At 35.0% G+C, this 57671-nt stretch carries 50 protein-coding genes and 1 pseudogene (2 of these 51 only partly in view); 26 read left to right on the forward strand and 25 right to left on the reverse strand.

What is annotated here, in order from left to right; genetic code table 11:
* A protein-coding gene (locus OPR28_RS00800; RefSeq protein WP_265023286.1) for a hypothetical protein crosses the window boundary here: on the forward strand, window positions 1-1941 show its 3' portion. It extends 807 nt beyond the left edge of the window; the window shows 1941 of its 2748 coding nt (coding positions 808-2748); its start codon lies off the left edge, out of view; its stop codon occupies window positions 1939-1941.
* Here the strand turns inward: OPR28_RS00800 and pheT are convergent.
* Together pheT and OPR28_RS00810 are read right to left on the reverse strand one after the other, a co-directional pair.
* The gene (gene pheT / locus OPR28_RS00805) at window positions 1932-4271 is read right to left on the reverse strand and encodes a phenylalanine--tRNA ligase subunit beta (RefSeq protein ID WP_265023287.1); all 2340 of its coding nucleotides are present in this window, start codon (window positions 4269-4271) and stop codon (window positions 1932-1934) included. The two genes, OPR28_RS00800 and pheT, sit on opposite strands and share 10 nt — an antisense overlap.
* Window positions 4272-4383: 112 nt before the next feature.
* Window positions 4384-4647, reverse strand: coding sequence for a hypothetical protein (locus OPR28_RS00810; protein ID WP_010962582.1), 264 nt, complete (start codon window positions 4645-4647; stop codon window positions 4384-4386).
* Between the two features lie 229 nt (window positions 4648-4876).
* On the opposite strand from OPR28_RS00810, the gene OPR28_RS00815 reads away from it, so the two are divergent.
* The 6 genes from OPR28_RS00815 to OPR28_RS00840 are packed head-to-tail and all read left to right on the forward strand — an operon-like array spanning window position 4877 to window position 9471.
* Window positions 4877-5602: a F0F1 ATP synthase subunit A gene (locus OPR28_RS00815; RefSeq protein WP_265023288.1), complete on the forward strand. Its 726-nt coding sequence runs from the start codon at window positions 4877-4879 to the stop codon at window positions 5600-5602.
* A gap of 59 nt (window positions 5603-5661) precedes the next feature.
* Complete coding sequence (locus tag OPR28_RS00820; RefSeq protein WP_006014985.1) at window positions 5662-5889, forward strand: F0F1 ATP synthase subunit C; 228 nt, start codon at window positions 5662-5664, stop codon at window positions 5887-5889.
* A 3-nt stretch (window positions 5890-5892) separates the two neighbouring features.
* Window positions 5893-6372 (forward strand): F0F1 ATP synthase subunit B family protein, encoded by a 480-nt coding sequence (locus tag OPR28_RS00825; protein ID WP_065094794.1) that lies wholly within the window; start codon window positions 5893-5895, stop codon window positions 6370-6372.
* 8 nt (window positions 6373-6380) lie between these two features.
* Window positions 6381-6857, forward strand: a complete 477-nt coding sequence (locus tag OPR28_RS00830) for a F0F1 ATP synthase subunit B family protein (RefSeq protein ID WP_070356812.1) — start codon at window positions 6381-6383, stop codon at window positions 6855-6857.
* Window positions 6858-6862: 5 nt separating this feature from the next.
* Window positions 6863-8461, forward strand: a complete 1599-nt coding sequence (locus OPR28_RS00835; protein ID WP_265023289.1) for a glycosyltransferase family 2 protein — start codon at window positions 6863-6865, stop codon at window positions 8459-8461.
* Window positions 8443-9471, forward strand: a complete 1029-nt coding sequence (locus tag OPR28_RS00840) for a COX15/CtaA family protein (RefSeq protein WP_253303034.1) — start codon at window positions 8443-8445, stop codon at window positions 9469-9471. The genes OPR28_RS00835 and OPR28_RS00840 overlap by 19 nt, the downstream gene beginning before the upstream one ends.
* Here the strand turns inward: OPR28_RS00840 and OPR28_RS00845 are convergent.
* Both OPR28_RS00845 and OPR28_RS00850 read right to left on the reverse strand, forming a co-directional pair.
* Entirely contained in the window at window positions 9420-11495 is a 2076-nt protein-coding gene (locus OPR28_RS00845; RefSeq protein ID WP_265023290.1) for an acetyl-CoA carboxylase biotin carboxylase subunit, read from the reverse strand. The genes OPR28_RS00840 and OPR28_RS00845 overlap by 52 nt on opposite strands.
* Window positions 11496-11556: 61 nt before the next feature.
* Window positions 11557-12219: an ankyrin repeat domain-containing protein gene (locus OPR28_RS00850; RefSeq protein ID WP_265023291.1), complete on the reverse strand. Its 663-nt coding sequence runs from the start codon at window positions 12217-12219 to the stop codon at window positions 11557-11559.
* Window positions 12220-12368: 149 nt separating this feature from the next.
* Between OPR28_RS00850 and gltX the strand changes: the two genes are divergently transcribed.
* The gene (gene gltX / locus OPR28_RS00855; protein ID WP_265023292.1) at window positions 12369-13790 is read left to right on the forward strand and encodes a glutamate--tRNA ligase; all 1422 of its coding nucleotides are present in this window, start codon (window positions 12369-12371) and stop codon (window positions 13788-13790) included.
* Between the two features lie 764 nt (window positions 13791-14554).
* Window positions 14555-16360, forward strand: coding sequence for a succinate dehydrogenase flavoprotein subunit (gene sdhA / locus OPR28_RS00860; protein ID WP_265023293.1), 1806 nt, complete (start codon window positions 14555-14557; stop codon window positions 16358-16360).
* Here sdhA and OPR28_RS00865 read toward each other — a convergent pair whose 3' ends face one another.
* From OPR28_RS00865 to OPR28_RS00880, 4 genes are all read right to left on the reverse strand, one after another.
* Entirely contained in the window at window positions 16361-18940 is a 2580-nt protein-coding gene (locus tag OPR28_RS00865; protein ID WP_265023294.1) for an ankyrin repeat domain-containing protein, read from the reverse strand. It abuts the gene before it with no gap.
* Between the two features lie 294 nt (window positions 18941-19234).
* Window positions 19235-19840: a guanylate kinase gene (gene gmk / locus OPR28_RS00870; protein WP_012673128.1), complete on the reverse strand. Its 606-nt coding sequence runs from the start codon at window positions 19838-19840 to the stop codon at window positions 19235-19237.
* Window positions 19824-21629 (reverse strand): pentapeptide repeat-containing protein, encoded by a 1806-nt coding sequence (locus OPR28_RS00875; RefSeq protein WP_265023295.1) that lies wholly within the window; start codon window positions 21627-21629, stop codon window positions 19824-19826. The genes gmk and OPR28_RS00875 overlap by 17 nt, the downstream gene beginning before the upstream one ends.
* Window positions 21622-22815, reverse strand: coding sequence for an ankyrin repeat domain-containing protein (locus OPR28_RS00880; RefSeq protein ID WP_265023296.1), 1194 nt, complete (start codon window positions 22813-22815; stop codon window positions 21622-21624). The genes OPR28_RS00875 and OPR28_RS00880 overlap by 8 nt, the downstream gene beginning before the upstream one ends.
* A 132-nt stretch (window positions 22816-22947) precedes the next feature.
* Here OPR28_RS00880 and OPR28_RS07005 point away from each other — a divergent pair, with 132 nt between their 5' ends.
* Window positions 22948-23088, forward strand: coding sequence for a hypothetical protein (locus OPR28_RS07005; protein WP_410529722.1), 141 nt, complete (start codon window positions 22948-22950; stop codon window positions 23086-23088).
* 16 nt (window positions 23089-23104) lie between these two features.
* Here OPR28_RS07005 and ychF read toward each other — a convergent pair whose 3' ends face one another.
* Window positions 23105-24199 carry a redox-regulated ATPase YchF gene (ychF, locus tag OPR28_RS00890; protein ID WP_010962597.1) on the reverse strand — a complete coding sequence of 365 codons (1095 nt, stop codon included), beginning with the start codon at window positions 24197-24199 and terminating at the stop codon, window positions 23105-23107.
* A gap of 117 nt (window positions 24200-24316) precedes the next feature.
* On the opposite strand from ychF, the gene OPR28_RS00895 reads away from it, so the two are divergent.
* Together OPR28_RS00895 and OPR28_RS00900 are read left to right on the forward strand one after the other, a co-directional pair.
* Window positions 24317-25273, forward strand: coding sequence for an OTU domain-containing protein (locus OPR28_RS00895; protein ID WP_265023297.1), 957 nt, complete (start codon window positions 24317-24319; stop codon window positions 25271-25273).
* 87 nt (window positions 25274-25360) lie between these two features.
* Window positions 25361-26533, forward strand: coding sequence for a CCA tRNA nucleotidyltransferase (locus OPR28_RS00900; protein ID WP_265023298.1), 1173 nt, complete (start codon window positions 25361-25363; stop codon window positions 26531-26533).
* On the opposite strand, the gene OPR28_RS00905 is transcribed toward OPR28_RS00900, so the two are convergent.
* From OPR28_RS00905 to OPR28_RS00915, 3 genes are all read right to left on the reverse strand, one after another.
* Window positions 26525-28291 carry a coiled-coil domain-containing protein gene (locus OPR28_RS00905; RefSeq protein WP_265023299.1) on the reverse strand — a complete coding sequence of 589 codons (1767 nt, stop codon included), beginning with the start codon at window positions 28289-28291 and terminating at the stop codon, window positions 26525-26527. The genes OPR28_RS00900 and OPR28_RS00905 overlap by 9 nt on opposite strands.
* Before the next feature lie 135 nt (window positions 28292-28426).
* On the reverse strand, window positions 28427-28960 hold the full coding sequence (locus OPR28_RS00910; RefSeq protein ID WP_265023300.1) for an HK97 family phage prohead protease: 534 nt from the start codon (window positions 28958-28960) through the stop codon (window positions 28427-28429).
* 243 nt (window positions 28961-29203) lie between these two features.
* On the reverse strand, window positions 29204-30025 hold the full coding sequence (locus OPR28_RS00915) for a hypothetical protein (RefSeq protein ID WP_265023301.1): 822 nt from the start codon (window positions 30023-30025) through the stop codon (window positions 29204-29206).
* Between the two features lie 171 nt (window positions 30026-30196).
* Between OPR28_RS00915 and OPR28_RS00920 the strand changes: the two genes are divergently transcribed.
* Both OPR28_RS00920 and tatC read left to right on the forward strand, forming a co-directional pair.
* Window positions 30197-31285, forward strand: a complete 1089-nt coding sequence (locus OPR28_RS00920) for a type I glyceraldehyde-3-phosphate dehydrogenase (protein WP_265023302.1) — start codon at window positions 30197-30199, stop codon at window positions 31283-31285.
* The gene (gene tatC, locus OPR28_RS00925) at window positions 31282-32043 is read left to right on the forward strand and encodes a twin-arginine translocase subunit TatC (RefSeq protein ID WP_265023303.1); all 762 of its coding nucleotides are present in this window, start codon (window positions 31282-31284) and stop codon (window positions 32041-32043) included. The genes OPR28_RS00920 and tatC overlap by 4 nt, the downstream gene beginning before the upstream one ends.
* 53 nt (window positions 32044-32096) lie before the next feature.
* Here the strand turns inward: tatC and OPR28_RS00930 are convergent, their stop codons facing one another.
* On the reverse strand, window positions 32097-32552 hold the full coding sequence (locus OPR28_RS00930; RefSeq protein ID WP_010081874.1) for an arginine repressor: 456 nt from the start codon (window positions 32550-32552) through the stop codon (window positions 32097-32099).
* Window positions 32553-32677: 125 nt separating this feature from the next.
* Here OPR28_RS00930 and OPR28_RS00935 point away from each other — a divergent pair, with 125 nt between their 5' ends.
* From OPR28_RS00935 to OPR28_RS00945, 3 genes are read left to right on the forward strand one after another with little or no spacing between them, the layout of a single operon-like run.
* Window positions 32678-33412: a substrate-binding periplasmic protein gene (locus tag OPR28_RS00935; protein WP_077188142.1), complete on the forward strand. Its 735-nt coding sequence runs from the start codon at window positions 32678-32680 to the stop codon at window positions 33410-33412.
* Window positions 33412-34059 (forward strand): amino acid ABC transporter permease, encoded by a 648-nt coding sequence (locus OPR28_RS00940; RefSeq protein ID WP_022626279.1) that lies wholly within the window; start codon window positions 33412-33414, stop codon window positions 34057-34059. Before OPR28_RS00935 ends, OPR28_RS00940 begins: the two co-directional genes overlap by 1 nt.
* Window positions 34052-34684, forward strand: a complete 633-nt coding sequence (locus OPR28_RS00945) for an amino acid ABC transporter ATP-binding protein (RefSeq protein WP_265023304.1) — start codon at window positions 34052-34054, stop codon at window positions 34682-34684. Before OPR28_RS00940 ends, OPR28_RS00945 begins: the two co-directional genes overlap by 8 nt.
* A 389-nt stretch (window positions 34685-35073) precedes the next feature.
* Here OPR28_RS00945 and OPR28_RS00950 read toward each other — a convergent pair whose 3' ends face one another.
* Window positions 35074-36273: a phage major capsid protein gene (locus OPR28_RS00950; protein WP_236514794.1), complete on the reverse strand. Its 1200-nt coding sequence runs from the start codon at window positions 36271-36273 to the stop codon at window positions 35074-35076.
* 48 nt (window positions 36274-36321) lie between these two features.
* Here OPR28_RS00950 and OPR28_RS00955 point away from each other — a divergent pair, with 48 nt between their 5' ends.
* On the forward strand, window positions 36322-36516 hold the full coding sequence (locus OPR28_RS00955) for a hypothetical protein (protein WP_265023305.1): 195 nt from the start codon (window positions 36322-36324) through the stop codon (window positions 36514-36516).
* 649 nt (window positions 36517-37165) lie between these two features.
* On the opposite strand, the gene OPR28_RS00960 is transcribed toward OPR28_RS00955, so the two are convergent.
* Genes OPR28_RS00960 through OPR28_RS00970 form a run of 3 tightly spaced genes read right to left on the reverse strand, consistent with a single transcriptional unit; the run spans window position 37166 to window position 39755 of the window.
* Window positions 37166-37963 (reverse strand): hypothetical protein, encoded by a 798-nt coding sequence (locus OPR28_RS00960; protein ID WP_007548904.1) that lies wholly within the window; start codon window positions 37961-37963, stop codon window positions 37166-37168.
* Window positions 37964-38012: 49 nt separating this feature from the next.
* Entirely contained in the window at window positions 38013-38687 is a 675-nt protein-coding gene (pyrF, locus tag OPR28_RS00965; protein WP_065095194.1) for an orotidine-5'-phosphate decarboxylase, read from the reverse strand.
* Between the two features lie 30 nt (window positions 38688-38717).
* Window positions 38718-39755, reverse strand: a complete 1038-nt coding sequence (locus OPR28_RS00970) for a coiled-coil domain-containing protein (RefSeq protein ID WP_265023306.1) — start codon at window positions 39753-39755, stop codon at window positions 38718-38720.
* Between the two features lie 47 nt (window positions 39756-39802).
* Between OPR28_RS00970 and OPR28_RS00975 the strand changes: the two genes are divergently transcribed.
* A protein-coding gene (locus OPR28_RS00975) for an IS630 family transposase (RefSeq protein ID WP_265023237.1) occupies window positions 39803-40661 on the forward strand; the annotation gives its coding sequence in 2 pieces (ribosomal slippage) (window positions 39803-40128 and window positions 40127-40661; 861 coding nt in all).
* Window positions 40662-40686: 25 nt separating this feature from the next.
* On the opposite strand, the gene OPR28_RS00980 is transcribed toward OPR28_RS00975, so the two are convergent.
* The 3 genes from OPR28_RS00980 to OPR28_RS00990 form a co-directional block, all read right to left on the reverse strand.
* Window positions 40687-40989, reverse strand: a complete 303-nt coding sequence (locus OPR28_RS00980; protein ID WP_265023307.1) for a hypothetical protein — start codon at window positions 40987-40989, stop codon at window positions 40687-40689.
* A 171-nt stretch (window positions 40990-41160) separates the two neighbouring features.
* Entirely contained in the window at window positions 41161-42267 is a 1107-nt protein-coding gene (locus tag OPR28_RS00985; RefSeq protein ID WP_265023308.1) for a hypothetical protein, read from the reverse strand.
* A gap of 63 nt (window positions 42268-42330) precedes the next feature.
* On the reverse strand, window positions 42331-44892 hold the full coding sequence (locus OPR28_RS00990; RefSeq protein WP_265023309.1) for a valine--tRNA ligase: 2562 nt from the start codon (window positions 44890-44892) through the stop codon (window positions 42331-42333).
* A 265-nt stretch (window positions 44893-45157) separates the two neighbouring features.
* On the opposite strand from OPR28_RS00990, the gene OPR28_RS00995 reads away from it, so the two are divergent.
* A complete protein-coding gene (locus OPR28_RS00995; protein ID WP_265023310.1) occupies window positions 45158-46606 on the forward strand; it encodes a coiled-coil domain-containing protein in 1449 nt (482 codons plus the stop codon).
* A gap of 108 nt (window positions 46607-46714) precedes the next feature.
* Here OPR28_RS00995 and OPR28_RS01000 read toward each other — a convergent pair whose 3' ends face one another.
* Window positions 46715-47230 (reverse strand): gamma carbonic anhydrase family protein, encoded by a 516-nt coding sequence (locus tag OPR28_RS01000; protein WP_010962614.1) that lies wholly within the window; start codon window positions 47228-47230, stop codon window positions 46715-46717.
* Window positions 47231-47374: 144 nt separating this feature from the next.
* On the opposite strand from OPR28_RS01000, the gene secG reads away from it, so the two are divergent.
* The 4 genes and pseudogenes from secG to OPR28_RS07075 all read left to right on the forward strand — a co-directional run.
* Window positions 47375-47695 carry a preprotein translocase subunit SecG gene (secG, locus tag OPR28_RS01005; RefSeq protein WP_007548880.1) on the forward strand — a complete coding sequence of 107 codons (321 nt, stop codon included), beginning with the start codon at window positions 47375-47377 and terminating at the stop codon, window positions 47693-47695.
* On the forward strand, window positions 47695-49299 hold the full coding sequence (locus OPR28_RS01010) for a CTP synthase (RefSeq protein WP_264706087.1): 1605 nt from the start codon (window positions 47695-47697) through the stop codon (window positions 49297-49299). Before secG ends, OPR28_RS01010 begins: the two co-directional genes overlap by 1 nt.
* 25 nt (window positions 49300-49324) lie before the next feature.
* Window positions 49325-49735 (forward strand): nucleoside deaminase, encoded by a 411-nt coding sequence (locus OPR28_RS01015; RefSeq protein WP_015588966.1) that lies wholly within the window; start codon window positions 49325-49327, stop codon window positions 49733-49735.
* A gap of 180 nt (window positions 49736-49915) precedes the next feature.
* A pseudogene (locus tag OPR28_RS07075) lies at window positions 49916-50023 on the forward strand (WPE palindromic element domain-containing protein); the annotation flags it as partial.
* A gap of 183 nt (window positions 50024-50206) precedes the next feature.
* Here the strand turns inward: OPR28_RS07075 and OPR28_RS01020 are convergent.
* Window positions 50207-51472: an MFS transporter gene (locus tag OPR28_RS01020; protein WP_264373821.1), complete on the reverse strand. Its 1266-nt coding sequence runs from the start codon at window positions 51470-51472 to the stop codon at window positions 50207-50209.
* A gap of 210 nt (window positions 51473-51682) precedes the next feature.
* Window positions 51683-51856, reverse strand: coding sequence for a hypothetical protein (locus OPR28_RS01025; RefSeq protein WP_265023311.1), 174 nt, complete (start codon window positions 51854-51856; stop codon window positions 51683-51685).
* A gap of 719 nt (window positions 51857-52575) precedes the next feature.
* On the opposite strand from OPR28_RS01025, the gene OPR28_RS01030 reads away from it, so the two are divergent.
* Entirely contained in the window at window positions 52576-53676 is a 1101-nt protein-coding gene (locus OPR28_RS01030; RefSeq protein ID WP_265023312.1) for an ATP-binding protein, read from the forward strand.
* Window positions 53677-54223: 547 nt separating this feature from the next.
* Entirely contained in the window at window positions 54224-55222 is a 999-nt protein-coding gene (locus OPR28_RS01035) for a pyruvate dehydrogenase complex E1 component subunit beta (protein ID WP_010082654.1), read from the forward strand.
* On the opposite strand, the gene OPR28_RS01040 is transcribed toward OPR28_RS01035, so the two are convergent.
* Both OPR28_RS01040 and lepA read right to left on the reverse strand, forming a co-directional pair.
* Window positions 55198-55572 carry a TrbC/VirB2 family protein gene (locus tag OPR28_RS01040; protein ID WP_006279664.1) on the reverse strand — a complete coding sequence of 125 codons (375 nt, stop codon included), beginning with the start codon at window positions 55570-55572 and terminating at the stop codon, window positions 55198-55200. The genes OPR28_RS01035 and OPR28_RS01040 overlap by 25 nt on opposite strands.
* An 854-nt stretch (window positions 55573-56426) precedes the next feature.
* A protein-coding gene (gene lepA / locus OPR28_RS01045; RefSeq protein ID WP_265023313.1) for a translation elongation factor 4 crosses the window boundary here: on the reverse strand, window positions 56427-57671 show its 3' portion. Its footprint extends 552 nt past the window's final position; only the last 1245 of its 1797 coding nucleotides appear in the window; its start codon lies off the right edge, out of view; the stop codon is at window positions 56427-56429.

Here is a 57671-nt window from a genome sequence, read left to right on the forward strand (position 1 = left end):
AGTTGGTTTAATGTTGCACGTGATTCAGAACATAATACCATACTGAAATTATCAGCTAATATCCACTTAAAAAATGGTCTTAAGCCTTTACGTAATGAGATCAAGAATGTGCTTGCAACTTCTATTCAAGAATTTGCGAAGACTATGGAAGAACTGATAAAGCTAGAAAAGAAAGAGATTACATATGATAAATTGAAGGAATTGTTGGACGAATTCAGGTTAAAAGTGGTAAGTAGCATAGATTTTAAGTTGACAACTCACTTAATATACAACGCCTATCAAGTTGCCTTTATACAAGCAGTTAGGTTTCAGCTGGATAGACGGAAAGAAGGTTTTTCACTGGAAGATGAGATAAAAAATTCTTTAGTGAGACAGGAATTAGAGAGTCAAGGTAAGGAATTACCAGGTGAGAAAGAAGTGATAATAAGAGATCTGAAAAAAGCAGGAGCAAAAGTACCGGATGTTTTAGATGATAGTGAGCTTCCTATATTTAAAGCAGAATGGAAGCGGCTTAAAGAAGAAGGGAAGATAGCTAAGAGAACAATTATTGATGTTTATAAATATATACATAGTAGAGAAACAGAGACAGCTCTAGGTAATGCTAAAGAAGAGATTAATCTTTTAAAAAAAGAAGGACAAAAAAGATATATTAGGATACATGAAAAATTGAAAGAAATATATGGAGATGTAAAAAAGAATAATTTAGCAGGTGATGTTTTAAGAAGAAGGTTAGAAGGTCTTTTTAAGTTCGAGTATGATGATCAAGAAGTTGAGCAAAGGCTAGTAAAATCAGTAATGAAAAAAGCCAAGGGTGAGTTAGGCCTATTAGGCATGCTCAGCTTAATAGACCAGTTTCGGGATTTAGAAAAGGAGATAAAAGGTTCTTTGAGTGAGAATTTAAAAGAAGCTTCAGATAAAGTAAATGCTTTTGTAGCAAAGATATATTTAGAAATAACGAAATGCAAAATACAAAATGTACTCAAAGGCCAAGCAAAGGGTATAGAGGATTCATGTAAGCTGTTAGAGGAAAAGGAGCCGGATTTAGTACAGAGGATTAATGCGCACCGAGCGGAAATTCCAGAATGCTTAGAGCAACCTATATCGTTAAGGAAAGTAATAGAAGAAAATGAGGATTTAAACAAATATTTAGAAGGTGAGCGAAATAGGAAAGGAGAACAGCATCCAAGTACAAAATTAATAGAGAAGCATTTGAAAAATAACCAAGAAATTCTCAAAGCATTAAAACAGTTAGAATTAGAAGAAAAAGGATTGTTGATAAATGAAGAAACAAAAAATGATTATATAGAAGAACTAGAATCTCGCGAAAAAATAAAGTTTGCAATAATAGAGGATGATTTACTGAAGGAGTTCGAGCGTGAAACTTTTAACGAAGAAGCAGTTAAGAAGTTGTTAGAGGAAGCGGAACTTGAATACTATTTGGCAGAAAAATGCATAAAAAGTCCTGTGATAAAAACAAAAAATAATATCAAGCACTTTTATCAAGGTTTATTGTCTCCTTTGATAGATAATTTGACAAAAGATATAATAAATAATATACCAGGAAATAGTGAAGGTTGTATACAGAAAGTTAAGAACTGGAGTAAAGTTATGTTTGGTGCAATAAAGATTGGAGCATCAAATGCTTATAAAGAGACTACAGAGAGAAAAGCGTTAAATGTGGCACATAATACTTATAAAGAAGGAGAGACATTTCTTCAATGTTTTCAGTCAAATTATGAAGGTGTTGGAGCCTTTTTAGGTAATTTATTTTCTGATGATGGGGTAACATTTAAAAATGATGTGTGGCCTAAAATAGAAGAGCATTTGCATGGAATGTGGGATAGATTTTTCAAGGATATTGAATTCAATATTGGAAATAAATTGGATGAAGTAAGTGTGACACAGCAACGGCAGGAAACTATGATTGTGACTCAACGATAAGTTCTCAAAGTTCCTCCGGTATTTTCACATACTAAATTAACTATAGCACTTGATTCTTTTTGGATCTCTTTTTCAGTTAAAGTGTGAGTTGGAGAGCAGAAAGTAACTGACAATGCTATAGACATCTTATTCGATTCTATATTATTTCCATGGTATACGTCAAATACTAAAACTTCTGTGATGAGCTCTGAGCTTTTTTTTACCACATTGATTATGTTACCTACTTTCACATCCTTATTTACAATAAATGCAAAATCACGTTTTACACTTTGGTATTTATAATCGATAAATTTCTTTCTACTTACAGGTAAATTTTCAATATTTTCTAATATCACCTCAAAACCTACAACTTTTTGCTTGATGTCAAAAAGATCTAATATATTAGGATGCAACTCTCCAAAATAACCTGCTACTTTATTCTTAAAAGAGAGAGTGCCTGACTTTCCTGGGTGGTAATGTTCTTTTTCTGCTCTCTCTATCGTTAAATTATCGCAATTGACGTTAAAAAACTCCAAAGCTGCTATGCAATCAGCCTTTGCGTCAAAAACATCTACTTTCCTATTAGTATTATAATGGTTTCGCGGTAAATTATTTCCTGTTCTTATTCCACTTAAAACATGTTTAGACTGAGCTTCACCATCGTAAATCGGCCCGATTTCGAAGATTGCAAGATCAGATATTCCATGGGCAATATTATCAGCAGTAACTTGCAATAAATTTGGCATAATACTTGGTCTCATTATATTAAAGTTATTGTTAAACGGATTATCGATGATAAATAACTTATTCGAGTAACCAAATTTTTCAGCTGTTGATTCACTCATAAACGACCAGGTTAGCACTTCATGAAACCCTCTGTTTGTCATCAAAATACGCAAATTGTCGTATGTACTATCTACTTCTTCAACATTATTTGGTAGTGGTTCTTCTTTTATTTTGTCATAGCCGTATATCCTTGTTACTTCTTCAATTAGGTCAACCGGTATTGTCACGTCCGGTCTCCAGCTTGGTACTTGTACATTCCAATTGCCTTCGGTTTTTTTATCAATATTAAACCCTAGTTTCGTCAAGATATCGAACGCTTCATCAGGCAATACAGATACACTTCCAAACTTGTTTACATCTTGGTAATCAAAGCTCACCTTGGTGTCAGCCCTATCTAAGCTGCCAGCAGACACTACGCTTGAGGCTTCTCCACCACATAAATCCAGAATCATTTTAGCTGCAAGGTTGAGTCCATCAAAAGTAAATTCGGGATCAACAGAACGTGCAAATCTGTAACTAGCGTCTGTGGAGATGTTTATTTGCCTTGCAGATTTAGCGATAGATATAGGGTCAAACCAAGCAGACTCTAAAAAGATATCAGTAGTTTCAAGTGTACATCCACTGCACTTTCCACCTATAATTCCAGCAACTCCATGAATATTTTTATCACCTGCAATAACGCTCATGTCTTTGTTTAATAAGTATTCTTTACCGTTTAAACCAGCAAATTTTTCTCCGTCGTTTGCTTTGCGTACTGTGAGCTCTCCTTCTATTTTTTTTGCATCATACGCGTGCATTGGGCGGCTGAAAGATATCATAATATAGTTCGTGATATCAACTATTGTAGAAATGGAGCGCATTCCTATCGATTCCAATTTATCTTTTAGCCACTTTGGGCTTTCTTGATTTTTTACATTGGCGATGTATATTCCACTAATAAAACTTTCTCCGTCAGTAACTTCAACATCGATTGGTGAATTTATGGAGCTGGTAAGTTGTGGAATGCTTAAAGTCTTTAATGTTCCAATTCCAGTTGCAGCAAGGTCGCGAGCTATTCCATAAATGCCTAAGCAATCTCCACGGTTTGGAGTAACATTTATATCAATTACAGGGTCACAATTGAAAAATTTATCCCCTACTTTATAATCATCGGAAAGCTCGATTATTCCTTCACTTTCCTCTTGAACCAACGCAAGTTCAGAAGCAGAGCAGAGCATCCCTTCACTTAGCACTCCTCGTATTTTTGTAGGCTTGATTGTGAAATCACTTTCTGGCAATGTGCTACCAAGAGATGCAAGCACAGTTTTCATACCTTCTCTAACATTGTTTGCTCCGCAAACTATTTGTAGAATTTTACTTCCGTCATCTACTTTACATAATTTTAATTTATCAGCATTTGGATGCTGTATCACCTCTAATACTTCTGCAACAATAAAACCAGCTAATTTGGTATTGTCGATCACATCTTCTACTTCTAACCCTATGTGAGTTAATTTATCGGTAATTTCTTCTAAACTAGCATTGGTTTCTAAATACTCCAGTAACCAAGATAACGTGAATTTCATCGATCTAACAAGAAACAAAAAAGTTATTGTAATATAAAATGTAGTGCTTTTAAAGCTTGTTGTAGTGGAATACTTCTACATCATTGTTTATGATGTAGAAGCTTTTGTAACTTTATATCTTCTTGCGAAGAGAAAGAATTTTTTCTATATCACCTTTTAAATCTATCTCCAGAAAGAATTTAAGACTTTCATAATCCCAGGCATCCTCATCAATGTTACCATCAAAAAAGAAGTGTATTATTGCATTGTTGAGTCCTATGTAATAATCGCGAGTATCTTCGTCAAGGAAACAATCTACTGATTCGATGTATCCGTTACCAAATTCCTGCTCCAAATTTAAAGGATGATTAGTGTTAATAAAATCTATTTCGTTCATTATATACCTCACTAAAAATTAAATTATAATCAAAATAAGATATTAAGTCAAGATATTGAATAATTTAACAAGATTAGTAAATTTTAAAATACAGAGCTGACTGTAATTAACATTCTAATTACATATTTTGTTAATATGTTAATGTTATAATAATACAGAGCCTTATCTTAATTCTTGACTTTGTCCTATAAAATTCATACTTTATTTACTGTTTATAATTCAGATTAAAATGGCATTAAATCCGCTGGAACAGTTTAAAGTATATACGGTAATAGAGTTACCTAGGTTATTTGGGTATGACGTAAGCTTTACCAATTCATCTCTTTTCACGATGATTTCGGTGATATTGGTGATACTCTTTTTGCTTTTTGGAATAAAGAAGGGGTCAGTAATACCAGGATATTTGCAAGCTGCAGTTGAGTATGTATATGATTTTGTTATTTCAATAATAGAAAATAACACTGGAAGCAAAGGCTTGCAGCACATTCCATTGATATTTACAGTGTTTATTTTCATTTTATCATGTAATTTGGTTGGTGTTCTTCCTTATAGTTTCACGGTCACAAGTCATGTGATAGTCACCTTCGCTTTATCGATGGTGGTTTTTATTTATATAACGATTGTTGGGTTTAAGGAAAGGGGAGTAGAATTTTTACGCATATTGCTACCAAAAGGAACTCCTTCGTGGCTTGCACCTATAATAATTATTATTAAGTTGTTTGCTTATTTAGTAAGGCCGGTTAGCCTATCAATAAGGCTTGCAGCAAATATGATTGCTGGTCATACAATCATCAAAGTGATAGCAGGGTTTATTGTAAATATGAACATATTTTTCACTCCTGCGCCGTTTTTGTTCATAATTGCATTGATAGGATTTGAAGTATTTGTTGCAATTTTACAAGCTTATATATTTACTATATTAACATGTGTATATTTGTCAGATGCAGTAAAGTAATTGACTTCCTTGTAGAATATTTTACAATTATATTATAAAGAAATAATTAAAGGTAATATATGGATTTAGTAGCTTTAAAATTTATAGCAATTGGTTTAGCTGTGTTTGGAATGCTCGGTGCTGGTTTAGGTATAGCTAATATCTTCTCTGCTATGTTAAATGGGATTGCGAGAAACCCTGAATCAGAAGGTAAAATGAAAAGTTATGTTTATATTGGTGCTGCCATGGTTGAAATCATGGGATTGCTTGCGTTTGTACTTGCAATGTTATTAATATTTGCTGCTTAACAGATGCCACAGCTTGATGTTTCAACCTTCTTTTCTCAAGTTTTTTGGTTTTTAATTTTTTTCTCTTCACTTTTTTTCGTAGTAAGTTGTTTATTTTTGCCAAAGTTAGATGAAATAATAAGCACTAGAAGTAAAGAAGTATTGGATTCTTTTAATAGTTCTGTTCATCTTTTAAGACTCACGGAAGATCAGGTTGCCAAGTATAATGCCGCTTTAAACCAAGCTAGAATACAGGCAAAAAAAATCATAGATGATGCACTTGCTCAGGTAGAAGAAATGAGAGCTAATGTTAAGAATATATTAGAAGAGGAAGACAAAAAAAAGAGCAAGCTTATTGAAAAAAAAGTGGCAGAATTTAAATCTGAATATACTGATCAGTTAAAACAAATGGCTACTAGTATTGCTTTAATTTATTATACTAAATTGACTAATTCTGAAATTGAAGAGGAATTTATTGCTGACTTGGTGTCCAAAGAATTTTAGGGGTTTTTATGTCTACATCACTGATTATCGGTCTTGCCTTCTTGGTAAGTTTTGTCCTTTCGTATAAATTGCTAAAGAAAGTGATAAAAAATGCGCTTAACAATAAGCGTAACAAAAGCAAATTTTCAAGTGAAGAAACTGAAAAATTCAGGAAAGATATGTTGGAGTATTACAAAAAATCTTCTAAAAAATACAAAGAATTAGATGCAGAAGTTAATAAAATGATGAATGAAGCACTTGATAAAGCTAATAGTATCATTAAGCACAATAGACAGCAGCTAGATCAGACATTAGATGACAATGCCCATTCTAACTTGAAGAAAGTCACTGACCAAGTTGAAAAAGCTCTTGGAGATTTACAGGCTAACACAGCGAGTATAGCTGCTGATGCTGTAAAAAAAATAATGCATGAACGTAAAGATGATAAGCGTAGTAGTGAGGTCATATCTTCATTTTCACGTGACTTAAATAAAAAATTGCATTAGGTTTAATGCCTATACTTCAAGCTGATAATGTAGAAAAAATTAAGTTTGATTCTAGTTTGTGCAAAGAGCAAGAGAAACTTTTTTACTATAAATTTAATATAATTCCTTGGCAAAAATTAAATGATACTACTTTTTTTATGGTTGAAGACACAAGTCTAGATATCACCCGTTGGGTCGAAACTCATTACGGTATTGACTATGTATTAATAAAAGTGGATAGCGAACAGATTTTAAATCTTCTTAACTCGCACTTTGGTATTTCAGAATTTGCAAGCAACTACTTATATTACAAGAATCCTAATTTTTCAGCCAAAAGCATTAAACTAAGCTCAATATTTTTTGCTTCTTTCTTTATTGTAACTTCAATTTTAACACTAACAGAGAAATATACATATTTTGCTTTGATGTTGATATTTATAATCGGATGTTCTAGTTATTTATTCAAGTTTATAGCTACAATTTTTAACTTATGTGAAACCTCCAACCAAAAAGTGGATTATAGTAAGCTGAATGAAGAAGATTTTCCTATATATACTATTTTATTGCCTGCTTTTAAAGAAAGTGCAGTGATAGAGCAATTGGTTGAAAGCATTGAAAGTTTGGATTATCCAAAATCAAAATTAGATGTGAAGCTTCAGGTAGAAAGTGATGACCAAGAAACGCTAGCAGCTATAGAAAAGTACACTTTACCGCAGTATTTTGAAGTAATAAAAGTGCCTCATTCTTTGCCTAGAACAAAAGCCAAGTCATGCAATTATGCTATGAGCTTTGCTAGAGGAAAGTATGCAGTAATATATGATGCGGACGATAAACCAGACCCATTGCAGTTAAAAAAAGCACTGATTGAATTTAATAAGGGCGACGATAAGTTAGCCTGTGTACAGGCGAAATTAAATTACTATAATTGTGATTATAATTTTCTCACAAAATCCTTTTCTCTGGAGTATATGAACTGGTTTCAATACTTATTGCCTGGATTCCAAAAAATGAACATGCCAATGCCTTTGGGTGGTAGCAGTAATCATTTTTCAGTAAAAATTCTAAAAAAATTGTTTTTCTGGGATGCTTATAGTGTTACCGAAGATGCTGACCTCGGTTTGAGACTTGCGCAAATGGGATATAAAACCAGGATGATTGACTCAGAAACATTGGAAGAGTCACCAATTGCTGTATTTGCTTGGATTAAGCAAAGAGCGCGCTGGATCAAAGGCTATATGCAAACTTATATTGTTCATTTAAAAAATATAAAGTCACTTTATAAACACACTGGATTTAAGGGAATTTTGCTATTGAATCTTTTTGTTGGTTCTGCAGCTTTTATATTTTTTACTACTCCATTTTTACTGCTTTCATTGATATTAACTAAAGTTTTAAATGGATTATTTTTGTACTACTTTGTAGTGGTATACGTTACTAACCTGATTCTTTTGGTAATAGCTGTCAAACAGCAAAAGATGCCTTTTTATTTTTATATAGTATCGATATTTTTTCCGGTCTATAGTCTGCTACATAGTGTTGCAGCTTTTCTTGCCTTGTGGGAGTTTATTCTTTACCCTGAGCGATGGAACAAAACTAAACATGGTTTATGGAAGCAAAACCTGTAGCCATTTGGCTTTTTCTCTGCTCGGTCATGGTAATTCTTATGGTAGGAATTGGTGGATTTACCAGACTTACAAGAGCGGGATTGTCAATCACGGAGTGGAAACCCATCACTGGAACATTACCACCACTGAATGAGCAAGACTGGCTACAAGAAAAATTAAAATACGAAGCTACACCTGAGTATAAAGCATTCAACTATGGTATGAGTATGGAGGAGTTTCGCGCTATATACTTAATAGAGTATGTGCATAGATTAATTGCAAGACTAACAGGTTTAGTTTTTGTCCTGCCATTTATATATTTTACATTAAGAAGAAAAATATCTAAAAAGGTAATAATAAGGCTATTGATAGTCTTGTTATTTGGAGCGCTACAAGCTTTTGCTGGTTGGTATATGGTAAAAAGCGGCTTGGTAGCCAAGCCTCATGTTAGCCACTATAGGCTCGCACTTCACTTATTATTAGCATTAGTTATCTTTGCATTATTGTCATATCAATTTTTTGATTATCAGATAAGGCCACAACAAACAAAACTTAAGGTTAGTGGTAACACTATATACTACGCAAGGATGATTTTGGTCCTAATTGTAATACAAATAATTTTCGGTGCATTTGTTGCAGGATTAAATGCTGGTTTGATTTACAATACCTTTCCACTAATGGACGGACAAATCGTTCCAGAAGATTTATTTTTCTTACAGCCTATATGGCTGAATATCTTTGAGAACAGAGCGACAGTGCAATTTATACATCGAGCACTGGCATTGCTAATACTAACTTTGGTAGTAATACTCACAGTAAAAAATGCTAGCATAAAACCGGTATATATTATGCTGCTCTCCGTCGTCATTCAGATCATTTTAGGTGTAATTACTCTATTATTGCACATACCGATAGCCATTGCCATAGCTCATCAAGTGTTTTCATTTATCTTGTTTGGGTCAAGTTTATACTTCTTGTGTTATTTAAGGAAGCAGACTACATCACCAATCTGCACATTTTTTCCTTCTTGAACGGGAATATTTTTTATCACCATTGCTGCTTCAGCACATATGATATTTTCCATTTTCATTGCCTCCACCACAAATAAAGGTTGTCCTATTTCCACCTGATCTCCTACATTTACGTGCAATTTAACTAATAAACCAGATATTGGGGATTTTACAGCATCTGCTGAAATCCCTTCTGTTTCATTATTTAGCATTAACTTACTTAATTCAGCTACATGAGGTTTTAATATACAACACTCAGCTTTCATACCTGCATGTCTTATGAAGTACTTGCTGCCTTGTCTTTCTATTTTAAGTGCTATATTGGTATCGTCATTAATTGTGATATATAGCAATCTATAACTTGATTTCCACTTGCCTATAACGGAGTATTTATTGTGATTATATACCGTTATTAATATATTATCTTGGTATTTTGCATTTACGGAGTACTCATTGTCATTTATATTCACTATGAATAAATCTCTTGCACGGTCACCTGCCATCCGAGTAGCTGATACTGGTGCCCCTTCTTTTTTACTAGATTCCAGTGTCACGCACTGGAATGACACCTGAGATGTTTCATTCACTGCTTTATGATGGTACCTTTCTTCATTTTCCAAATGAACATATAACGCAGTGAAAATAAATATTTTAATATACTCCTCTGTAACAAAATCGCCGTGAAACCCACTAGGGTAATGATCTGGAATGAATCTCGTATGGAGCTTTGCTGCGATAAAATTTGGGTGATGGAAGATGGATTCTAGAAATTCTATATTATTTGTTACTCCTTCTATATAGCATTCAGACAATGCTTTTTGCATTCTGCTGATCGCTTCTACTCTATCTTTTCCATATGTTATCACTTTGGCAATCATCGAATCATAGAACATGCTAATTTCTGAACCTGCAGCAACTCCATCATCTATTCTTACATAATCATTTTCACCCGGTTTATCGTAATATTTTATTCTTCCGCTGGAAGGGAAAAATTTCTTCGATGGGTCTTCAGCGCAAATTCTACTTTCTATTGCAGAACCAGTAAGTTTAATATCATCCTGATTGAATCTCAATTTCTCTCCACAGGAAGTTCTAATCATTTCTTCTACTATGTCTATTCCAGTTATAAATTCTGTTACTGGATGCTCAACTTGCAATCTCGTATTTACCTCAAGAAAATAGAAGTTTTGGTCTTTATCTACAACAAACTCAACAGTGCCTGCTGAAAAATAGCCAACTTGCTTTGCCAGAGAAACACATTGAACATACATTTTTTGTCTTACTTCTTCACTAATGAATGGACTTGGCGTTTCTTCTATTATTTTCTGATTATTCCTTTGTATCGAGCATTCTCTTTCTCCAAGACACACTATATTGCCATATTTATCTGCTATGATTTGTATTTCAATATGTCTTGGTAGTTCTATATATTTCTCTATAAAGATACTGCCATCCTTAAAACTTTTCTCTGCTTCATTTGTTGCTGATGTGAACGCTAGTTCAATTTCTTTTTTGGAATTTACAATTCGCATTCCTTTGCCACCACCGCCTGATGCAGCTTTAAGCATAACGGGAAAACCGATCTCTTTAGCAACTTGAGCTGCGTGGGCAGCATCGCTGATCTTACCCATATATCCTGGCACTACATTCACTCCAGCTTTTTTTGCAGCTTCTTTTGCTGTTATTTTGTTGGCTGTAACTTCTATTGTTTCTGCACTGGGGCCGATGAAGTCTATATTATATTTTTGAAGAGCACGTGGAAAATCTGGATTTTCTGCTAAAAAACCATAGCCAGGATGAACCGCCTCAGCACCTGTTTCAACTGCTACTTCACATATTTTTTCAATGTTTAAGTAACTGAGGCAAGATGGCGAAGGGCCGATATATCTTGACTCATCTGCTTGTCTTACATGCACAGAATTTACATCTGCATCCGAATATATGCATACACAAGATATACCCATCCTACGAGCAGTTCTGATAATCCTGCAGGCAATCTCTCCTCTGTTTGCTATTAAAATCTTACTGTACTTCTTTTCCGTCATCGTATGAGTATACTTTCTTAAGTTGAGAAAGTAAATTATTGCCTGCAAGTAATTTTTAGCTTCATGCTACAGCTAAATCACTATTTAAAAGTTGCATAACATCAGGATCTGTCACTATAGTACTTTCATCATACAAGCCGTATATCCCGTTACATGCCCTAAACAACAAACATGTAGATCCTCCAGAAGCTATTGTAGCTACTGAAGCTAGTGCAAGAGATTGAGAAACCAAAAATAAAAAGTACAAGGATAAACATAAGGCAGCAATACACGCTATAGCTCCTATTATGTATAAGCACAAATGAAATTTGCTATTACATATAAAACCGCCCTTTATACCTGCAATTTGCTTAGCTTCTTCCCGTTCTGCAGCATTTAAAAAATAAAGAGGAGCTACCGCTACTCTCCCATGAAGAATGCAGCTTTTATCACAGAGTGCTTCTTTAATATATCTCTTATTATCCTTAAGTTTCTCTTTTAATCTTTCTGATTCTTTCCAATTTTTAGCTTCTTCTGCTTTTTTAACCTTACTCTTAGTACCTTCTTCCAAATTTCTCATAATCTCTTTGAGTGCAGGTAGCAGAATTTCTTGACTTGCTGCTATATGAAATGGGTTCCCATTTTCATCAAGCCTATGCTTAGCTGCATAAGCAACATTCTCTGTGCAAATTCTGACAAATTCATCTTTATTTCTTGCTTTTGCAACTTCAAATAAGTCAGCCATAACATACCTCGCTATATTTAACCAACACTAAATTATACAACATAACTTACGAAAAACAAGTAGATTTTATCTCTCAGAATAAATAAATTCTAAATTGTTACAAACATAAATTTTAGCTATCATCATTTATATTACTGTAATAGACAAATATGCCAGACGTAGTCACTAGATTCGCTCCATCACCCACAGGGTTTTTGCATATTGGAGGGGCCCGCACTGCGTTATTTAATTGGCTCTATGCAAAGCATCATGGTGGCAAGTTTTTGCTGAGAATTGAAGACACCGACAGAAAACGTTCAACGCAAGAAGCAATTGATGCAATTATAGAAGGGCTAAGATGGCTCGGTATGAGCTATGATGGGGAAATAGTATATCAGTCAAAAAGAATAGAGCGGCACATTGAAGTAGCAAACCTTTTAGTTGAGAGGGGTAGGGCGTATCACTGTTACTGCCCTGAAGATGAAGTTGCAGAAAAGAAGGCAAAAGCAAGAGAAGAGGGCAAGATATACAAGCATAAATGTACTACAAAACCTCCTTCTTGTCATCCAAGTAGCCGACACTGGAAAAATATGTGGTCACGCGCTGGAATGACATCGGGTGTGAGGTCAGTTGTCCGCTTTAAAGTGCCAGATTCGCAAGAGATCGTTATTGATGATAAAATATACGGCCAAATCAAAGTAAATAGCAACCAGCTTGATGATATAGTGATCTTACGCTCTGATAACACTCCAACATATATTTTTGCCGTGGTAGTTGACGATCATGATGCTGGAATAACTGATATAATACGTGGTTCTGACCATCTTACTAATACCTTTAAACAACTACTAATATACCAGGCTCTTGATTTTGACATTCCACGCTTTGCACATGTGCCGCTTATCCATGGGGAAGATGGGAATAAGCTATCCAAAAGGCATGGTGCCACAAGCGTTTGCGATTATGAAAAGATGGGAATATTGCCAAAAGCGATGCGTAATTACTTGCTGAGACTTGGCTGGAGTCACGGCAACGATGAGATTATTAGCGATGAGCAAGCAATAGAGTGGTTTAATTTAGAAAGTATTGGTCGTTCACCTGCACGGCTCGATTTCAAAAAGCTGGAGCATTTGAATAACCACTATATTAGTAATATGAGCAATGAAGATATTCTGGCTCTAATACTTGGAGAAAATACTCTAACTGACAAAAAAAAGAACTATTTATTACAGGGGCTAACGGAACTAAAAAAAAGAGCAAATTACCTGGCTGAACTGCTGGATTTAGCACAGTTTTATATAAGAGATCCGCCACTTGATTTAAGTGAAGAGGCTGAGCAAATTGTCAAATCTAACCTCAATATAATTAAGTTACTCGCATCATTTCTGTCAAAGATCGGTGATGAAAATTGGAATAAGGGTTTTTTATCTTCTCAGATCAAGGAATGTGCAAAATTGCACGATATGAAAATAAGCGATGTATACCACTCATTACGCGCCCCTATAACTGGAGTAATGGATGCACCTGGAATCATTGATATCATGGTGATTCTTGGTAAAGATGAGTGTATAAGAAGGTTACAAGCAATTTAAATGAAATAAGAAAATTTCTTGACAAGCTTTGCCAGCCCCTTTATCATGACAGTGAAGCTATTGTATTTGCTTTCGCCAATCTGCAGATTAAAAGGTAAGGATTACTTAATGTATCGGCGTCTTATGTTCAATTTTTTGCAGTATATAGATACTGTATGTCTTTACAAAACTTCATCTACATCTAGATTTTTATCTAAATAAGCTGAACGCGCTTATAAAGCGTTACAAGACATCAAAAAATGCCAATACTCGACAGAGATAGTAAAAGACTAGCTAACTCGGGGATTCTTTGTCTTTTTTTCTGCTTGGTAAATTTCTTAAACATTTGCAGCGTAGGTTAGTTGCAATTAAAAGCAGCTGAATTTCGCTTGTCAAGCGTTTAAAACATAAAAAACGCCAATATTTTAAAGCGGATAATAACCACGGGGCTTCTTTTGCCTTTTTTTTCGTTTGGTAAATTTCTTAAGTATTTATAGCTAAACGACAATCGTCATCCCGCTGCTTGTTAGCGGGATCTAGAGATACCGCGAATGAATCGCGGTATGACGGTTCGTGGCGGTATGACGGTTCGCGGCGGCATGACAATAAGCTCGTCATCCCGCTACGTGTTAGTGGCTGAGATACTGCGGCGGTATGACGTAGGATTGCCGTCATCCCGCTACTTGTTAGCGCCGCGGCGGCATGACGTCTTAACTATAGAAAACTTGTATAGATTTTTTCTACTTCTGTGATATCATAAGCCTGTAATGATAAAATAAGTAAATATGGATAAGTCAGCGTATGAGATCATAGAACATGAGTATGACGTGGTAGTAGTAGGTGCAGGTGGAGCAGGGCTCAGAGCAACGCTTGGGATGGCTGCAACTAATTTTTCAGTTGCCTGCATTTCTAAAATTTTCCCTACACGAAGTCATACAGTTGCAGCACAAGGCGGAATTAGTGCAGCTTTAGGTAATATCGGTGAAGACGATTGGCGCTGGCATGCATATGACACAATAAAAGGTTCAGACTGGCTTGGTGATCAAGATGCAATAGAATATATGTGTAAAAACGCTGCTAAAGCTGTTATTGAACTTGAAAATTTTGGCGTACCTTTTTCTCGTACAGAAGATGGCAAAATATACCAGCGTTCCTTTGGTGGAATGACAACTCACTTTGGTAAAGGAAAATCAGCGCAGCGCACTTGTGCGGCAGCAGATAAGACTGGGCACGCAATCCTTCACACTCTATATCAGCAGTGTCTTAAATTCAACGCTGAATTTTTTGTTGAATACTTTGTGATTGATTTAATTATGGATAGCGAAACCGGAGCATGCTGCGGAGTTCTTGCTTGGTCGCTATGCGACGGCACATTACATAGATTTCGTGCGCATAGAGTGGTGTTAGCAACAGGTGGATATGGACGTGTTTATTTCTCTGCAACAAGTGCGCATACCTGCACAGGTGATGGTAATGGCATGGTAGTAAGGGCTGGATTACCACTTGAAGATATGGAATTTGTACAATTTCATCCAACAGGAATATATGGCTCAGGGTGCTTGATGACAGAAGGATGCCGTGGTGAAGGGGGGTACCTCGTTAATTCTCAGGGCGAGAAGTTTATGGAACGTTACGCACCAAAAGCAAAAGATTTAGCTTCCCGTGATGTGGTAAGTCGCGCAATAACAATTGAAATTAGAGAGGGAAGGGGGGTTGGACCAAAAAAAGATCATATGTATTTAACTATAGCGCATCTTGATCCGGAAGTAATAAAACTCAGATTGCCGGGCATCAGCGAAACCGCAAGAACTTTTGCTGGAGTTGATGTCACTAAAGATCCAATACCGGTCATTCCGACTGTTCACTATAACATGGGTGGCATTCCAACCAATTATTATGGAGAAGTGATCACGCTGAAGCAAGGTAAGGAAGAAGTGGTAGATGGACTATTTGCAATTGGAGAAGCTGCATGTGTTTCTGTGCACGGTGCAAATCGACTTGGTTCTAACTCGCTTCTTGATCTTGTGGTTTTTGGTAGAGCTGCAGCGCTCAGAGCAAAAGAGAAGCTAAAGTCCGGTACACCACATAAAAAATTGCATTCAGACTGCACAGACTGGATAGTAGATAGATTTAATAAAATGCGATTTGCTTCCGGTGGGCTAAAAGTAGCAAAAATACGCGGTGAAATGCAGAACACTATGCAAAAATACGCATCAGTTTTCCGTGTTGCTGAAGTTTTAGAAGAAGGCAAAAAAGCTATAAAAAAGGTAGCAAAAATGATGCCTGATATTTCACTTGAGGATCGCAGTATGATGTGGAACAGTGATTTAGTTGAAGCGCTGGAGCTTGCTAACATGATCCCACAAGCGGTTATTACCATGGAATGCGCAGCTAATCGCGAGGAAAGCAGAGGTGCACATGCTCGTGAAGACTTTCCTGAACGTGATGACAAAAACTGGATGAAGCACACTATAGCGTGGCTTGAAGAAAAGAAAGGGCAAATTAACGTAAAAATTGATTATAAAAAAGTGGCTGAAAAAACTCTGAGCGGTGAGATTGATTTCATAGCGCCAGAGAAGAGGGTTTACTAGTTACACTATCCCTACACAATTTTTCAACGAGTTCATTATTGATACATCGCTCATTTTGGTAGCTGGGTTTTCTGTATGCTCTGATTGATTTTGTTGTCTTTTTGCTGCTAGGTCTTCAGAATCATTTCCTAAATTCTGTTGATCATTGTCAATAGGGTTCTTCGAAGCTTGATTCTGCTCTGTTGTTGAATTAGAGCGGTTTTTGTCGTTAAATGTGTCCTGTGCTTTGTTGGTTGATTTTTCAAAAAGTTTCTTAATACCACTAAATCCTAAAGTTAAAGTAAGACATATAACTCCAGCAGTAGCTATGATAGGAATGGCTGCTCCAATTGCCATTTGACCCTGAAAGAAAGCAAATGTTACCATTGCAATAACAGTAATCGTTATCGTGATTGCTAACAGTTCGCGGGTCCTTTTTGCTGGATCTATGAATCCTGCTACAGCAGATACTCCTTTTTTTATACCAGAACCTGCTTCTTTAATGCCAGACTTGCATTTTTTTGAAGCAGTTTTACAGTGGTATTTTTCTTCAAGCTTCTCTTTTAGTTCTTTAGCTTTCTCCTGTGCTTTCTGTGGAGTCCCTGAATAATCTTTTAGATCTCGTAAAGTTAAATAGTACTTTTTAGTATGGAATTCTGGATCTTTTAACCACAAAGAACCAGAATCACCGTTTTGTAATAATGCTGCACAAAACTTTGTTGTATTATCATAATTAGTTGCTAAATCAAAAATTGTTTCTTGCGATAGGTGTTCGATACTTCTTTTTTCTGCTTTTTTCTTTAATGCCAATTCTAGGGGTGTGCTCCCTTCTCCATTCTTAGCATTTATAGCTTCACCTAATTTATCTTTAGATATTGTTCCATTTTCCACTAAACCTAAAATCAATTCCAAACATGCAACTTTTTGTTCTCCTTTGAATGAAGCAATATAGTGCAGAGCATTTTTTTCATCTTTATCTTGCACAGTAATATCTGCACCGTTTTGTAAAAATAACTCTAAGGCTTTATATCTATTTGTTTTTTCAAATTTTCTATCTGTACATGATCGATCCTCATTCTTTTCTTTTATATGCTGAAGCAACTGATGAAGAGGTGTTTGCTCTTTCCCGTTAACAGCATTTATAGCCTTACTAAATTCATCCTTACCTAAAGTCAACTTCAAACATGCAACTTTTTGTTCTCCTTTGAATGAAGCAATATAGTGCAGAGCATTTTTTTCATCTTTATCTTGCACAGTAATATCTGCACCATTTTTTAGCAATAGTTCTAGGGTTTCATACCTTTTAGTTTTTTCAAAATTTTTACCTGTACATGATTGTTTCCCGCTCTTTTTTTCTATATACTGAAGTAATCGGTGAAGAGGTGTTTGCTGTTTGTTTCGAGTATTTACCAGTTCTTTGTTTTTTTCTAGTATAAGCTGAGTAAAGTTACACTTTGCTTCTTTCTTTAATGTCACAGCACAGTGTAAGACCGTATCACCATCTGCATTTTTAGTAGTAATATCATCACCTCTCTGTAGCAAATCATTAAATCTATCTATATTTTTATCTGAAACTGCTTTATGTAATGGGTAACCACCGTCGGTAATTTTCGCGATTTTAATTACTACCGAGTTTTCTGTCTTTTGGTCTAACTTAGACTTCTTTACTGACTCTGCTAATTTTTCTAAGAAATTACGATAGTATGTCTTTTGCTCCTCTTTTAAGTTTTGTAATTCTTCTGTAGATAATTCTGAATTATCAGAGCTGGCTCCATGCTCTAACAATTTTGTAAGAAACTTAAGTGTGTTATCGTTACTTCGAATTGTATTAGACTCATGTTTTTCTTTTGTTACCTTGTTAATTAGTGCTACCTGAAAAGGGGTCTGATTTTCACTATTAATGAGTTGTGCTAAATCTTTCTTGGTGACCGTTTTTATTAGGGTACCCAGAAACTTGCATTTCTGTTTCTTTTCCAACGACGCAATGAGGTGTAAAATATTTTTCCCTTCTTCAGCTTTTATGCTGCTAATATCCGTACAATCTTTTAGATATTTTCTAAATTTCCTGTTATTTCCATTTTTGATCGCTTTTAGTAGTAGAGCATTGTTATTTGTTATTTCGTTGCTTATTTCTACTTCATGATCATCTTCAACATCACTGCCGTAGCCACTCTCTGTTTCGCTGTCCCTACGGTTGTGGGTAAAACAATATCTGCTATTATAAGTAATTTCTGAAATTGCTTGCTTTACTCGCTCTTTTGTTTCATTTGATATTTTTTTCGATCGTTCTATTGCTTTATCTAGCACTGGAAGGAAGCATTGGACATAATACCTATAATATTTTTCTTGTTCTCTAAGTGATTCTTCTAATTTAGTTAATACTTCAGGACTAGCATCTTTTTCAAATAACCTTTTACACTTCTTGAGGGTTCCATCTTGACCTCTTGGTTTTTCACGCTTGTGTTCTTCTTTTTTTACCTTTCTCTCTATAGTGCAGTGCAATTGCTCGTCTTTTCTATCCTGCTCTTGCTTTTTATTTTTATCTATGCATTCACCTAATTTATCTGCATTAGTAGTTAGTGCAGTTATATCTATACCCATACTAAAACCTCAATATTAAAAGCTATTTAAGTTGTCAGCACTAAACTAACAACCAAGAAGTTTGACTTTTAATTTGAGCTAAACGTTGTATATGTGATCAAAATATAGGTGGAAAGGCAGAAAATTAATTTCTGTGAGAAAATTTGCCGTCATAGTTAAACCTCACTTGAACAGTTGCTACTATTTTAACCATTTAATCTTAAAAAATAATAAATATAGCTAAACTGTGAAATGTGCTATTGGCTAAAATAGGATAAGAAACTATAGCTGCAAATATCCAAATTGATGTTTTTATCAGTCTTCCAGACTTGGTTTTTCTTTTAGTTTTTTAAGTCTTTCTTTATTTAGTATGGAGCTTATCTCTTCTACACTTTTATCAATATCATCATTGATTATTACATAATCATATTTATCACGTTTGCTTATCTCTTTTTGAGCTTCGGCTAATCTGCGCTCTATTTCGCTTGCATCATCACTATTACGCTTTTGCAAACGCAACCTAAGCTCTTCCATTGAAGGGGGAAGTATAAAAACACTTACAACTTTTTTTCTCATGAGCTTGAATAAGTGAAATGCTCCTTGCCAGTCTATGCTGAGTAAAACGCTTATTCCATTGCTTAAGTTTTGCTCTATAAAATTTCTTGGTATACCATAAAAATTCTCAAAAACTTTGGCGTATTCAAGCATTTGGCCAGCTTTGCATAACTCGTGAAATTTTTCTTCGGTAACGAAAAAATAGTCTTTTCCATTTATTTCGCCGGGGCGAGGCTTGCGCGTAGTCATAGAAACAGACCTAACTAAATTAGTTGATCGCTCAAGTAATTTTGCTGATATAGTAGTTTTTCCAGCTCCAGAAGGGGAGGATAGAACCAATAATACGCCCTCACTTTTTACGGTCATTTTTCTTTGCATTTTTTAACATGGTGCTTTTTGGATCAGAGTTTAAAAAGCTAGAACCTTCTAAATTAGAATTTGATAAGTTGGTGCCAATGAGAGAAGAGTTATCAAAGACAGTATAGCGCAAATCGGTCTTTTCAAAATTTGCCTTATTCAAATTAACGTTTACAAACTTTGCTCTACTCAATGTTGAATTAGAAAAATCGGCATTTTCTAAATTCATATTCTTAAATTCAAAGTAAGAATAATTTACATTAAATTTTTCACCCTGTGATATTTTCTCTTGCAAATCTTTAATCGAAGTTATAGCATTTTCTGAACCTGCAAGTTTTTTCTGTCCTTTATTGTCAATCAAAATTGAATTATCAAATTTGCAACCTGTTAAGTGAGCATCAACAACTGAACTTTTATATATGCTTGAAGAGAGAAAAGACATATCACTAATTGTTGAATTGCTCAAATTGCTAAGAAAAAAGCTAGTTTTCCTAAAGGCATTAGCGTGAAGCAAAGAAGATCTGAAATCGCTTTCAATAAAATTTGAATTAGTTACTTTTAAATTGGACCAGCTTGAATTATCAGCTAATAAATTAAAGAATGTTGAATTTTCTATTTCACTGGAATCAATATTATGGTGAGAAAGCGTACTGTTATAAACTTGAGAGTCTTGGATTTTTATCTTATACATTGAAGTTGTAGAAAGGTCTGAATCTTCTATCTTCGCAGAGGTGAATAGTGAATGGTCAAAAAATGAGCAATTCATGTTAGAATTCGCAACTTTAGTATTATGAAACTTTCCGTGACGAATGTCAGCATTAGAGACATTAACTTGATGCAGTTCACTAAAACTAAAATCAATATTGGATAAATCAGCATCCTGAAGATTTGCTTCAGAAACATATGTATGCTTTATCTTGGAACCATTTAGTATAGATTGAACAAAACTTGAATTATCGTCATTCACATAGGAAATTTGTGTGTTGCTTAAATTAGTTTCGTCGAAGTTACTGTTAATTATGATAGAAGAATTAAGGTAGGCAGCGGAAAGATTGCTACCTGTAAAGTCTGATTCTTTTAACTCTGCACCATATATGTTAGCATTTTTTAATGAAGAAAATTGTATCTTTAATTTATATGCATCCACTCCAAAGAAACTTGCATTATCAAGGTTGTTTTTCTGCATAACAGTATCGTTTATTTCACTATCACTAAAATTTACGTGGCTAACATTCGAGTTTGATAAGTTGGAGAAATTCATTTTCACATTCGAGAAATTAGTATGCAAACCAATTACGTTGTGCATACTCACTTTTTTGAGATCGGAACTGATAAAATCAGCATAACTAACATTAGACTGATCAAATACGATATCTGTTAAGTTTGCAGAAACAAATTTTGTAAAACTCAAATTTGTACCTTTTATTTTAATGCCATGTAAATTAGCATTGGAAAAATTAGCACCACGTAAATCAACATCAATGAAAGACACGTCGGATAAATCGGTGTTAGAAAAATCAGCACCAATCAGACTTACTCCATCAAAAACAGATTTACTTAGGTACAGTTGGTTAAAATTAGCTCCATTTAAGTTAGAACCAAAACCTTTCTTAAAATCTTCTGGCACGCCCTCTTTGTGGCACTGCACCAAAAATTCAGCAAAGTCTTTTTTACTGTAAGATACGTATTTTGCATCACGCAAAGCGTTTAAAAAATCACTGATCTGATTTTTTTCATCATTTGTTTCGTTTCCATAACATAAATGACCAACTAAAATTAATATCAAAAATCTAATCATCTTGCTTATCGCACTGTATTTCTTTCGTTTTCAAAGCCCAATCGTACATTGCTGAGCTTTCTTTATTGTCTATTTTTCTATCCTCCAAAAGATGTGGCATCATTTCGGCAATCGCATTTATTATATTGATCTGCTTTTTTTCGATTGCTATATCAATTGGGGATTGAAAATTATTGTTAACTACTCTAAGATCAGCACCTTGTAATAAGAGAAAGCGCACTATGTCTACCTCACCTTGTTTAACTGAATAAATGAGAGGAGTATCACCCAATTTATTTCTAAACCTTAGTATCTCTTGAATTGTTAATCCAATTTTTTCTAGCTTACTTATTACTCCTCTTAAGCAAGTTAAGTTGTTCTTCTTAATGCAGTAAAAAAATTGCTTACTGTAATCATCAATAAACACAGTTGTAGGAAGATGCTCATTAAGGCTATCATATTGTCGTTTATATATTGACTTGCTTTGTATGTCTTTATGACCCCATTCTTTTATTGGTTCTCTGTTTAGCTTTGTCCATTTTTGTAAACTTTTCTTTTCACTTTGCTCTTCTTCATCTTTTTTAGTTATAGGTTTTACTCTATTGCGGTCCTTGGAATTACTGTTTGTTTCTTTCACTTTTTTTTCTTCAGACTGATTCTCTACTTTTTCTTTTTTTCCCTCTAATAATTGACTCGCATCACTTTTTGAAAGTTCATTATCTTTTATATCAATCTTCTGATCAGCTTGTAGATTTTTTTGCGGGTTAGCTGTATTCTCATTTAAATCAGCACTTAAAGGCAAAGGCTCTGGTTTCAAATCTTTATTCACTTCTTTATTGGCCACATTTGGTAAATTTTGAGCAAATTTGTCTGTGCTTCCTTCTAGCTGGTCATTTGGCAAATCTTTATCAATCCTTTCACCTTCACTTATAGTTTTTTCAACCACGAAAGCTTTGTTCTCGTTGTGTTGCAGTTTCTCTTTATCGGTAGTGCCGTCTAATCTTTTGCTCTCAGCCTCTTGTGTTTGTTTAACATCGACGTTGCTTTTTAACTCATCTTTTTGATTTGTGCTATCTTGCTTCCTTACACCTACATTTTCGTTTTTATGAACTGATTCAATTTTCTTTTCTTCAAATTGCTCTACAGCAAATAGGCTCAGTGATCCGAATACAACAGCTAATAATATAAAATATAAAATATTTTTCATAAATATCCCAAGCATAAGCTTAATTAAAATGATACTATAATCAAATGATTAATCTACAGTAAAAAATGCCTTAGGATTTAATTTATAAAAAAACAATAGATTTTTTGTATCTGTTCAGGGGCATCGCAAATATTGAAGCAAAGTGGTCAGTGCTTACTGTACGAACATTGTGATTTGAGAGCAATCTCCGCTAGGGAGGATGTCATCCCAGTGCTCCTTTCTCGTCATCCCAGTGCCCAGACACTGGGATCCAGAAAACTTAACTTTAAATAAGTGGCTGCATAATAAACTACACATTAAACCTAAAGTGCATTATATCACCATCTTGCACGATGTAATCTCTGCCTTCAAAGCGAATTTTTCCTGCGTCTTTGCAAGCTGATTCACTTCCATACTTTATGTAGTCTGCAAAGCTTATTGTCTCTGCTTTTATAAAGCCTTTCTCAAAATCAGTGTGGATTACACCTGCTGCTTTATCGGCTGTTGACCCTATTTTTACTGGCCATGCCCGTGCTTCTTTGGGGCCCACAGTAAAGAAAGTTATCATACTCAGCACTTCATACATAATACGCGCTACTCCATCAAGGCCTGATTCTTGTAAGCCAAATTCTGATAAAAAACTCTGTTTTTCCTCTTCACTATCAAGATTTGCAATATCTGCTTCGAGTTTTGCTGAAATGCAATAAAATTTGCTTTTATTTTCCTCCGCCATCCTCTCTACCTTTTTAGATAATTCATTGCCAGTTATAACATTTGTATCTTCAACATTGCAAACGTACATAACGGGCTTTGTTGTCAGCAATTGAAGCAACTTCATCTCATCTTCATTGATATTCTCCAAACTTCTTGCAGGTTTACCTAATTTTAAAGTAGCTAATACCTCTTGCATTAATTCAAGTTGTCTCTTTAGCTCTTTATCACCTTGCTTTGCTTTCTTTTCCAATTGAGGAAGCCTTTTTTCTATGCTATCAATATCAGCTAGGATTAATTCCATTTCTACCACTTCAGCATCTGATATTGGATCTATTTTACTGTGTATATGGCTGATATCGTCATCCGTAAAGCACCTGAGCAGATGAACGATGGCATCAACTTCTCTGATATGGCTTAAAAATTTATTGCCAAGCCCTTCGCCTTTGCTCGCACCCTTTACCAGACCTGCAATATCTACAACTTCTAATTGGTTGTAGATTACCTTCTCTGAGCCTGCAATTGCTGCGATTTGTTTCAAACGTTGATCTTTTATCGAAATCTTGCCTATATTTGGCTCGATTGTGCAAAAAGGATAATTTGCAGCTTCGGCTGCACTTGACTCTGTAAGCGCATTAAATAAGGTTGATTTTCCTATGTTTGGTAACCCAACTATACCGCAGTTAAAACTCATATTTGCTATGTAAAATTATAACTATTGCATAATTTAAAAATTTCTGCTATACTTAATTAGTCGCTTATTGACAATTTTGTTGGTATAGTAATATATAGCTTAAATTAAGGTAAAACTATGACTACAGCTAAGAAACGGAAACTACCAAGTGACTTTCATGATGTTGAGGTTGGAATAAAAAGGCCCAGGATCTCAGGGCAAGAAATAACTCTTTTAAATAGTAACCCTTACCCTGACAATTTCTATGTAGGACAAGCAATTGGTAATGGAAGCTGTTTTTTTGACTCGTTCAGGCAAAGTCTAGAACAACAGACAGGAGAGCAAGTTACTGCCGAAAAATTAAGAAATGATTGTAGGGAATTTGCACAAAAGAATCCACCAAAGTGGTTTACAGATGCAATTGCCAATGGTTATGATAACAATGGCCAGCACCGTAGTGAAACTGTAGATGATTATACAGCAGACATTATGCGTAACGGTAGGTGGGGTAGCTCTTATGTTGAAGCTAGGATACTTTGTGAAAAGTATGGTGTAAAATTACATGTTATAGAGAGTAACCCATTGCATGCTATTGACACCCAACAAGATCGGTTTTTGCATGAATTAATAGACAATTCAGGTTCAAAAAGTGCAGGTGAATACAATAAAGTTGATTATAATGATAGTAGTATTGTGCATATAATAAACAAAGGCTATTCTCATTTCGAACCATTGCTTGATATAAACAAAAGTTTAGCAAAACAACTGCAAGAGGAAACCAAACTTAAACAAGAGCAAGAACAAGAAGATTTCCTATTAGCAAAAAAACTGCAGCTAGACGAGATCTTAGAGTATTGTAACCTTTCAAAGGATATCTCTGAGAGAGCAGAGGTTGAAAAGGGATTTGATAAGTTATTGGCAGAAAATGCTGATGGAAAAATTGGTGATGTTGTAGGGCAGTGCGTTAGTGATATAAAGCAGCGCATAGAGCGCTCTGAGAAGCAAAACCCTTCAAGCTCACCAAGATGTAGTATGGAGGAATCAAGAACAGAAAAAACATTTCATCAACAACAAATATCACAATTGGAAGTGTAAAATAAATCTTCATAGCTCTGTATATTTTTATATAGGGCTTTTGCAAGCATTTCATATAATATGAACTTGCAGTACGTACTAACCTAAATGCAAGTTGACCATGAGACTAGTTTAATTATTGATGCCATAGAGGAATTTGGCGGTGAGGCTAGGCTTGTCGGCGGATGTGTGAGAGACTCAATTTTGCAACGTGATGTCCACGACATCGATTTAGCTACTAATTTGCTTCCCAATCAAACAATTAAAGCGCTAAAACTCCGTAATATAAAAACTATTCCAACTGGCTTAAAACATGGAACTATCACTGCGGTTCTAAATCAAAGATCTTTTGAAATTACGACACTAAGGCATGATGTGAAATGTGATGGTAGGCATGCAAAAGTAGAATTTACTAATAATTGGCAAGCTGATGCTTCAAGGCGTGACTTTACATTTAACGCTCTATATGCAGATAAGCATGGCCATATATATGACTACTTTGGTGGCATTGAGGATTTAAAGGCGCGAAGGTTAAACTTTATAGGCAACGCTGAAGATAGAATTAAAGAAGACTATCTACGTATTTTAAGAGCATTTCGTTTTCATGCAAAAATATGTGCCGGAGATTTGAGTGATGAAATACTAAACGTATGCAAAAAGCATTCGCATATGATTCAAAACCTCTCTGGAGAGAGAATAAGAGATGAAATACTTAAATTGCTGGAGTGCAATGATCCTTTTCCAACACTTAAGAGCATGCAAGAATCTGATGTTTTGCAAAAGATTATCCCAAAAGAAGTAAAATGCGAAATTCTGTCTTCGCCACTTCTTTTGGGCACTGATGCACTAGTAAAATTAGCGTTACTCCTTAGGACCACCAAAAATGACAGGCTAAGTCTTGGAGAATATGTAAGTAAGTTTCTACGTCTTTCAAACAAGCAAAAGAAAAAGCTGTTATTTTTATTATCCAACGATATCAAAACAGAACTCTCAGAAAAAGAGCAAAAAAAATACATATCTTTATTTGGTAGAGAATTATATTGTGATTTAATAAAAATTTGTGGTGTTGAGTCTGGAGAAAATGTTGATAAATACATTTCATTTGCTAATACATTCAATATTCCAAAATTTCCTCTATCTGGTAATGATTTGATAAATATAGGTCACCAGCCAGGAAAAAGTTTAGGTAGAAACTTGGAATTGCTAAAACAACATTGGGAAGATAGCTCCTACACTTTAACAAAAGAGGAGCTGGTGCTTTATGCTAAGAGCCTATTCTAACTCTTTCTGACTGTTCAATGAATGTATGCTTGCAATATTAGGGGAACTCATAGAGGAATTAGGTATATGTTCTTTTTTAGCTTTTTCTGTTAATTGATATTCGTTTACTCCTCCTTGAGTTTGATTACACATTCCCTGATCTGTAGATAAAAATTTATCTCTTATGCTTGATGTCAGTTGTAACTCTTGAATCTTATCTAAAAAAAATCTCATTCTAGCTTCTACTAGCTCTTTCACAACAATTTCTTTAAGTAATTCTACTGAGTCGTTATTATTATTATTCTTGCTATTAAAGCTGTGCAAGATAGAGTCTACAATCTTATTTACCCCTTCTTGTTTGTTAAATTCTAATTTTTTTACGCATTTTCTAACAGAAGGTGACAACTTGGCTTTTAACGTGTCATCTCGTAGTTCTTTACCCATATTTTTTCCAATGTTACAATGTTCGTTGACAACTTCTTTAACCTTAGCTTCTATGATCTCCCTTGCGGATTGTTTCAAATTACTTTCTAATAATTCAAGCAGCTTACTGCTTTCAAATTTGCCATCATCTTGATTTGATAGAGACTTTATAGTTTCATTAAGCACGTTATGGCAAAAGTGTTTCTCTTTAAATTCAGGAAAACCTTTTTTTAACTCCTCGTTTTTCCCAGATAAAAAGTTATTGAGACCCTTATCCCTAGAAAGCTTATTGGGCAAGTTTCGTAATTTTGAAAGAGTTGATTTTGCAGTAGATACTGTACTCACTGCACCTGCCTTTTTAGCCAATTGACCTTCTTTTGCTTCCTGTAGTTTCTTAGTGTCAGCTTTCAATTGACCTTCTAAATCAATCTCCAATTGTTGTTTAGATTCTTGAACACTTTGTAATTGCTTCCCCAAGTTCTCCATTTCACCCAATTGAGCAGTCAATGTATTCACACTTAATCGTAGAGCTTTGTTTTCATGACCTAAGTCACTGACTTTATTTTCTAATTCAGTATTTTTGTCTTTAGCCTGACACAATTTATCAGTCTGTGATTTAAGTAAAGCCACTAATTTGCTAGCTTGCCATTGTTGATTCAATTCAATTAATTTATCCTCCTTGTCCTTTAACCTACTCTTAAGTTCTATTATTTGTGCTTGCAGACTTTCATTATCTTTCCTAGTAGCTTCAATTTCTTCTCCTTGCTCTCTTATTATCATGTATTGATCAAATATAGTTTTCTGTTGTTCATCAACTTTATCCTGCATTGCTTTTTTATCTTGTTTGTATTTGGTTAGTTCCTCTTCTCGTTCGCCTGCATCTTCTGTAAGTCCCTTATAACTCTTTTCAAGTCCTTCAATTGCAGATCGTAATTCTCTATTTTCTTCTTTTAAGGAAGCATTTTGTAAACGTTCAAGTTCTAATTCCTGATTTATGCCCTCCAGCTGTTCTTCTAATGCTTCATCATCTTCCTCTGTTATCAATGCTACTCCATCAGTCTGAACCCCTCCATCTTTGTTTATCACTACACTTTGGCTCTCTTTCTCTACAACTTCAGGTTTTAAGTCAACTTGAACACTTCCATCTATTGTCTTAAAAGCATCAGTTTGAACTTCATTGTTTGCAGTAGTTTTATCGTAGTACAAAATATTTTCTGCCCATCTATTCCATCTCTTGGGCAATATTCGTCCAATCGTTTTTAGATATAACCAAGCAAATACAGTAGACCAGCTGTATTTTTTTTCCTTTCGCTTAATATTAATTTCATAATTAACCTTATTATTAATATTTAGCATAAAATTACCTCATTTTTTAACTTTAATTTACAGAAAATTTTAATAGTAATAAAGTTATATATATTAGTATAAATGTTAAACAAATACTAACGCAGGTGTCAAATTATGGTAAAGTCTTTGCCCGCCTAATACACTTTAAGCAGAAATGTACATGTCTGCAAGTACAGCATTTGCTTTTTCTATCGCTCTTGCTAACACTTCCTGTTCATTGTTCTGATTTTTCACATTGATTACCTGAGCAGCTAAGTTTGCAGGAAAAGTGACCAAACTGACTTCCCATAATTCCACTTGTTTTAACACTCTAGCTCCGCTTTTATGATCAACATCATACTCTATAGGTATATAGCCGATGGAAAGTCCGTTAATTGCCCCAGTTTTGAGCATCAAATACACTTCTTCTGCTTTCTGAATACCCAAAAGTAAATGTGCGGTTATATACAGGCCAACATCATTTTCATAAATATCTATGATACTACCTATAGGTTCGTCAGGATTATGCTGCCAAAGGAGTTTTATTTTATTTCTGTTTAAATTTTCCTTAAATGCCCCAGGCAATATCAGATCATTTTGTTTATCAATTATATTAAAAACGCTAGCATAACCAGAAAATACACCGTTTTCTCCTATGCTTTTTATTGACAATGGTGAATAGAGAAATTTCTTATTCATAAAGCCTCCTGTAGTGTTGGGAATTTTGTTTGCACAATGCACTGCAATGTCAAATCTATTATATGCAGTTCTCTAAAAAGGGAAAGTATTTTTTTTAGTTACAAAATAATAAATGAGACTATGAAAGCAATAAAGATCCCAGCGTCACGTGCTAGGATGACAGTAGGAAAACTCAGATGTGAAAGCACTCAATAACAGTCTAGAAAGTATTGAGATATGAGAAAAATCTGTACTCAGGTAACATCAACAATTGATATCTCTAGACAAATTTGATCCTACTTTTACTTCTGACAGAATAGAGATAACGTTCTCTTGTATTTTTTTATATCTAGCGATTTCTGATTCATTTTTTTGCACTTCCAATCTATTATGGAGTAAACTAGAAACATCTCTTACTAACGTAGAAATGTTTTGTGCGGCCTTATATGCTATTGTTCCAATAATAAAGCTAGCAAAGGTATTAATTCTATCAGTAGTAAAATCAGAAAAGTTTGACATGTTGGCATGGAAAACAGGAATGCAAGTAAGACTACCAGGACCATTATAGTAATTACCTTTAATAGCATTAATAGCCATCAAATTCACAAAGCTAGTAATACACCCAACAATAAAAGGTCTCTTATCACTGTGTCTAAGGTCCAAATGTTGGAAAGCATCTCTTATATTAGTAATTCTGCGTATTATTTCGTAGATATGTGAAACATTAGCATTATTACTTAATGAAATTCTCCTAGATTGTTCAGATTTTTCCTGTATTCCATTACTAATTTCACAATTAAAGTCATCAATGCTTATACCACATGATGTTAAAATACGAACCATATCTTGATTGTCGTTTTCTGATGCAGAATATAATGCTGCCTCATCCTTATAATCACGAAAATTGACATCTCCTCCACTTGATCTATAAACGCTAATTATAAACTCTTCTAAGCTCATCTTATGATTTTCTTCCAAATACCTTGACACTTCCTTAAAATATTCTTTATCGGTAGCAAGTTTGTGTAGAAATGATTGGCCTGAAATTTTTTCTAATTGATCTATAATGATCCTCTGTAATAACATAATTAGCCTCCTATTAAAGTTTCAATACTATTGATAAAATGATACAGTATTATAGTTCTTTAGTCAAGGTGAATATTAATATATTAAGGTTAAAACTGCCAATTAGCAGTCAAAAGAATAAAATGAAATATCAAGTGATATCCTCTATAATTAAATTTTTTGAATGAAGAGATGACGGTTCGCGTAGGAATTAATGGTCTGGGTAGAATAGGCAGAGGCGTATTGCGTGCTATTTTCGAAATAGAAGAATATAGCAAACAAATAGAAGTTGTAGCTGTCAATGGATCGCTCAGTGCAAAGCAGCATGCACATTTGATTAAATATGATTCTGTTCATGGCAAATTCAGTGGTGATATTGATTTTAATGAGTCTCAAAATTGGCTATCCATAAATGGCAGAAAGTTTTCTTTGTATAGAGAACGGAGCCCTGAAAATATTCCTTGGAATGTTGATGTAATACTTGAATGTACTGGTGCATTCAACAAACGTGAAGAAGCAATAAGGCACAATGCAGAGAAAGTAATTGTCTCTGCTCCAGTTCCGGATGCTGATGTCACTATAGTTTATGGTGTGAATGACGATATGCTCGAAAAAGAGCATAAAGTGATATCAGCAGGTTCTTGCACTACAAATTGCCTTGCTCCGATTGTGAAAGTCCTACACTCCAGTTTAGGTATAAAAAGCGGTTTTATGACTACTATACATGCCTACACGAATGATCAAAATGTTCTTGATGGTAATCATAAAGATTTGCGTAGAGCAAGGGCTTGCGGATTATCTATGGTGCCAACTACAACCGGGGCAGCAAAAACAATCGGTTCTGTAATTCCTGAATTAAAGGGCAAGCTAGATGGCACTGCCGTCAGAGTTCCAGTTAGCAATGTTTCTATGGTTGATTTTACATTTACGACTGATAAGAAAGCGACCGTTAAAGAAATCAATGAAATGTTTAAGGATGCAGCTCTCTCGTCTACGTCATTCCAGTGCGTGACGCTGGAATCTAATCCAGTGTCAGCTACTCGGATGACATCAGAGGGTACTAGGATGACAGAGGGTTCTCCAATGTCAAATGTACTTTCTATATGTACGGAACCTTTAGTTTCAATAGACTTTGTGCATAACCCTTATAGTGCAATTGTGGATTTAACTGGTACATATGTTACAGGTGATATATGCAGGGTTGCAGCGTGGTATGACAATGAGTGGGCTTTTTCGCTGAGAATGTTAGACATAGCATTATTGAGCCATAGTAAAGTATGAATCGAAACCCAAACAAATATGCTTCATTTTGTGAGCACTTTGCGGAACTCAGAAAAAGAGTTATCTTTTGCTTTCTATTTTTTTGCATTGCTTTTGGTTTTTGTTACTACTTTAAGGAAAATATATACCGTTTTTTACTTGCACCTTTAATAGAAGCAACAAAAGATAGCAAAGGTTTTTCTTTAATTTACACAGACTTAACGGAGGCATTTTTTGTGTATCTTAGAGTTGCAATGATGAGTGCACTTTTGCTCTCTTTTCCTGTGTTTGCATGGCAATTCTATATGTTCTTAGCACCTGGGTTATATAAAAGTGAAAGGGCAGTGTTGTTGCCATACTTAATTGCAACACCGGTTTTATTTGTAACGGGAGCTACTGTAGTCTATTACTATATATTTCCTTTAGCCTGGAAGTTTTTTATCAACTTCGAACACAGTGGTAAATCCTTCGATATACCGATAGAGTTTATGCCATCAGTTAGCGAATATTTAGACCTCGTTCTCCAATTTATGTTTGCTTTTGGCACTGCATTTCAAATTCCAGTAATACTCACATTAATGGTGAGAGTAGGGTTACTCACTACACAAAGTTTGTCAAATAAACGCAGAATCGCGATAGTGGTAATTTTTATTATCGCTGCAATCTTAACTCCACCTGATGTATTAAGCCAAGTAGGGCTTGCAATACCTATGCTGATTCTATATGAATTGTCCATTCTGATATGTAGGTATATTGAAAAAAAGAAGACAAAGATTTAAACAAAGAAATCCCTCTTATCTCCTTTATATCACATTTTTAACTTACAACATTCTTATTCAGGACTTAAATATGGAAATGTTTCATAAATTGATTGTAATACTTTGTTAAGTTCAGCCTTACTTTTGATGATCAATAATACTGTATCATCACCTGCTATAGTTCCTATAATTCCTATGTTTTTGCTATTATTTAATGAATAAATAACATACTTCTGATCTAGAAAGTAAGCTAGGCTGCTAGCTTGTCCTGGTTGAGTGTGTAGTACTATTAAACCAAAATCCGAAATTTGCATATTAAGTATTAATGGTAATCGATATTGGTTGATGTCAATTACTTTATACATACCAGCAACTTTGGCAATTTTAAGTTTTTTTAATTTTCTTGATAAAGTAGCCTGAGGAATGTTGTGCCCTCTTTCTTTAAGCAAGGTCTGTAAATCGCTCTGTTCTAAAATTTCATGATTTTGAATAATATTTAAAATATGTTCACCTAGTGTGTTGTCATGCATTATGCATTTTCCTCATATTGAATATGTAATAAGTATATTTGAAATTATATTCATTATTTCTTGACTATTCAATTTTTAATGTCTATATTCACAAGATGAATAAAATATGAATATAAATTAGTAATATGAAAAAATACATTTTAAATGCTATTATAGCGATAAGTATTCTATTAACAGGATGCAAGGAAGATAAACACGATAATATCATTAGATTTGCAATTTCTGCAGATTATCCACCTTTTGAATATTATGAAAATGGTAAATTTACTGGCTTTGACATTGAGCTTGCTCAATTAGTAGCAAAAGAGTTAGGTAAAGAAGCGATATTTAAAGATATGCAGTTTAGTACTATATTTGCAGCATTGCAAAGTAATTCTGTAGATGCTGCTATATCTACTATTGGTAGCACAGAAGAGCGTGAAAAAAATTTTGATTTTTCAAATAGTTATTATACAGGGGAATTTGGTATTCTATATCACAAAAATAAACCCATAGCCGGTATAAACAACTTAACTCACAAGAAGATAGCCGTTCAACTAGGAACTGTCATGGAAATTTGGCTAAAAGAGCATGTTCCTACAACAGCTCAAATTATTGCTATAGACAATAATAATCAAGCTGTAGAAACATTAAAGTCTGGTCATGTTGATAGCGTCCTAATTGATGAATTCCAAGGTAAAGTATTTAGCAAAAAAAATCCTGGTCTATCATGGTCAGCCATCGCTAAGTCAGATAATGGTTATTCTATTGCTGTGAATAAAGGATCTGATTTAAAGGATAAAATAAACGAGGCGTTAAAAAGTTTAGAAAGTAAAGGTGTAATACAAAAGATAGCAGAAAAATGGCTAGGAGATAACTGATGCAAGAATTAATTTCTAATTTCTTGTTTGTTGGAACAGGCCTTGCCTTTACTTTAAAATTATTGATTGGAGGACTGCTTTTAGGTGTGAGTCTAGGGGGATTATTGTCAGTACTCAGATATAATAAGATCTGTATTCCATTAATTAATGGAATTATATCTGTAATACGTGGTACCCCCCTTATATTACAGTTAAGTGTTGTTTATTTTATGACCCCAACCATTGCAGGAATTAAATTAAACATATTTAGTGCTGGCATTATAGCATTTGGTCTAAATAGCTGTGCTTATATTGCTGAGATTTTACGAGCTGGTATTGAAACTATATCAAAAAACCAGTTTGAAGCAGCTAAAACTTTACAAATACCTAGTTTCTATATGTGGAGAGATATTATATTACCACAAGTTATTAAAAATATTCTTCCTGCAATGATAAATGAGATCATTGCACTCCTTAAAGAAACGGCATTAATCTCTACTATTGGTGGTGTTGATATTATGCGCTCTGCGCAAATGCTTGCAGCAGAACAATTTACTTATTTTATACCACTTTGTCTTGCTGGGGCTTATTATTACGCTCTTGTATTACTAATTGAATATATAGGCAAAAAGATTGAACAGAAAGGTATATATGATAAAAATGCATAATGTTTGTAAATTATTTAATAATGTTCCAGTACTTAATAATATTAACCTGATTATAGAGCAATCTATAGTTGGTCTTGCTGGTCCTTCTGGTAGTGGTAAATCAACATTGTTACGTTGTATACAAAAACTCGAAGTTTTAGATTCTGGTAGCATTGAATGCAATGATAGTACTGGTTTTGTATTTCAGGATTTTCAACTTTTCCCACATATGACTGTCTGGGAAAATCTTACATACGCTCCCAAGCTTAAAAATAAAACTCAGGATCAAAGTGATTCACTACTTGAGTCTTTGGGTATTGCCTCTAAAAAAAATGATTACCCTAATAATCTATCTGGTGGGCAAAAACAGCGGGTTGCGCTTGCCAGAAGTTTAATGATGAATCCAAAGATTCTATTATGCGATGAGCCAACGTCTGGTTTAGATGTAGCAACAATAGTCGACGTTGTGGAACTATTACAATCAGTTAGAGATATGGGTATTACTATGATTATCGCTTCTCACAATTTGGATTTTTTAACAAAAATATCAGATCGGATTATTCTGTTAAAAAACGGAAAAATAATTGTAGATATCAATCCTAAAGAAATTGATGAACCAACAAACTATTTAAAAAATAATTATTAAAAGAGAATCACTCATATCATACTGAGAGCTATAACAGATCTTAGTATCGAAAATTACATAATGTATATTATGGAAAATAAATTACATAATATAAGAAGCAACGCTAAAAATAAAATCACATAATATAGCAAACTATAGCTAACCCAAGAAAGGTTTTCCTACGTCATACCGCCGCGATATCTCAGCATAGATTCCGCTAACAAGTAGCGGAATGACGAATTTTTGTTTTTCAAACTGTCGGTAAATCTAAGTCAGTTTAGCTATATGTGTCAAGCACTGGGATGACACCCTCCTGATGGGCCAAAATCACAATGTTCGTACAGTTATGGAATGAATCGCGGTATGACGTGTTGCTTTGATCAGCTATAAAGATGATGCTGCGGAAGTTTTTAGTACTTGCTCGCAACTTTCAACAATTTAATAGCACTGGTGTTTACAACCTCTCCGCCGACACGCTTAGTGACAAAAAACCTCACATAAGGTTTATTCGTATAAGGGTCTCTTAATATTCTCATTCCTCTGTTATCTACAATCTTATAAGCTTGTTTGAAATCTGCCATCGCAATTACTGGTAGCTGATTGTTTGGCGCTGGTGGCATATCGGCAGATTGATATACTGGTATTCCCATTAAGGTATCTGGGGCTTTAAGCGACAAACTTGGTTGCCAGAGATATTGACCTGTTTGAGCTTTTAGTAGCCTAATGTCCTTCAACGTACTCCTGTTCATCAAAAATGACGCATTTTTGGAATAATATTCGTCCAGAGAGTAATACAACATCATTATTGAATCACTATCTAATTTTTCAGTTTTAACTTGCTCTATTTTATTATAACTGTTTCCATTTTCATAAGCTAAAATTCCTTTTGGTTGAAAAGTGCCCTCACCCTTAATGAAGGCTTCGCTTTCTTCCTTACTAAAAGTCTCGGCAATCTTTTCCACCAGCCAACTCTCAACATCGACAAACGCATCATCGAGTAACTTTTGTGATATTTGTGGTTGAGCATATAACTCGTAAGTTGTGACGGAAATCTTTTGGATTTTGGGCGTGTCCGTATCTTTTGCAAAATCATACTTAGACTTATTGCCACCGTCCTCATCATCTACTGTTTCACTGCTCCAACCTGCACCGGCGCGGTCAAAATCTTCTATAATGTAATCCAATGTTTCAGTAGAGATTCTTTGACTGGAGCATATTTGTCGCATTGGGGACGAATCAGTTACGCGCTTGTTTATGCGTTTTACAATATGCGGAGTAACTAGATACCCCCCGATATCACTGTCATCTCCACTGAGGGTTTTGTGTGATAAACCGCTTTCCATTCCCTTGCGGATATAATCAGAAAAATATTTATCGCTTGTGCTAAAATCTGTATTTACTTCTGGGCGTTGAGCTGCAGTTTCGATCAAGTCTAAACGCTCTTTGCAACTATCAATGGCATTATTTACCTTGCATAGCTGCTCAATTGTTGCAGAATCAGCACGCCCTTTGCTTTCAATTTCTTTTAGTTTGCGATCATTTATTAATTTAAATTGCTCCCATGATGAAGCGAGTTCATTGATACGGTGAGCGATATCGGTAAGTGACATAATAGCCTCCTTTGAAAATGAAATAAAAATGGAAATAAGGTAATAGGAATGGCATCCATAGATGTTTCCCACAGTTGTACGAATATTGCAATATGGTACATAGTAAACGATGTCATTCCAGTGCTCCCTTTCTTGTCATCCCAGTGCTTGACACTGGGATGGCTTTGTTGCATCGCTAGCTATGATGGATTAAAGATAAAAAAGATAGCGAATATCAGTAGCTTATTATTCTGGTATTTATAACAAGAACGGTCAATGAATACCTAAATTTGAGTAAAAGAAATTTCACTACCATTTACCAATCCGGCTAAAATTCAAGAATTTCAATGCTTTAGCTATTTTCAATAGAATTAAATTTATTAATATAAATAACAAATTACTATTCTTAAATTTGATCAGATTGATTGCAAAAAAACAAGATTTTCAATAGGTTGCTTATAATCCTAACTATAGTTAGCCTTTCATAAGTAGCGATGCAACAAAGCCCACTGGGATCCAGCTTCTATGCAACTTAATTAAAAACGTTTGTTTTAGCGTAAGACAACTACCTTTAGCTCATCAGCTCAGTTATAAGCAAAATTTCTGGATTCCAGTGTCAAGCACTGGAATGACATCATCTGTTGTGCAATTTACCTTTAAAAATGAATGTTCGTACAGTTATGTGCTTGGCACTGAAATGGCATCATTTTTTATCTGTTGAAAATGTAAACCGAAAAATAGCGTGGCACTTTGTGCCACGCTTAGTACTGTAAGCTTAATCCAGTAATTAAATTAAGCGAGGTAAAATAAAAGATAATGACACTATATAATGTTCGTTCTTTTATGTCAAGCACTTTTTTGAATTTTTTTGGTGATAATTTTTATCCAGTTATTTTATTATTGTAGTATAATTTCAATGCCAGATACTATCATTATGATCACTATCTAAATTTAAATCGTAATTATCATCAAATTTATATATCCCCTCCATCTCTTCTCTATGCAATTCATGTGAATCACCTAAAGCTTTTTGATTAGAAACGTCAACACAATACTGTAACAGTGCTCTTAATGCTCCAGCACTATCTTGATCTAAATTAAAATTGCTAAAATCAAATTTCTGCATATTCTCCACATGTCCTTCTCTACATAACCTACATATCTTAGCAAAAGCCCTTTCACTTTCTCGACTCCAAGCATTAAGAAAGTAAGGATCTACTACTTTGCTAAATTGTTTCTCTATCTCTTCCAGAGAGCTCTCTGGATTAAGTTCTAATATTACTTTGAAAATCCCACTGCCATGGAATCCATAAAATTTACTAGATAAGCTATCTTTTACAAAATTAACTGCATCATCTATTGTAACACCAGAGCGAGATTCAAATATCATCTCAAATGCTCCATAACAACTATCAATACCAAAATTAATTATTTTTTCCATAAAATCAATTACCTCTTCTAAGGAAATTTGTGGCTTATTCCTCAAGATAACTTCTAAACTCTTGACAAAATTATGCCCATGCTGACCCATAGCATGGGTTTTCCCATTTATTGTATAATGATATAGCTTCTTATTTTCTATTATATGCTTATTGCACTGGTAGATATGTAGCTTATTCAATTTGCCAGAATATTCCTCTATTTCCTTATCTGGTAATTTTGAGCGGAATTCCTTGATTACTTCGCGTATTATTCTATTGATATTACTCATGCTTATTCCTAATTAATATGTTAGTATTTTTATAAATTAAGTTATTATATTAAAATTCTTTCATGGATTTCAATATTAGCTCCGCACTACTTGTAGTTTTTGTAATGGGTCTGCCAATGACGATATAATCAGCTCCTGAATTTATTGCTTCTTTTGGTGTTGCTGTTCTTTTTTGGTCGTCATGACCTGGATCTATACGAATTCCTGGAGTAATAATTTTCAAGTCTTCACCGCATTCTCGGCGCACTTCTTGAGCTTCTAGTGCAGAACAGACTATTCCATGGAGTCCAATCTTTTTTGCAAGCTTTGCAAGCAAAATTACCTGTGATTTTGCCTCTCTTGCTACTCCAAGCTCGTTTAAATCCTCATTGCTCATACTAGTTAGCACTGTCACTCCAATCAGCTTTATTTTTGTGCCTTGCACTACACTTAGCGCTTCTTCAAGCATTTTTGTTCCACCGCTGATGTGCAGAGTTAACATTTCAACGTTCAGAACTTTTATTACTTCAACTGTTTTAGCTACAGTGTTTGGAATGTCATGCAATTTCAGATCTAAAAAAATTGGTACATTGCATTTTGCAACTTCTTGCACTCCAGAAAGACCTTGAGCAGCAAAAAATTCTAATCCCAGCTTTACCATGCCAACTTTACCACGCAGAGCATTAGCTAGAGAAATAGCCTTATTTAAGTCTTGTGTATCCAGTGCGCATATTATTGGGTTCATTATCTTGCATGATTTATCTTATAATAAGACTCATTGTTGTGTTTTGCAAATACTTTCACTCTGATTGAACTGACTGCGTTCATAAGATTCTGTCAATAGTGAATTTGGCAACTTGGTCGGGGTGGATGAGCGACTGACAAATAATGATTCATATCCAAGATCTTCCAGCGAAGAAGAAGGCGTTTCGTCTGGCAAAAGCCGTGCAATTTCTCCTTGTAACGCAGACTTTAATATTTGAATCGTATCTAATATTGCTTTTCCATCATTATTTCTTATTGGTTCTTCTATATTGTCTGTTACGCATCTTATCAACAGTTGCACAAAATTCACTTGTTTTTCTTTCTCTTTCAAAAAATCTTCTATTTGACTGTCTCGTTCTAAAAGTGAATTTCTTAAACTTTTTACTTCATTATTACAATCTTTTCTTATCCCATCTAACTCAAAAGATTGATTTTTAATTAAACCATTTGCTTCATCTAACTCTTCAAATTTCTCTTTTAATTCTTTAGATAAATTTTTCTTTTCTTTGTTGACCTCTTTAATTTTACATTGTAGCTTATCTAAGTTTGCATGCAGTCTTTCTTGTTCTTCACGTAATTCCTCTACTTCTTTAGAAAATCTATTTTTTTCCTTATTCAATGCCTCTACTTTTTCACTAAGTTCATGTTTTTTCTCACGTAGTGCCTTTTGTACTTCACGTAACGTTTCTATTCTATCATTCAACCCCTTATTCTCTAGCTCTAAATGTTTATTATCATCCACTTCCATCTTCAGCTTTGCAATAAATCTACTTCTTTCTTCCAACTGTTTCTTCAAACATGAGATTTCAAGTTTTAATTTCTCTTCCTGCTCATTAAGCTTACCTATTTCCTTTCTTGTTTTGTCCAATTCATTGTCTATTTCAAACGTACGATTCTTTGCTGTTTCTAATTTTTTCTCTAAAGATTTTTTTTCTTCAAGAAGAGATTCTCTCTCAACTTCTGACTCATTTACTTTCTGATTCAATTTTTTTGCTCTCTTGTCTAAATTTTGCTTTTCTCGAGTTAATTCATGTATAGCTCTTCTCATAATAATCCAAATAAGGTAAGATATGGATTTATGGTAGTGGGGTTTGTATGCCAGCAGCGTATAGTTATGACTTAAGGAAAAAAGCAATGGAAGCATTGGATGAGGGAGAAAGTAGAGCAACTGTTGCCAAGAGATTTAAAATTGGAAAAACGACTTTATATGAGTGGCAGAAAAGGCGTGAGGAAACAGGAGATTTTCAGTCAAAAAAGCCTGGAAGCGTAGGATATAACCATAAAATTACCGACTGGAATGTCTTCACCGAATTTGCAAAAAACCATGGCGGCAAAACTCAGTCAGAGATGGCTAAACTCTGGGGCAATATCAGTCGACAAACGATTCACCGCGCACTTAAAAATATTGGCTTTACAAGAAAAAAAGACCTACGGATATAAAGAAAGAAATGAAGAAAAGCGAGCTCAATTTGCAAAGGTTATAGCAACAAAATATCCTGAAAATCTTGTATATATTGACGAATCTGGGATAGACAATACAGAAGACTACCCATACGGATATTGCAGAAAAGGAGAGAGGTTTCATTCACTAAAATCAGGTAAAAAAACTCAGCGTGTCAGTATGATTGCAGCTCTAAATAAAAAGAAAATCATTGCTCCATTGACCTTTGAGGGATACTGCAACAAGGATGTTTTTGAGGCTTGGTTTGAGCAGTTTTTGACTCCAATTTTAAGGTCTGGCCAAACTGTAATTCTTGATAACGCTGCTTTCCATAAATCTAAAAAAATCGATGATCTTGCTAAAGGAGTAGGTGCTGAAATTCTTTATCTTCCTCCATATTCTCCAGACTTTAACGAAATTGAGCATCATTGGTTTGCTATAAAGAACAGAGCTAGAAAAAATATCCCTATTTTTCAGTCTTTCCGTCAAGCTGTTGATTCTGCTTTTTTATGATTTGTTCTGACTATTATGAGAAGAGCTATAATTGATTCTTCACTTCTTTGTTTGCAGCTTCTTCAGCTTCCTTTCCTAGAGTTATTTTATTTTCCAACTCTTGCTCTTTTTGAGCGAATTTATTTCTCTCAATCTCTATTTTCTTATTATTACGAATTATTTTATATAAAAGTGCAAGCACCAAAACAGATAATGCAGCTAAAGCGAGAGTTAGAGGAAGAGGCACATTAGAAGTTACAATAAGCGCTAAAGATGTAAGTAACGTAAGAGTAGCTAAGGAACTAGCTACAAAATAAAATGCATTAGCCTCACTAAGCAAATTGCTCATTACTCCCCTCCTCCCCCCACGTTCAGCAGTTTTGTATATATTTATTAAAATTCTCTTATCTGTGGAGGAATTATAGTGCTGCACCTACAACAAACTTCCCATTTTCAGTCTACTAGCTAAAAATGGCTAAGGTTTTATGTATCCAGTGTACAACTGTACTCAAAATGTGCGTTAGCTATTGGTCGAGGTAAAGCATCCACTGGAATATCCGGAATCACATGAAGCATCATTCAGCTTTTTACATGGCGATCTTATTGGAGTGGATATATAAGGTGGTTTTGGTTTCGGGAACTGTTTATTAACAGACTCATTTTCACCTATTCCTTCAAGTTCTGATAAATGTTCACTGCTTATATCTGAAGAAATGGAATGACTTTGCTCGTCTTCCTGCCCAATTACTGCTTGCAGACGTTCAACTTTTCTTTCCAAATCAGATTTATGTCTTCTTAATTTACTGCATTCGTCACCCAAATATTTTTCGCTACTTTTCAACTCACTGTTATTATCGCGCAACTTTTCATTTCCTTTTCTTTCTTGATCCAAAAGTTTTTTTAACTTTCCGATCTTATCAAGATTTTCAGTTTTTTCCTCTTCTAATTCCTTGCATAGTTTTTCTTTTTGTTCTAAATCTGCAGCTAGTTGGATCGTTTCTTGCGCTTTTTCACTTAACTTTTCTTTCAATTGTCTTTCTCTTTTTACTACATCCCCTAATTCAGATTGTAAACAAGAAGTTTCACCTTTTTCTTTTCTTAACTGCACTGCTAATTCTTCTGCTTTTTTCCTGCTCTTTTCTAAACATGTTTCCAATTCTGTTATTCTTTCTTTTAATAAAGGAGCTAAAATTCCTTTATCTTTTAATTCATCTAACTGCCTTTTTAAGGAATCTATTTCTCTTTGAGGTTGAAATAATTCCTCTATTAAAGAATCCACTCTTTCATTCAATCTTGTATTTTCATCACGTAACTCTTGGTGTTCAAGAGAAAGCATCTCCTCCTTATGTTCTAACTGACCTTTTACTTTTGCTTCCAATTCTACATTTTTATCACGTAAATCTTTGTTCTCATTATTACTAATTATTTTACATGAAAGTGCAAGCACCAAAATAGAAAGTATAGACAAACTCAAAGCAATAGGAAGAGCTACATTAAAGGCTGCAACTGAAGACAAGAACTTAACATAAGGGGCAACAGCAAGTGTCCCAGATGCAAGCAATACCAAAGTAGCAACAGCACCAGCTATAAGATATGGTGCATTGGTTTTACTATACAAATCCCTCATTATTCCTTCACACTAATAATGATTATAATAGCATGGATATTAAAGGAAGTAAAGCTATAAAAATCAGTATAAGTCTATATTCACTATGTATTTTCTGTCTTCAGTTTCAAGCTCAGACTGCATCCACTCTATCGTTTCCGCATTGCAAACTGCCTGCAAATCATTCTGTGCGGATTGATTCAATTTATCCTCTCGTAGATCTGCTTTTATCATCAACTTTTTTATCAGATGCTTAACTGATACATTATTATCTGCCTTTATCTTTCTGATAATGTTTAATATCTGAATAACATTATCTCCCATTTCCTCTGAATATTTATCGTAGATAAGTTCTTCTTTGCTCGGCCAATTACTTTGATTGTGTACAGAATTATAACTATACAACTGGTGGTATATCTCTTCTGTAATGTAAGGCAAGAAAGGTGCAAATAACCGCAAAATAATATTCAGTACATACGCCAAGCTTTGTTTTGCACTTAAGGTTGCTTCACTGCTTCCGTACGCGCGTTTTTTTACTAATTCCAAGTAGTTATCACAAAAATCCTTCCAAAAAAATTCCTCTATTACGCCCAAAGCTTCGCAGTATTCAAATTGTAATAGGTTGTTCGTTGCTCTTTCTATAACTTTGTATAACTTAGACAATATCCACTTATCCATTGTCTCGTGAGCAGAATTTATGCTCATCACTTGATGCTTTTCCATGAACATGGAAACGAACTTGCTAGCGTTCCAAAGTTTTGTAACGAGGCGCTTGCCAATTTTGAATGTATTTTCAGAGTAGACTGTATCAACTCCAAGCCTTGAGTTCGCTGCCCAATAGCGCACTACATCAGCTCCATAAGTTTCAAGTATTACATGAGGAGTGATGATGTTACCCTTTGATTTACTCATCTTTTTCTTATCATCTGCTAAACACCAACCGCTGATCATAATGTTTTTCCAAGGTAAAGAATTTGCATGATAATGTGCCTTTAAAATAGTATAAAAAGCCCAAGTTCTTATTATCTCATGGCTCTGGCTGCGCAGATCTGCAGGAAATATCGTATCATAGCGATGATTTGGTAAGCTAAACTCACTGTTTACTGCCAGTGCACTCAGTTGAGGAGTAATTGAACTTGTGGCCCAGGTATCCATTACATCTTGATCTGGGATAACCTCTTCTTTGCTATACCCTTTTGGCAAATCTTTGAGTGGATCAATAGGTAGGGCCTTTATTTCAGCTAGAATAATTTTACCTTCTTCTCCCTTACGTTTAGAATACCACGCTGGAAATGGCACACCAAAATAGCGCTGCCTTGAGATGCACCAGTCCCAATTTAGCCCTTCTATCCACACTTCCATACGTTTACGCATATTGCTTGGGTGCCAATTGCATTCTTTTACTTTATCTAATACTTGAGCTTTTTGCTCTAAGGTCTTGATAAACCATTGATAAGTAGGTAATATCTCAAGTGGTGCACCAGATCTTTCTGCGCACTTAACAGAATGAGAAATGCTAGTGCTTTCTATCAAAAGTCCTTTTTTAGTTAGGATTTCGATCATCCTCTTTCTTGCTGCTGTAACTTTCAATCCATTTATTTCATTTAGTATATCGTCTGTCATCCGAGTAGCTGACACTGGGATCCATTCTTCTTTTTTCTGACCATACGCTGACATGATATCTTCCTCTGTCATCGCTGGCATTGGCTCTTTTTCCTGGATTCCAGTGTCAAGCACTGGAATGACATCATCTAGGTCCATCCTTCCATCCTGATCGATGATAATTTTCATCGGTAGATTATGCTTTTGCTGCCAATATATGTCGAGTTCATCACCGAATGTACAACACATAACAAGCCCGGTGCCTTTATCTATTTTAACCTTATCATCTGCTATTATTGGAACTTTCTCCTCTGTTATTGGCACTACCGCTGTTTTTCCGATCAGATGAGTGTAGCGCGTATCCTCTGGATGACAAAAAACTGCAACGCATGCTGGAAGTAGTTCAGGTCGCGTAGTTGCAATATTGATCTGCTCATTTTCTTGAGTAGAGAAAACTATCGTGTTTAAGGATGACTCAAAAACTTTATCTTCTATTTCTGCTTGCGCAATTGCTGTTTTATCAACCGGGTCCCAAAGGATAGGCTGCATTTTTCTATATGCATACCCCTTATTATATAGATCAATAAACGACATCTGTGAAAGCGTCACAGTTTCCTTGCTGATCGTGTGATATTCCAAATCCCAGTCATAACTAATGCCGACCGATTTAAATAGTTCCTTGAATTCTTGTTTTGATTTTTCAATAACCTCATGGCACATCTCTATAAATTTTTCTCTGCCAACTTCTTTTGCGCGGGTTTTATAGGTTTGCTCAACCAATCTTTCAGTGGGAAGCCCATTATCATCAAACCCAATTGGGTAAAACACATCTTTTCCCAGCATGCGCTGAAACCTTGCAATAAAGTCCGTGTGGCAATAGCTAAATATATGGCCAATATGGAGTTTTCCCGATATTGTCGGTGGAGGCGTGTCTATAGTGAAAGTGTTATCCTTTTCACCATTCCATTTATAAACTTTACTACCTTCCCATAATATGTTGCATTTGTCTTCAACTTCTTTAAAGCCGTATTTTTCTTTTAACATAAATATTTCTCAATTTTAAACCTTAAGCTAGCAACGTCATACCGCCGCGGTATCTCTAGATCCCGCTAACAAGCAGCGGAATGACGATGGTCGGTAAACCTAAATTACTTTAGCTATAGCACAATTAAGTAAATGCGGCAATTTTACGCCAAAATTTTTTGTTTACGAACATAAATTTTCTATGCTATGATAAAAATATTACTTGACCTTAGGTTCTAAGGGTATTATGTAATGTTAATTATATATATTGAGGTTTAATATGTTTATGGAGATTAATGGTACAATAAAGGTTATCAATAATGAAATAATGCTTATTATAGCGCAAGATGATTTTAAAAAATTTCAAGAGTATGAAAAAATTTCAAGTTCTAAAAAGTTTTATGCGGGTTTTTCACTAGGTAATAAGCAATTATATATTACCGGTTTGTTTGAAAAAGAAAAAAAAAATCAAGAAGATAATATTGTAATCATGCCTATATCTTCAGCTAACGAACAAGGTAGCGGAAAAGCTTCTACTACCGTAGCAGCCATAAAAGTTCTGTTAGGCCTTGATGATCAAAAAAAAGAAGTTAAGGTGCAGATGCTTAAACATCCCAGAAAACAAGTAGAAGAATTGAAAACTAAAACACAAGAATTACAAGATCAATTGGACACAGCTCAGCAGGAAAAACAAGACTTAGAAGCTGAAGTGGAAAAACTAGAGGCAATAGATTCTACAGCGTTACAGCAGCAGTTAGAAGAGAAAAATGCTAAAATAACAGAATTGGAAGCATTAGATGCTGTGGCGTTACAGCAACAGTTAAAAGAGAAAGACGAGGAAATAACAGCATTAAAAGCTCAACAAAATACACAAGAAGTTGCGGACTTACAGCAACAGTTACAAGCTAAAGATGATGAAATAAATAAGCTAAATGATCAAGTTCAGCAGTTGCAAGCAGCACCAAATGATACTGCTGCTCAGTTAAAAGCTAAAGATGATGAAATAACTACACTAAATGCTAAAATTCAAGAACATGAACAGCAAGTTGATACATTAGCTGAAGAGAAAGCTAAAGTAGAAGAATTAAATACTAAAATAACAGAATTGGAAGCATTAGATGCTACGGCGTTACAGCAACAGTTAAAAGAGAAAGACGAGGAAATAACAGCATTAAAAGCTCAACAAAATACACAAGAAGTTGCGGACTTACAGCAACAGTTACAAGCTAAAGATGATGAAATAAATAAGCTAAATGATCAAGTTCAGCAGTTGCAAGCAGCACCAAATGATACTGCTGCTCAGTTAAAAGCCAAAGAGGATGAAATAAATAAACTAAATGATGAAGTTGCGCAGTTAAAGGCAGCACCAAATGATACTGCTGCTCAGTTAAAAGCCAAAGAGAATGAAATAATAGCATTAAAAGATCAAGTTCAGCAGTTGCAAGCAGCACCAAATGATACTGCTGCTCAGTTAAAAGCCAAAAAGGATGAAACAAAAGACTTACAAAATCGATTGACTGAAGCTGAGGAGAAAAATAGAAAACTAGAAGATAAAAGCAAAACAACTGAGCAACCAAAACAAGGCAATGGAGCACGGTACACTGCTACTGTTGGTATGGGTCTTGCTGCTGGACTGATAGCATTTACTGCACTTGAACGTACAGTTAAGTTAGAGATGTTAGTAATGATTGGTATAGCAGTAGCATCTGCACTCGTAGCCGGTGGTATTACCTAGTACTCAAGTAGATGGGGCAAAAGCACAAGAAGTAAATGAGAATGGGAAAAAGAAGTAACAAGGGTTAAGCCGAAATGTACGTGTCAAGTAAAACACTTGACGCGAACTTCAGTTTTTATATTCCTTCATTAGCATAATATAATTTTGTGCTGATTGTGTAATATGTTTAATTTCTTCATTCGACATCTTTTTGAAGAACTTTGCTGGCCTGCCAGCCCATATTTCCCCACTTTTTATCACTTTTCCGTGTGTTACCAGTGAGCCAGCAGCTACCATAGCTTCAGGCTCCACAACTGCATGGTCCATCACGGTAGAGCCCATACCAATAAACGCCTTATCATGCACCGTGCATGCGTGCAACACACAAAAATGTCCCACTGTTACCATGCTGCCAATAATTGTGTCACCACCTGGGTTTCTATCCACATGAATTACCGTTCCATCTTGAATATTTGTTCCATTACCTATTTTTATTGATCCAACGTCCCCTCTGATTACACAATTAAACCAGATGCTTGCATCTCTTCCTATTTCAACCTTGCCTATGATATGCGAACCACCTGCGATGAAAGCACTTTCGTCTATTTTTGGTTCATAATCTTTGTATTTTAAAATGTGATACATATTAAGCCCAAAGTCTTATGCATATGTTAATCAAAATAAGGTAAGCAGTAAATACATACTTAGATTTCAAACTACTTGGGTGACAGATGTTCTTGACTTACGTGCTTTGTACTGCTAAGATTTTTATTTTCAGCCCTATCTATAATGTCAGTAGCGGTATTAAGTATATTTCAAATAATATTGGTTGTTGTGTTAGTAATTTTAGTGCTCTTGCAGCCGCCTGGAAGTAGTTCGTTAAGTGGTTTTAGTAATACACAACAGGGGGTCAATTCGATGATTCCGGTGAAATCTTCTGAAAACCCGCTCAGCAGAATAACGGCTATTGTTGCTGGATTGTTTATTATAAACACATTGCTATTGTCAGGATTATGTTCAAAAGACGTACATAAAAAATCGATCGCAGAAAAAATTATATTAGAAAAAAAGCAAGAAAGTGAATCTACTTCTGTTCCATTTGAAAATTAATGAAGGAAGCTAAATTTATCTTTGTCACAGGTGGAGTTGTGTCATCGCTTGGTAAAGGCTTAGTTGCTTCGAGTGTTGGTGCGCTTCTTCAAGCTCACGGTTTTAAGATCCGTATCAGAAAACTTGACCCGTATCTCAACATTGATCCTGGGACAATGAACCCAACTCAGCACGGAGAGGTATTTGTTACCGAAGATGGTGCTGAAACTGATTTGGATCTTGGGCATTATGAGCGTTTTACTGGAATTAAAGCAACAAAAGATGACAATATAACAACTGGTAAGATATATCATGAGTTATTGAAGAAAGAGAGGCGTGGTGATTATCTGGGCAAAACTGTGCAAGTCATTCCTCATGTAACAGATTTGATCAAATCGTTCATTTTTAATGGTACGGAAGGTTTAGATTTTGTAATATGTGAAATAGGTGGAACTGTAGGTGACATTGAAAGCCAACCATTTTTGGAGGCTATACGCCAAGTTAACTACACATTAGGAAAACAAAGAGTTATCCTTATTCACTTAACTTTAATACCATATCTTACCGCAGCGCAAGAATTAAAGACAAAGCCAACGCAGCATTCAGTTCGAGAGTTAAATTCCGCGGGGTTACAACCAGATATTATATTATGCCGCAGTGAGAAAGAAATTTTCGATAATCAAAGAGAGAAAATAGCTAAGCTTTGCAATGTTTCTTTATCCAATGTGATACCTGCTCCTGATGTGAGTCATATATATGAGTTACCGGTGTTGTATAGCCAATGTGGGCTTGATACGCAAATTTTGGAGCACTTTCATTTAAGTAAGCCAAGACCAAGCTTGACTGAATGGGATCAAATAGTGCATTCCATAAGGCACCCAACACAGGAAGTTACTGTGTCTATAGTGGGAAAATACACCGAATTCCCTGATGCGTATAAATCACTAGTTGAAGCATTAAATCATGGTGCGATTAGTAATAAAGTCAAAGTAAGGATAAATTGGGTTAACTCAAGAGAGAAGGAAGAAAAACCTATAAATGAAAAACTTATAGGAGAGAAATTACAGAATTCTCATGCAATCCTTGTTCCAGGGGGGTTTGGTGATGACGGAGTAGAGGGTAAAATATTAGCAATAAATTATGCCCGTACAAATAATATCCCATTTTTCGGAATTTGCCTTGGTATGCAGCTTGCAATTATTGAGTTTGCTCGTAATGTTGTTAAGCTTGAAGATGCACACTCTGAAGAATTTCGTAACTGTAAACATCCAATCGTTAAGTTAGCTGGCGATCAAGATGACGATCTTGGTGGAACCATGAGACTTGGGGCATACAAATGTAATATAAATGCAAACTCTAAAATGATGGATGCATATAGTAACACTACTATTTCAGAAAGACACAGGCATAGGTACATAATCAATTCAGATTATAAAGATGACTTAGAAAAAAATGGGCTGTTATGCAGTGGCATATCAGAAGATGGAACGTGCATAGAGGCAGTGGAGTTAGAGAGTCATCCGTGGTTTATTGGTGTGCAGTTTCATCCAGAATTTCAATCAAAGCCGTTTTCTCCTCATCCTCTTTTCGTGTCGTTCGTTAAAGCAGCAATTGATAAGAAATAAGTGCCTAGTGTTTAAGTATCAATATATGGAGCTTGCCATAGAGCAAGCCAAACTCGCTCAAAAAAATGATGAGGTGCCCATAGGTGCTGTAATAGTGAGTGGAGACAATATCATTTCTTCTGCACACAATATATCCAGCGATCCAACTGCACATGCAGAGATGTTAGCGATCAGACAAGCATTTTCAACTCCCACGCTTTGTGATGCTGATATGTACGTAACATTAGAACCATGTCCGATGTGTGCTCAAGCTATTTCCTTTGCCAGAATTAAACGATTGTACTTTGGAGCTTATAATCCAAAAGGTGGAGGAATTGAAAATGGTGCTAAGATATTTCAATTTTGCAGCCATATACCTGAAGTTTATGGTGGAATATTAGAAACAGAATGCTCTTTTTTGTTAAAGGATTTTTTTGAGAAACTAAGGAACATTTGATAAATCGTCATGCTACTTGTTTTCCGATACAAAATCGTCATCCCGCTACGTGTTAGCGGGATCTATGCTAGGAGATACCGTGACGGTATGGCGGTTAAGTAATTCGTCATTCCAGCGCGTGACGCACAACTATACAAACATTGTCCACCAGCAGGGTGTCATCCGAGTAGCTGACACTGCCCTCCTTTGTCATCCCAGTGCCCTGACTACTTGGATCCAGAAGACTTAATTTTAACCAAGTGGCTGCATAATAAAGGCTGGATTCCAGTGTCAAGCACTGGAATGACATTACAGGGACACTGGGATGACATCATCCTTTTCTCTGGATTCCAGACTGGAATGACAGCAGTCCTACGTCATACCGTCACGGTATCTCTAGATCCCGCTAACAAGCAGCGGGATGACGGTTGTCAGGGTGTCAGCTACTTAGATGAAACCCTTTCCCGGTCTATCAAATCACTTAAGAGAAAACTAAGACCAATCAAATTTCTTATCTTGCGGTTTTATTTGCAATATTGCTACCACACTGATCAACAAGCAGAAGACTATATAAAGCCCAGCAGCAAGGTTTGTTTGAGGAAATGTTACAGTCAACCAAATACAAACCATAGGAGTAAATCCTCCATGTAACGCATAAGAGATATTGCGTGATAAGCTCACACCACTAAATCTAACATTGGTAGGAAAGAGTTCAGATGCAACTATTCCTATGGGAACTATACCCCTTTCTATTATAGAGAGAACCATTACGCTCAACGCAATCACAAGATAATTTTTATAGTAATATGCAATAGATAACGCAGGACAACACAGTGCCATTGTAATTGCTATAAATAAGATTGCAGTGCGCTCTTTTCCAACTTTATCAGCCAACATTCCAAACGCTATTGAAGATATCGGCATTAATACACTGGTTATAATCAATACAATTTCGTTGATATATGTTGTTACATAAACATCCACTGATGCTATTTCCTTTGCGAGAGTTCGAAGAAATATGGTAAATCCAACAGCAACATTAACAGGTACAGATATTAAAATAGCAAGTATAAGAGCTCTCTTGTGGCGTTTTATAAGCTCTATTATTGGCAAATCAGGTAAATTTCTTTGTTTTCGATTTTTTTCATATGCTGGAGTTTCTCCCAATGTGTATATGCTATACGCGCTAATTAATCCTAAAATAGCTGAGAAAATAAATGGCAATCTCCAACCCCAGGTACAAAAATCAGTAGTTTTTTTGCAGATAATCACTATTACCGCAGAAAGCAAGACGCCAATGGAGCGACCAAAACCCATCATTCCAAAATACATCCCTAAGTTCTCTTTCCTACTGGATAAATGCTCTATAAGATAAACAGAACTTCCTTGTTCACCACCAAGTGCAATTCCTTGTGTTATATGGATTGCAAGAAGCAATATAGTAGAAATTATACCTACTTGATTGTGACTTGGAATAAATGCAATGAGACTTGATGGTATCGATATTAGCAAGATAGTAATTATTAATGCTATCCTCCTTCCATACCTGTCACCAACGTGACCAAATATGAATGCACCAAGTGGCCTTACAATTGCACCTAGCCCTACAATTCCAAATAATTGCAGTATGTTACTGTAGACATCTTTTGCAAAACAAAACTCTCTGCTGATTATGTTAATCAAATCAATAAAAAGCATGTAGTCATACCATATTGCGATTCTGCAGAGTATGGTTGATATCAACACCCTTGTTTGCACTAAATTCAATTCGTAAATGTTTGCTTATTCTATTCTGGCTGCTTTTTGGGATTTTACAACCTAAACATATGGAGTTGACTTTTTTATTATGGTGTGTGATAATTGCAATGAATATAGCTTATTTAGCAGCACTTATAGCAGCAGCTATAATAAAAATAGCAGCAGTAATACTTTGTGCTATAATGTGTATAAGCATTTTCTTTATATTATTTAAGGAATTAAAGAACTCTCAGATTCAAAAGGATTTCTATCTCTTCTGAAAACAGTAGGTGTAATTTCTATAATACTATCAATTATATCTCTCCCACTTATTATATTAAGCCTTACTACTCCGTCACCTCTGGTAGTAGGTATAGTAGGTGGTATCGTTGGTGCTATTTCCATAATACCATTAATAGTAGCTTACATTTTGCTTGTGGCTATATCGAATATCTTTATTACCAAGTCTTTATAAATTTGAGCTAATGTTACTGTCTTCATTTCTTCTTGGTTGTAATATTGCTGAAAGTTATCTATTTCCATAGGTATAACATATAATCTGATTTTATAAGATATTCTACCGGGATTAAAATATCGTAAATCTTAGGCGTTATAAACAAAATTTACAGGAAAAATAAGATGATACTACTCAAAAAGGCAAACAAGACGGTATTTTTCTGGCATAAGTTAGCGTTCAGCTTTACCTTTCCTTGCAAGACATTTTAGAGCTATTATGTCTTACTTCTTGAAGATACAAGTTAGCGTTTTTAACCCGAATTCTGGATTGGAGATTAAAAAAAACAAGAATATCAATAGCTTATTGTTTTAGCATTTACGATAAAGCAGTAAGCATTTTAAGACTAGTTACTAATTTAGTAAAATTCAAGACTTTCAATAATTTACCTAAAATCTAATCCAGAATTCGGGTTAATAATAAAATCTTGTTTTTTGAAAATGAATTTGGTAAACTTTAAAGATGTATGTGACAATATGGTGATATATTGTTTTTAGTATTTAATAAATTAAAGTACGTACTTGATAATTTTTCTGAACACTCTAATCAAGCTAAAATAGGTAAGCTAGATAAAATTATTCTTAGTTTAAAATTGGTATAAGGTATTAAGATGAAAAAAATTGAAATTTCAGAATTACTAAAAAGAATTTCAATCTGTTTACTATGCGTGGCAACTATTATCTCTATCGCTTTTTTGTTTGCCTATATGCATACAATGTTGCTTAGTAAAGGGTATGAGTTAGCTGCACATTATGTTAGTGAAGCTATGCCTTGTGTGTTACTTGTCGTTCTCCTTTTTATTGTTTGGTTTGTATATGATCAAGTATTCAGCAAACTAAAGGAAGTAGAGCTGCCTATATCGATAGAATTAGCTAATTCAGATGATAAAAGAATAACATTTGCTGATGCTATAATTGATGACTCCTTAAGACAACGGTTGCAGATGATTTGCTGTGACCAAATGACAGAAGAAATGCGCAAGCTGTTTGGAAATAAAAGTATTAATTCACTAAGAGGTTACATATTATATGGCCCTCCTGGAAATGGTAAAACACTTATCGCTCGTGCAATTGCAGGTGAATCAAATATGAATTTCATAAGCATCTCAGGTCCTGAACTTATTGGAGTATATATTGGTCATGGTGCACATGCTGTACGCGAGCTTTTTAAAATAGCAAAAAAATATTCTCCTTGTATAGTCTTTATAGATGAAATAGATGCAGTTGCTCAAAAAAGAAGTACCGCTAATAACTCAGCTTACCATTGTCGAGAGAGTTTAACACAGTTGTTAACTGAAATAGATGGATTTAAGAGCAGAAAAGATATAATAGTAATTGGTGCAACTAACCTTATCGGTGGTATAGATCCAGCACTTATTAGACCTGGACGTTTAGGTCAGAAGGTTTATGTCCCTAATCCAAACATAGAGGTGAGACAAAAGATATTGGCACTTTATATGCGAGGTACAAAAACTGATGAAAAGCTAAGCCTCCAAGACATTGCAGACAAGACTGAAGGCTATTCTGGGGCTGAGTTAGAGCAATTAGTGAATGAAGCAAAAATTAGCGCTGGTGCGCAAAGACGGCTTATAGTGAGTGAGGAAGATTTCAGTTACGCGCTTCACAGGTTAAGTCCAGAACAAGAAAGAGATAGAATAAAGTTAGTTTCAAACGCGAAGACACAGATAGAAGAAACTTCTTTTATACGGTAAACATAAAAATTGAAATTATAGAAGTGTAGCTGAGCCAACCTTCGTTATTCTTATTATTACCCACAAATAAAGACATGGTATTGCATTTACTCAAATAATTTAATTTTATTAACCTGAAAGCTTATTGGATTAAAATTATTAAATTAAGAGTTATAATTTTAGCAACTAAAAGCTGTAAATTGCACCATATAAACAGTTATTTCAAGCAAAAGTTATACTGACCTTAGCCAGAAAAAGTGGTGGAAAAGTTAGGAATGTTTTTTACAAAAAAAGACAGTATCAATAAAAAGGATTTTATTCTATTTGAAATATAAAATTATCATGTATTTTTCTGTTATTCCCAAGTGAATTATTATTAACTTAGCAGTATATATTATTAAAAACACAAGCAATACAATCATTTTTAGCAACCAAAACCAGCAAGCGTGAGAAGATTTTTTTTTGGAATGAGTTGGTCATGATGTTTGTAAAACTTAATTTGTACACTTTACTTACCCCCAGTAATTCTGATATAGTTACTTTAGTTAAAGTCTATAAAAGTTTATAAATGGCAACCTTAAGTGTAAGAGAAGCTTTATGCACAGCAATTAGAGAAGAAATGCAAAACGACTCTGATGTGCTTATCATGGGTGAAGAAGTTGCAGAGTATGATGGTGCTTATAAAGTAACGAAAGGATTACTGAAAGAGTTTGGAGAAAACAGAGTAGTTGATACGCCTATTACCGAACATGGATTTGCTGGCCTTGCTGTTGGAGCGGCATTTGCTGGATTAAAGCCAATAGTCGAGTTTATGACTTTTAATTTTTCTATGCAAGCTATTGACCAAATTGTGAATTCCGCAGCAAAAACAAATTATATGTCAGGCGGACAACTTGGATGCCCTATAGTATTTCGTGGACCAAATGGCGCTGCAGCAAGAGTTGCTGCACAACATTCTCAATGCTTTGCAGCTTGGTATTCGCATATACCGGGGTTAAAAGTAATAGCACCCTATTTTGCCTCAGATTGCAGAGGTCTGCTTAAAGCTGCAATTCGTGACCCTAATCCGGTAATATTTCTAGAAAACGAAATAGCTTATGGACATGAGCATGAAGTTTCTGACTCTGAGCTATCAAACAAAGATTATCTACTTGAGATAGGCAAAGCTGCTGTTATACGGGAAGGAAAGGATGTAACTATCACTGCTTTTTCATTAAAATTAATGGATGCCTTAAATGCAGCAGATTTACTTTCGAGTAAAGGTATAGAAGCTGAAGTTATTGACCTCAGAACCTTAAGACCACTTGACACTCAAACTGTTATTAACTCTATTCAGAAGACTAATAGGTTAGTTAGTGTAGAAGAAGGATGGCCATTTGCAGGAATAGGAGCAGAGCTGTCAGCCGTTGTTATGGAACAAGGATTTGACTACCTTGATGCTCCAGTTGTACGTGTAACTGGCAAGGACATCCCCTTACCTTACGCTGCAAATCTAGAAAAAAAAGCATTACCGCAAGTGGAAGATATAGTTGAAGCCGTGCATCAGGTCTGTTTTAGAAAAAAATAGTTCTTTTTTGTGTCTCCTGTTCCGCATTGGTCCATCAAAGAAGTATTTCCAGTGCCGCCTATACCACCCATTACTTTTATGACGATAGTTTTAGCACCGAAAAATACAGCACAAAATATACCGAGTGCAAAAAGAGCTGGCCATGGCATTCTACCAAATATCGCAAGCAAAGCTGCACCTATTATCACTACGGTCATAAGCGGTCCGCCTATTCCCCAAACGTAGCCAATAATGTTACATATTACTTGAGCAGTTGTATCAGTATTAGTGTCAGCGGCAGCACTCCCAACATGAGAAAAAGAAATAAATAATACTATAAAAAGAATATTAAAAACTTTCCTAGGGTTCATCTCTATACCTTAAATTTAGATATTGCAATTATACCTAAAATACTATAATTTTTAGTAAAACTAGCATAAAGATTGAATAACAAACGGTGCCACAAAAGTAGTTGACACACAACTGCACAAATATTGTAATATAGACATAGTAAACGATATTATTCCAGTGCTTGACGCTGGAATCCAGACTTTAATTGTTATATTTATAAATAAGTCTGGAACGTTCATCTCAAATGCAGTATTTTTGTTGAAATAGCTCAACTGGATCCCAGTGTCAAGCACTGGGATGACAGCAGTCCTACGTCATACCGCCGCGGTATCTCAGCCGCTAACAAGTAGCGGGATGACGGTTGTCGTTTAGCCATAAACATTAAGAAATTTACCAAATGAAAAAAAAGGCAAAAGAAGCCCCGTGGTTGGCTAATTACTTACATTATACTTTCAAGTATGGCGTTTTTTTATTCTAAATGCTTAATAACCGCGATTCAGTTGCTTTTAAACCGCAACTAATCTAAATTAGAAACATTAAGAAATTTACTAAACAGAAAAAAAGGCAAAAGAAACCCTAGGGTAGCTAGTTATTCACTATCCATTTTTTAAGTTGGCGTTTTTTTATGTTTTAAACGCTTTATAAGCGCGTTTCAGCTTATGTAGGTAGAAGTTTGATAAAGACATAAGGTGCACATAGTGCAAAAAATTAAACATGAGACGCCAGATACGTGAGTTTTTTTGTCATTTAATCTGTACAGAGAAGATAAATAAATAGCTTCACTTTCATGATAAGGGGGCTGGCAGAGTTTGTCAAGTAAGTTTTTTCGTTTCTAACGGTTGTTGCCAAAAACTATACAAGAAGTCTTTTAAGATCAATCACTTATCTTCAAGGCTTGAATAAAAGCATTCTGTGGAATATTTACGTTCCCTATAGAATGTAACCTTTTTTTACCCTTCTTTTGCTTTTCAAGTAGTTTCATTCTTCGCGTTACATCCCCACCATAGAGTTTAGCTGTTACATCTTTTCTGTATGGGTTAATCGTTTCTCTGGCAATGATTTTTCCGCCCACTGCCGCTTGAATCGCGATTTTATATTGCTGACGTGGTATTAAATCCTTCAAGCGTGCACATATTTCACGCCCCCTTTTTTCTGCCCTACTTTTGTGAACGATACAAGCCAGTGCATCTACGGGCTCTCCATTAATTAAAAAGCTTAATTTATCTATTTGGCTTACCAGATAGCTGGAAATTTCCCAATCCAAACTTGCATATCCTTTGGAAATTGATTTTAATCGATCATAAAAGTCAAAAACAACTTCAGACAGTGGTAATTTATATCTTAACAATGCTGTTGTTGTGTTACCAATGTAAGATAAATCCTCCTGTTCTCCCCTCCTTTCTTCACATAGAGATAGAATCTCTCCCAAGTATTGGTCAGGGACCATTATGGTTGCGGTAATCCATGGTTCTTCCACAATTTCAATTTTCGTTGGATCTGGCATATCACTTGGGTTATGAATATTCAAAATTTCACCACTTCGTGTTGTAACCCTATATATAACACTCGGTGCAGTTGCTGTTAGGTCTAAATCAAATTCTCTCTCGAGCCTTTCTTGAATAACTTCAAGATGCAACATTCCCAAAAAACCACAACGAAATCCATAGCCTAGTGCATTTGAAGTTTCAGCTTCGAAGGTAAAACTTGCATCATTTAAATGTAACTTCTCTAGAGCTTCCCTTAGATATTTAAAATCATCCGTTTTGTGAGGGAAAATGCTACAAAATACCACAGGATGCACTTCTTTAAATCCAGGAAGTGCTTCACTACAAGGTCTCTTTTCCTCAGTGATAGTGTCTCCTACCTTGCAGTCTGCTACTTCCTTCATTGAAGCAGTTATAAAACCAACTTCACCCGCTGAAAGCTCACTCGTCATAACTTTTTTAGGGGTGAAAATACCAATATTGTCCACTTGATATGTAGCATTATTAGACATCATAACAATTCTCATGCCTTTTTTTAGCACTCCATTTTTAACTCGCACTAAAATTACTACTCCTAAGTAAGTGTCATACCAACTATCAACTAAAATTGCTTGCAATGGAGCATTGACATCACC

Source organism: Wolbachia endosymbiont (group A) of Epistrophe grossularia (genome assembly GCF_947251435.1).
In the GTDB taxonomy this organism is placed as follows: domain Bacteria; phylum Pseudomonadota; class Alphaproteobacteria; order Rickettsiales; family Anaplasmataceae; genus Wolbachia; species Wolbachia pipientis.

What these genes read in the sequence shown, in the direction of transcription:
- OPR28_RS00955 (WP_265023305.1), top strand. Translation starts at nt 36,322, where the DNA reads ATGGCATCCATAGATGTTTCCCACAGTTGTACGAATATTGCAATATGG.
- OPR28_RS01035 (WP_010082654.1), top strand. Translation starts at nt 54,224, where the DNA reads ATGGCAACCTTAAGTGTAAGAGAAGCTTTATGCACAGCAATTAGAGAA.
- gltX (WP_265023292.1), top strand. Translation starts at nt 12,369, where the DNA reads ATGCCAGACGTAGTCACTAGATTCGCTCCATCACCCACAGGGTTTTTG.
- OPR28_RS00980 (WP_265023307.1), bottom strand. Translation starts at nt 40,989, where the DNA reads ATGAGCAATTTGCTTAGTGAGGCTAATGCATTTTATTTTGTAGCTAGT.
- OPR28_RS00810 (WP_010962582.1), bottom strand. Translation starts at nt 4,647, where the DNA reads ATGAACGAAATAGATTTTATTAACACTAATCATCCTTTAAATTTGGAG.
- OPR28_RS00970 (WP_265023306.1), bottom strand. Translation starts at nt 39,755, where the DNA reads ATGAGAAGAGCTATACATGAATTAACTCGAGAAAAGCAAAATTTAGAC.
- OPR28_RS01000 (WP_010962614.1), bottom strand. Translation starts at nt 47,230, where the DNA reads ATGTATCACATTTTAAAATACAAAGATTATGAACCAAAAATAGACGAA.
- OPR28_RS00900 (WP_265023298.1), top strand. Translation starts at nt 25,361, where the DNA reads ATGCAAGTTGACCATGAGACTAGTTTAATTATTGATGCCATAGAGGAA.
- OPR28_RS01040 (WP_006279664.1), bottom strand. Translation starts at nt 55,572, where the DNA reads ATGAACCCTAGGAAAGTTTTTAATATTCTTTTTATAGTATTATTTATT.
- pyrF (WP_065095194.1), bottom strand. Translation starts at nt 38,687, where the DNA reads ATGAACCCAATAATATGCGCACTGGATACACAAGACTTAAATAAGGCT.
- OPR28_RS00995 (WP_265023310.1), top strand. Translation starts at nt 45,158, where the DNA reads ATGGAGATTAATGGTACAATAAAGGTTATCAATAATGAAATAATGCTT.
- OPR28_RS00910 (WP_265023300.1), bottom strand. Translation starts at nt 28,960, where the DNA reads ATGAATAAGAAATTTCTCTATTCACCATTGTCAATAAAAAGCATAGGA.
- OPR28_RS01015 (WP_015588966.1), top strand. Translation starts at nt 49,325, where the DNA reads ATGGAGCTTGCCATAGAGCAAGCCAAACTCGCTCAAAAAAATGATGAG.
- OPR28_RS00935 (WP_077188142.1), top strand. Translation starts at nt 32,678, where the DNA reads ATGAAAAAATACATTTTAAATGCTATTATAGCGATAAGTATTCTATTA.
- OPR28_RS00815 (WP_265023288.1), top strand. Translation starts at nt 4,877, where the DNA reads ATGGCATTAAATCCGCTGGAACAGTTTAAAGTATATACGGTAATAGAG.
- tatC (WP_265023303.1), top strand. Translation starts at nt 31,282, where the DNA reads ATGAATCGAAACCCAAACAAATATGCTTCATTTTGTGAGCACTTTGCG.
- OPR28_RS00820 (WP_006014985.1), top strand. Translation starts at nt 5,662, where the DNA reads ATGGATTTAGTAGCTTTAAAATTTATAGCAATTGGTTTAGCTGTGTTT.
- OPR28_RS00825 (WP_065094794.1), top strand. Translation starts at nt 5,893, where the DNA reads ATGCCACAGCTTGATGTTTCAACCTTCTTTTCTCAAGTTTTTTGGTTT.
- OPR28_RS00835 (WP_265023289.1), top strand. Translation starts at nt 6,863, where the DNA reads ATGCCTATACTTCAAGCTGATAATGTAGAAAAAATTAAGTTTGATTCT.
- OPR28_RS01030 (WP_265023312.1), top strand. Translation starts at nt 52,576, where the DNA reads ATGAAAAAAATTGAAATTTCAGAATTACTAAAAAGAATTTCAATCTGT.
- OPR28_RS00875 (WP_265023295.1), bottom strand. Translation starts at nt 21,629, where the DNA reads ATGATTAGATTTTTGATATTAATTTTAGTTGGTCATTTATGTTATGGA.
- OPR28_RS00840 (WP_253303034.1), top strand. Translation starts at nt 8,443, where the DNA reads ATGGAAGCAAAACCTGTAGCCATTTGGCTTTTTCTCTGCTCGGTCATG.
- OPR28_RS00845 (WP_265023290.1), bottom strand. Translation starts at nt 11,495, where the DNA reads ATGACGGAAAAGAAGTACAGTAAGATTTTAATAGCAAACAGAGGAGAG.
- OPR28_RS00850 (WP_265023291.1), bottom strand. Translation starts at nt 12,219, where the DNA reads ATGGCTGACTTATTTGAAGTTGCAAAAGCAAGAAATAAAGATGAATTT.
- ychF (WP_010962597.1), bottom strand. Translation starts at nt 24,199, where the DNA reads ATGAGTTTTAACTGCGGTATAGTTGGGTTACCAAACATAGGAAAATCA.
- OPR28_RS00930 (WP_010081874.1), bottom strand. Translation starts at nt 32,552, where the DNA reads ATGCATGACAACACACTAGGTGAACATATTTTAAATATTATTCAAAAT.
- secG (WP_007548880.1), top strand. Translation starts at nt 47,375, where the DNA reads ATGTCAGTAGCGGTATTAAGTATATTTCAAATAATATTGGTTGTTGTG.
- OPR28_RS00905 (WP_265023299.1), bottom strand. Translation starts at nt 28,291, where the DNA reads ATGCTAAATATTAATAATAAGGTTAATTATGAAATTAATATTAAGCGA.
- OPR28_RS00920 (WP_265023302.1), top strand. Translation starts at nt 30,197, where the DNA reads ATGACGGTTCGCGTAGGAATTAATGGTCTGGGTAGAATAGGCAGAGGC.
- OPR28_RS00895 (WP_265023297.1), top strand. Translation starts at nt 24,317, where the DNA reads ATGACTACAGCTAAGAAACGGAAACTACCAAGTGACTTTCATGATGTT.
- OPR28_RS00990 (WP_265023309.1), bottom strand. Translation starts at nt 44,892, where the DNA reads ATGTTAAAAGAAAAATACGGCTTTAAAGAAGTTGAAGACAAATGCAAC.
- gmk (WP_012673128.1), bottom strand. Translation starts at nt 19,840, where the DNA reads ATGACCGTAAAAAGTGAGGGCGTATTATTGGTTCTATCCTCCCCTTCT.
- OPR28_RS01025 (WP_265023311.1), bottom strand. Translation starts at nt 51,856, where the DNA reads ATGGAAATAGCACCAACGATACCACCTACTATACCTACTACCAGAGGT.
- OPR28_RS00940 (WP_022626279.1), top strand. Translation starts at nt 33,412, where the DNA reads ATGCAAGAATTAATTTCTAATTTCTTGTTTGTTGGAACAGGCCTTGCC.
- OPR28_RS00960 (WP_007548904.1), bottom strand. Translation starts at nt 37,963, where the DNA reads ATGAGTAATATCAATAGAATAATACGCGAAGTAATCAAGGAATTCCGC.
- OPR28_RS00950 (WP_236514794.1), bottom strand. Translation starts at nt 36,273, where the DNA reads ATGTCACTTACCGATATCGCTCACCGTATCAATGAACTCGCTTCATCA.
- OPR28_RS00880 (WP_265023296.1), bottom strand. Translation starts at nt 22,815, where the DNA reads ATGAAAAATATTTTATATTTTATATTATTAGCTGTTGTATTCGGATCA.
- OPR28_RS00915 (WP_265023301.1), bottom strand. Translation starts at nt 30,025, where the DNA reads ATGTTATTACAGAGGATCATTATAGATCAATTAGAAAAAATTTCAGGC.
- OPR28_RS00830 (WP_070356812.1), top strand. Translation starts at nt 6,381, where the DNA reads ATGTCTACATCACTGATTATCGGTCTTGCCTTCTTGGTAAGTTTTGTC.
- pheT (WP_265023287.1), bottom strand. Translation starts at nt 4,271, where the DNA reads ATGAAATTCACGTTATCTTGGTTACTGGAGTATTTAGAAACCAATGCT.
- OPR28_RS00865 (WP_265023294.1), bottom strand. Translation starts at nt 18,940, where the DNA reads ATGGGTATAGATATAACTGCACTAACTACTAATGCAGATAAATTAGGT.
- OPR28_RS00985 (WP_265023308.1), bottom strand. Translation starts at nt 42,267, where the DNA reads ATGAGGGATTTGTATAGTAAAACCAATGCACCATATCTTATAGCTGGT.
- sdhA (WP_265023293.1), top strand. Translation starts at nt 14,555, where the DNA reads ATGGATAAGTCAGCGTATGAGATCATAGAACATGAGTATGACGTGGTA.
- OPR28_RS00945 (WP_265023304.1), top strand. Translation starts at nt 34,052, where the DNA reads ATGCATAATGTTTGTAAATTATTTAATAATGTTCCAGTACTTAATAAT.
- OPR28_RS01010 (WP_264706087.1), top strand. Translation starts at nt 47,695, where the DNA reads ATGAAGGAAGCTAAATTTATCTTTGTCACAGGTGGAGTTGTGTCATCG.